General features: G+C 61.5%; 59 protein-coding genes and 2 tRNA genes (2 of these 61 cut by a window edge). 30 read left to right on the top strand and 31 right to left on the bottom strand.

The features are described 5' to 3' along the window. From AC3WWH_RS07420 to AC3WWH_RS07400, 5 genes are all read right to left on the bottom strand, one after another. Positions 1-438, bottom strand: the 5' end (the start) of a protein-coding gene (locus AC3WWH_RS07420) for an NAD-dependent epimerase/dehydratase family protein (protein ID WP_058320564.1). The gene continues 573 nt to the left of window position 1, outside the view; the window shows 438 of its 1,011 coding nt (coding positions 1-438); it begins with the start codon at positions 436-438; its stop codon lies beyond the left edge, outside the window. Continuing rightward, positions 435-875 (bottom strand): EamA family transporter, encoded by a 441-nt coding sequence (locus tag AC3WWH_RS07415; protein ID WP_058320563.1) that lies wholly within the window; start codon positions 873-875, stop codon positions 435-437. Before AC3WWH_RS07415 ends, AC3WWH_RS07420 begins: the two co-directional genes overlap by 4 nt. Before the next feature lie 93 nt (positions 876-968). Beyond that, entirely contained in the window at positions 969-2,291 is a 1,323-nt protein-coding gene (locus AC3WWH_RS07410; protein WP_058320562.1) for an FAD-binding oxidoreductase, read from the bottom strand. Then, positions 2,288-3,730: a UbiA family prenyltransferase gene (locus tag AC3WWH_RS07405; protein WP_058320635.1), complete on the bottom strand. Its 1,443-nt coding sequence runs from the start codon at positions 3,728-3,730 to the stop codon at positions 2,288-2,290. Before AC3WWH_RS07405 ends, AC3WWH_RS07410 begins: the two co-directional genes overlap by 4 nt. Positions 3,731-3,857: 127 nt before the next feature. Then, positions 3,858-4,742 carry an alpha/beta hydrolase gene (locus tag AC3WWH_RS07400; RefSeq protein WP_058320561.1) on the bottom strand — a complete coding sequence of 295 codons (885 nt, stop codon included), beginning with the start codon at positions 4,740-4,742 and terminating at the stop codon, positions 3,858-3,860. Between the two features lie 241 nt (positions 4,743-4,983). On the opposite strand from AC3WWH_RS07400, the gene parE reads away from it, so the two are divergent. Then, positions 4,984-7,044 (top strand): DNA topoisomerase IV subunit B, encoded by a 2,061-nt coding sequence (gene parE, locus AC3WWH_RS07395; RefSeq protein WP_113398880.1) that lies wholly within the window; start codon positions 4,984-4,986, stop codon positions 7,042-7,044. A gap of 129 nt (positions 7,045-7,173) precedes the next feature. On the opposite strand, the gene AC3WWH_RS07390 is transcribed toward parE, so the two are convergent. Further along, positions 7,174-7,644, bottom strand: coding sequence for a GNAT family N-acetyltransferase (locus AC3WWH_RS07390; protein WP_058320560.1), 471 nt, complete (start codon positions 7,642-7,644; stop codon positions 7,174-7,176). 227 nt (positions 7,645-7,871) lie between these two features. Here AC3WWH_RS07390 and AC3WWH_RS07385 point away from each other — a divergent pair, with 227 nt between their 5' ends. Next, positions 7,872-8,285, top strand: coding sequence for a hypothetical protein (locus AC3WWH_RS07385; RefSeq protein WP_057255632.1), 414 nt, complete (start codon positions 7,872-7,874; stop codon positions 8,283-8,285). Between the two features lie 28 nt (positions 8,286-8,313). Here AC3WWH_RS07385 and AC3WWH_RS07380 read toward each other — a convergent pair whose 3' ends face one another. After that, positions 8,314-8,649 (bottom strand): NAD-dependent epimerase/dehydratase family protein, encoded by a 336-nt coding sequence (locus AC3WWH_RS07380; RefSeq protein WP_058320559.1) that lies wholly within the window; start codon positions 8,647-8,649, stop codon positions 8,314-8,316. A 38-nt stretch (positions 8,650-8,687) separates the two neighbouring features. Next, a complete protein-coding gene (locus AC3WWH_RS07375) occupies positions 8,688-9,821 on the bottom strand; it encodes a DUF2336 domain-containing protein (RefSeq protein ID WP_057255631.1) in 1,134 nt (377 codons plus the stop codon). Between the two features lie 74 nt (positions 9,822-9,895). Here AC3WWH_RS07375 and AC3WWH_RS07370 point away from each other — a divergent pair, with 74 nt between their 5' ends. Continuing rightward, positions 9,896-10,597, top strand: a complete 702-nt coding sequence (locus AC3WWH_RS07370) for a hypothetical protein (protein WP_063891419.1) — start codon at positions 9,896-9,898, stop codon at positions 10,595-10,597. A 27-nt stretch (positions 10,598-10,624) separates the two neighbouring features. On the opposite strand, the gene AC3WWH_RS07365 is transcribed toward AC3WWH_RS07370, so the two are convergent. Further along, positions 10,625-11,227: a flavin reductase family protein gene (locus AC3WWH_RS07365; protein WP_057255629.1), complete on the bottom strand. Its 603-nt coding sequence runs from the start codon at positions 11,225-11,227 to the stop codon at positions 10,625-10,627. Beyond that, a complete protein-coding gene (locus tag AC3WWH_RS07360; RefSeq protein ID WP_057255628.1) occupies positions 11,227-11,811 on the bottom strand; it encodes a nitroreductase family protein in 585 nt (194 codons plus the stop codon). The genes AC3WWH_RS07365 and AC3WWH_RS07360 overlap by 1 nt, the downstream gene beginning before the upstream one ends. A gap of 100 nt (positions 11,812-11,911) precedes the next feature. Here AC3WWH_RS07360 and AC3WWH_RS07355 point away from each other — a divergent pair, with 100 nt between their 5' ends. Further along, positions 11,912-12,922, top strand: a complete 1,011-nt coding sequence (locus tag AC3WWH_RS07355; protein ID WP_058320557.1) for an RgsD C-terminal domain-containing protein — start codon at positions 11,912-11,914, stop codon at positions 12,920-12,922. A gap of 34 nt (positions 12,923-12,956) precedes the next feature. On the opposite strand, the gene AC3WWH_RS07350 is transcribed toward AC3WWH_RS07355, so the two are convergent. The 6 genes from AC3WWH_RS07350 to AC3WWH_RS07325 form a co-directional block, all read right to left on the bottom strand. Then, on the bottom strand, positions 12,957-13,796 hold the full coding sequence (locus AC3WWH_RS07350; protein WP_058320634.1) for a lysophospholipid acyltransferase family protein: 840 nt from the start codon (positions 13,794-13,796) through the stop codon (positions 12,957-12,959). A gap of 79 nt (positions 13,797-13,875) precedes the next feature. Beyond that, on the bottom strand, positions 13,876-15,858 hold the full coding sequence (thrS, locus tag AC3WWH_RS07345; RefSeq protein ID WP_058320556.1) for a threonine--tRNA ligase: 1,983 nt from the start codon (positions 15,856-15,858) through the stop codon (positions 13,876-13,878). Positions 15,859-16,081: 223 nt separating this feature from the next. Beyond that, a complete protein-coding gene (locus AC3WWH_RS07340) occupies positions 16,082-16,621 on the bottom strand; it encodes a DUF1697 domain-containing protein (RefSeq protein WP_057255625.1) in 540 nt (179 codons plus the stop codon). Between the two features lie 11 nt (positions 16,622-16,632). Further along, positions 16,633-17,061, bottom strand: coding sequence for a DUF2267 domain-containing protein (locus AC3WWH_RS07335; protein ID WP_058320555.1), 429 nt, complete (start codon positions 17,059-17,061; stop codon positions 16,633-16,635). Then, positions 17,058-17,432, bottom strand: coding sequence for a membrane protein insertion efficiency factor YidD (gene yidD, locus AC3WWH_RS07330; protein WP_058320554.1), 375 nt, complete (start codon positions 17,430-17,432; stop codon positions 17,058-17,060). Before yidD ends, AC3WWH_RS07335 begins: the two co-directional genes overlap by 4 nt. Before the next feature lies 1 nt (position 17,433). Further along, the gene (locus tag AC3WWH_RS07325; RefSeq protein WP_057255622.1) at positions 17,434-17,880 is read right to left on the bottom strand and encodes an iron-sulfur cluster assembly scaffold protein; all 447 of its coding nucleotides are present in this window, start codon (positions 17,878-17,880) and stop codon (positions 17,434-17,436) included. Between the two features lie 340 nt (positions 17,881-18,220). On the opposite strand from AC3WWH_RS07325, the gene folE reads away from it, so the two are divergent. The 3 genes from folE (at position 18,221) to AC3WWH_RS07310 (ending at position 20,679) form a co-directional block, all read left to right on the top strand. Continuing rightward, positions 18,221-18,838, top strand: a complete 618-nt coding sequence (gene folE / locus AC3WWH_RS07320) for a GTP cyclohydrolase I FolE (RefSeq protein WP_057255621.1) — start codon at positions 18,221-18,223, stop codon at positions 18,836-18,838. A gap of 24 nt (positions 18,839-18,862) precedes the next feature. Further along, entirely contained in the window at positions 18,863-19,315 is a 453-nt protein-coding gene (gene hisI / locus AC3WWH_RS07315) for a phosphoribosyl-AMP cyclohydrolase (RefSeq protein ID WP_058320553.1), read from the top strand. Positions 19,316-19,713: 398 nt separating this feature from the next. After that, positions 19,714-20,679 carry a patatin-like phospholipase family protein gene (locus tag AC3WWH_RS07310; protein WP_057255619.1) on the top strand — a complete coding sequence of 322 codons (966 nt, stop codon included), beginning with the start codon at positions 19,714-19,716 and terminating at the stop codon, positions 20,677-20,679. A 299-nt stretch (positions 20,680-20,978) separates the two neighbouring features. On the opposite strand, the gene AC3WWH_RS07305 is transcribed toward AC3WWH_RS07310, so the two are convergent. Together AC3WWH_RS07305 and AC3WWH_RS07300 are read right to left on the bottom strand one after the other, a co-directional pair. Continuing rightward, positions 20,979-21,407, bottom strand: coding sequence for a CBS domain-containing protein (locus AC3WWH_RS07305; RefSeq protein WP_057255618.1), 429 nt, complete (start codon positions 21,405-21,407; stop codon positions 20,979-20,981). A gap of 263 nt (positions 21,408-21,670) precedes the next feature. Beyond that, positions 21,671-22,402 (bottom strand): rhomboid family intramembrane serine protease, encoded by a 732-nt coding sequence (locus AC3WWH_RS07300; RefSeq protein WP_058320552.1) that lies wholly within the window; start codon positions 22,400-22,402, stop codon positions 21,671-21,673. A 361-nt stretch (positions 22,403-22,763) separates the two neighbouring features. On the opposite strand from AC3WWH_RS07300, the gene AC3WWH_RS07295 reads away from it, so the two are divergent. From AC3WWH_RS07295 to AC3WWH_RS07270, 6 genes are all read left to right on the top strand, one after another. After that, positions 22,764-23,390 (top strand): PAS domain-containing protein, encoded by a 627-nt coding sequence (locus AC3WWH_RS07295; RefSeq protein WP_063891421.1) that lies wholly within the window; start codon positions 22,764-22,766, stop codon positions 23,388-23,390. A 108-nt stretch (positions 23,391-23,498) separates the two neighbouring features. Further along, positions 23,499-24,107 carry a PilZ domain-containing protein gene (locus AC3WWH_RS07290; RefSeq protein ID WP_057255615.1) on the top strand — a complete coding sequence of 203 codons (609 nt, stop codon included), beginning with the start codon at positions 23,499-23,501 and terminating at the stop codon, positions 24,105-24,107. A gap of 680 nt (positions 24,108-24,787) precedes the next feature. Next, positions 24,788-25,396, top strand: a complete 609-nt coding sequence (locus AC3WWH_RS07285) for a transglutaminase-like cysteine peptidase (RefSeq protein ID WP_058320551.1) — start codon at positions 24,788-24,790, stop codon at positions 25,394-25,396. Positions 25,397-25,727: 331 nt separating this feature from the next. Further along, complete coding sequence (locus AC3WWH_RS07280) at positions 25,728-26,456, top strand: hypothetical protein (protein WP_058320550.1); 729 nt, start codon at positions 25,728-25,730, stop codon at positions 26,454-26,456. A gap of 182 nt (positions 26,457-26,638) precedes the next feature. Next, positions 26,639-28,171 carry an SPOR domain-containing protein gene (locus AC3WWH_RS07275; protein ID WP_058320549.1) on the top strand — a complete coding sequence of 511 codons (1,533 nt, stop codon included), beginning with the start codon at positions 26,639-26,641 and terminating at the stop codon, positions 28,169-28,171. Positions 28,172-28,249: 78 nt separating this feature from the next. Continuing rightward, the gene (locus tag AC3WWH_RS07270) at positions 28,250-28,519 is read left to right on the top strand and encodes a hypothetical protein (protein ID WP_058320548.1); all 270 of its coding nucleotides are present in this window, start codon (positions 28,250-28,252) and stop codon (positions 28,517-28,519) included. A 126-nt stretch (positions 28,520-28,645) separates the two neighbouring features. Here AC3WWH_RS07270 and AC3WWH_RS07265 read toward each other — a convergent pair whose 3' ends face one another. After that, positions 28,646-29,083, bottom strand: a complete 438-nt coding sequence (locus tag AC3WWH_RS07265; protein WP_057255610.1) for a DUF1489 family protein — start codon at positions 29,081-29,083, stop codon at positions 28,646-28,648. 74 nt (positions 29,084-29,157) lie between these two features. Further along, a complete protein-coding gene (locus AC3WWH_RS07260; RefSeq protein WP_057255609.1) occupies positions 29,158-30,558 on the bottom strand; it encodes an L-serine ammonia-lyase in 1,401 nt (466 codons plus the stop codon). Positions 30,559-31,306: 748 nt separating this feature from the next. Between AC3WWH_RS07260 and AC3WWH_RS07255 the strand changes: the two genes are divergently transcribed. From AC3WWH_RS07255 to AC3WWH_RS07245, 3 genes are all read left to right on the top strand, one after another. Further along, positions 31,307-31,999 carry a DUF599 domain-containing protein gene (locus AC3WWH_RS07255; RefSeq protein ID WP_057255608.1) on the top strand — a complete coding sequence of 231 codons (693 nt, stop codon included), beginning with the start codon at positions 31,307-31,309 and terminating at the stop codon, positions 31,997-31,999. A 130-nt stretch (positions 32,000-32,129) separates the two neighbouring features. After that, a complete protein-coding gene (locus tag AC3WWH_RS07250) occupies positions 32,130-33,140 on the top strand; it encodes a heparan-alpha-glucosaminide N-acetyltransferase (RefSeq protein ID WP_058320547.1) in 1,011 nt (336 codons plus the stop codon). Between the two features lie 3 nt (positions 33,141-33,143). Continuing rightward, positions 33,144-33,617 carry a methyltransferase family protein gene (locus AC3WWH_RS07245; RefSeq protein WP_057255606.1) on the top strand — a complete coding sequence of 158 codons (474 nt, stop codon included), beginning with the start codon at positions 33,144-33,146 and terminating at the stop codon, positions 33,615-33,617. A gap of 86 nt (positions 33,618-33,703) precedes the next feature. Here AC3WWH_RS07245 and AC3WWH_RS07240 read toward each other — a convergent pair whose 3' ends face one another. Continuing rightward, on the bottom strand, positions 33,704-34,090 hold the full coding sequence (locus AC3WWH_RS07240; RefSeq protein WP_057255605.1) for a MerR family transcriptional regulator: 387 nt from the start codon (positions 34,088-34,090) through the stop codon (positions 33,704-33,706). 175 nt (positions 34,091-34,265) lie between these two features. Further along, positions 34,266-35,687 (bottom strand): magnesium transporter, encoded by a 1,422-nt coding sequence (gene mgtE / locus AC3WWH_RS07235; protein WP_057255604.1) that lies wholly within the window; start codon positions 35,685-35,687, stop codon positions 34,266-34,268. A 391-nt stretch (positions 35,688-36,078) separates the two neighbouring features. Between mgtE and AC3WWH_RS07230 the strand changes: the two genes are divergently transcribed. Together AC3WWH_RS07230 and AC3WWH_RS07225 are read left to right on the top strand one after the other, a co-directional pair. After that, positions 36,079-36,588: a peptide deformylase gene (locus tag AC3WWH_RS07230; RefSeq protein WP_058320546.1), complete on the top strand. Its 510-nt coding sequence runs from the start codon at positions 36,079-36,081 to the stop codon at positions 36,586-36,588. A 51-nt stretch (positions 36,589-36,639) separates the two neighbouring features. Continuing rightward, complete coding sequence (locus tag AC3WWH_RS07225) at positions 36,640-36,909, top strand: hypothetical protein (protein WP_057255602.1); 270 nt, start codon at positions 36,640-36,642, stop codon at positions 36,907-36,909. An 85-nt stretch (positions 36,910-36,994) separates the two neighbouring features. On the opposite strand, the gene acmB is transcribed toward AC3WWH_RS07225, so the two are convergent. The 3 genes from acmB to AC3WWH_RS07210 form a co-directional block, all read right to left on the bottom strand. Further along, positions 36,995-38,179, bottom strand: a complete 1,185-nt coding sequence (gene acmB, locus AC3WWH_RS07220) for a methyl acetate hydrolase AcmB (protein WP_058320545.1) — start codon at positions 38,177-38,179, stop codon at positions 36,995-36,997. A 324-nt stretch (positions 38,180-38,503) separates the two neighbouring features. Beyond that, a tRNA-Leu gene (locus AC3WWH_RS07215) sits at positions 38,504-38,588 on the bottom strand. A gap of 387 nt (positions 38,589-38,975) precedes the next feature. Further along, a tRNA-Leu gene (locus tag AC3WWH_RS07210) sits at positions 38,976-39,060 on the bottom strand. A 193-nt stretch (positions 39,061-39,253) separates the two neighbouring features. On the opposite strand from AC3WWH_RS07210, the gene lipB reads away from it, so the two are divergent. After that, positions 39,254-39,973: a lipoyl(octanoyl) transferase LipB gene (lipB, locus tag AC3WWH_RS07205; RefSeq protein WP_057255599.1), complete on the top strand. Its 720-nt coding sequence runs from the start codon at positions 39,254-39,256 to the stop codon at positions 39,971-39,973. A gap of 6 nt (positions 39,974-39,979) precedes the next feature. Here the strand turns inward: lipB and AC3WWH_RS07200 are convergent, their stop codons facing one another. Next, the gene (locus tag AC3WWH_RS07200) at positions 39,980-40,918 is read right to left on the bottom strand and encodes a DMT family transporter (protein ID WP_245296192.1); all 939 of its coding nucleotides are present in this window, start codon (positions 40,916-40,918) and stop codon (positions 39,980-39,982) included. A gap of 245 nt (positions 40,919-41,163) precedes the next feature. Here AC3WWH_RS07200 and AC3WWH_RS07195 point away from each other — a divergent pair, with 245 nt between their 5' ends. From AC3WWH_RS07195 to AC3WWH_RS07155, 9 genes are all read left to right on the top strand, one after another. Further along, positions 41,164-41,562: a helix-turn-helix domain-containing protein gene (locus AC3WWH_RS07195; protein ID WP_057255598.1), complete on the top strand. Its 399-nt coding sequence runs from the start codon at positions 41,164-41,166 to the stop codon at positions 41,560-41,562. 69 nt (positions 41,563-41,631) lie between these two features. Further along, positions 41,632-42,759 carry an S-(hydroxymethyl)glutathione dehydrogenase/class III alcohol dehydrogenase gene (locus AC3WWH_RS07190; RefSeq protein ID WP_441600916.1) on the top strand — a complete coding sequence of 376 codons (1,128 nt, stop codon included), beginning with the start codon at positions 41,632-41,634 and terminating at the stop codon, positions 42,757-42,759. A 198-nt stretch (positions 42,760-42,957) separates the two neighbouring features. Continuing rightward, entirely contained in the window at positions 42,958-43,398 is a 441-nt protein-coding gene (locus tag AC3WWH_RS07185; RefSeq protein WP_058324761.1) for a YaiI/YqxD family protein, read from the top strand. 43 nt (positions 43,399-43,441) lie between these two features. Then, positions 43,442-44,095 carry a DUF1345 domain-containing protein gene (locus AC3WWH_RS07180; protein WP_058324762.1) on the top strand — a complete coding sequence of 218 codons (654 nt, stop codon included), beginning with the start codon at positions 43,442-43,444 and terminating at the stop codon, positions 44,093-44,095. Between the two features lie 24 nt (positions 44,096-44,119). After that, the gene (fghA, locus tag AC3WWH_RS07175; RefSeq protein WP_057255594.1) at positions 44,120-44,953 is read left to right on the top strand and encodes an S-formylglutathione hydrolase; all 834 of its coding nucleotides are present in this window, start codon (positions 44,120-44,122) and stop codon (positions 44,951-44,953) included. 24 nt (positions 44,954-44,977) lie between these two features. Further along, entirely contained in the window at positions 44,978-45,355 is a 378-nt protein-coding gene (gene crcB / locus AC3WWH_RS07170) for a fluoride efflux transporter CrcB (RefSeq protein ID WP_058324763.1), read from the top strand. Positions 45,356-45,567: 212 nt separating this feature from the next. After that, positions 45,568-46,560 (top strand): RluA family pseudouridine synthase, encoded by a 993-nt coding sequence (locus tag AC3WWH_RS07165; RefSeq protein WP_057255592.1) that lies wholly within the window; start codon positions 45,568-45,570, stop codon positions 46,558-46,560. Further along, a complete protein-coding gene (locus AC3WWH_RS07160) occupies positions 46,560-47,225 on the top strand; it encodes an HAD-IA family hydrolase (RefSeq protein ID WP_110878297.1) in 666 nt (221 codons plus the stop codon). Before AC3WWH_RS07165 ends, AC3WWH_RS07160 begins: the two co-directional genes overlap by 1 nt. Continuing rightward, positions 47,218-48,003, top strand: a complete 786-nt coding sequence (locus tag AC3WWH_RS07155; RefSeq protein WP_057255590.1) for an ATP12 family chaperone protein — start codon at positions 47,218-47,220, stop codon at positions 48,001-48,003. Before AC3WWH_RS07160 ends, AC3WWH_RS07155 begins: the two co-directional genes overlap by 8 nt. Before the next feature lie 146 nt (positions 48,004-48,149). On the opposite strand, the gene sugE is transcribed toward AC3WWH_RS07155, so the two are convergent. From sugE to AC3WWH_RS07140, 3 genes are all read right to left on the bottom strand, one after another. Beyond that, positions 48,150-48,464, bottom strand: a complete 315-nt coding sequence (sugE, locus tag AC3WWH_RS07150) for a quaternary ammonium compound efflux SMR transporter SugE (RefSeq protein WP_058324765.1) — start codon at positions 48,462-48,464, stop codon at positions 48,150-48,152. 251 nt (positions 48,465-48,715) lie between these two features. After that, positions 48,716-50,029, bottom strand: a complete 1,314-nt coding sequence (locus AC3WWH_RS07145; RefSeq protein WP_058324766.1) for a replication-associated recombination protein A — start codon at positions 50,027-50,029, stop codon at positions 48,716-48,718. After that, positions 50,026-51,423 carry a DegQ family serine endoprotease gene (locus AC3WWH_RS07140; RefSeq protein ID WP_058324767.1) on the bottom strand — a complete coding sequence of 466 codons (1,398 nt, stop codon included), beginning with the start codon at positions 51,421-51,423 and terminating at the stop codon, positions 50,026-50,028. The genes AC3WWH_RS07145 and AC3WWH_RS07140 overlap by 4 nt, the downstream gene beginning before the upstream one ends. A 199-nt stretch (positions 51,424-51,622) precedes the next feature. Here AC3WWH_RS07140 and msrP point away from each other — a divergent pair, with 199 nt between their 5' ends. Both msrP and msrQ read left to right on the top strand, forming a co-directional pair. After that, positions 51,623-52,564 carry a protein-methionine-sulfoxide reductase catalytic subunit MsrP gene (gene msrP, locus AC3WWH_RS07135; protein WP_058324768.1) on the top strand — a complete coding sequence of 314 codons (942 nt, stop codon included), beginning with the start codon at positions 51,623-51,625 and terminating at the stop codon, positions 52,562-52,564. A gap of 2 nt (positions 52,565-52,566) precedes the next feature. After that, positions 52,567-53,220, top strand: a complete 654-nt coding sequence (gene msrQ, locus AC3WWH_RS07130; protein ID WP_058324769.1) for a protein-methionine-sulfoxide reductase heme-binding subunit MsrQ — start codon at positions 52,567-52,569, stop codon at positions 53,218-53,220. 141 nt (positions 53,221-53,361) lie between these two features. Here the strand turns inward: msrQ and rplQ are convergent, their stop codons facing one another. Continuing rightward, positions 53,362-53,787 (bottom strand): 50S ribosomal protein L17, encoded by a 426-nt coding sequence (gene rplQ / locus AC3WWH_RS07125; protein ID WP_057255585.1) that lies wholly within the window; start codon positions 53,785-53,787, stop codon positions 53,362-53,364. A 44-nt stretch (positions 53,788-53,831) separates the two neighbouring features. Further along, positions 53,832-53,957: the final stretch of a DNA-directed RNA polymerase subunit alpha gene (locus tag AC3WWH_RS07120; protein WP_034795592.1), read on the bottom strand. Its footprint extends 885 nt past the window's final position; 126 of the gene's 1,011 nt are visible here — the last part of the coding sequence; its start codon lies beyond the right edge, outside the window; its stop codon occupies positions 53,832-53,834.

Here is a 53,957-nt window from a genome sequence, read left to right as displayed (position 1 = left end):
CGCCCATTTCGACTTGCCGTATTCGCCGAGCGGCTTTGCCGGATGGGTTTCGGTCTGCGGCGATTGCACCGTGTGGCCGTAGATCATGTCGGTGGTGAACTGCACCAGGCGCGATGCGCCGGCGGCGTCCATGGCCTTCATGATGTTTTCGGCGCCGTAATAGTTGACGGGCCAGAAGAATTCCCAGCGCTTCGAGCGGATCTGCAGCGGCGACAGCATCTTGGCCGCCATATTGTAGACCATGTCATCGGGACCGATGCCGACCTTCTGTACAGCCTTCAGGTCAGTGACGTCGCAATGGACGAAGCGGGCGCGGCCGTAATGCGGCAGGTCGGATTTGACGATATCGGCGATCACCACGTCCTCGCCGTCCTTGACTAGACGTTCCGCCAGGTGACGGCCAACAAAGCCGTCGCCACCAAAGATGATGTGTTTCATGACTTGCTCCCGAATTCTGCAGTGCTCACCCCGGCTGCATCCGCCGACTTGTCATCGGCGTGGGATGAGATGCCCGACTGGGCGATAAGAAGGGTTCCTGCGCAGATCAGCGCGATGCCGGCGATGCGCCAGGCATTGAGGTCCTCGCGGAAAACGAAATAGGCGAAGACCGCGACTGCGACGTAGGCGAGGCTCAGGAACGGATAAGCAAAGGAAAGCTCGACCTTCGACAGCACATAGAGATGCGACGCCATCGAAATGACGAAGGTCGCGAGGCCGGCAAAGACCCAGGGGTTGAAGACGATCTGGAACAGCCGGACGATCGCCGTTTCAGCGGTCATCGAAATCGGCCCGAGCGTCAGCATGCCCTGTTTCAGCATGAGCTGAGCGGCAGCGTTGGTAAGCACCGTAAAGAGAATGAATGGAATATATTTCATTGTTTTACTCCCAGTCCCGAAAATGTACTTACGGGCAAGAGACGGATTTTCCGTGAAGTTTGAAAGTTTATTTGAATAAAATTATCTGCATTCTCATTCTGGCAAAGCCAGAGCCGTGCGCTTCCAGAAGTTGGAAACGAGCGCTGGATCGCGCAACGCCTCGAGCCTCCTCCAGGAAGGGAAAGACATTTCAAAGACTTGCGGGCTCATGCGAGCATCCTTGTACGGATTGACCGCACCGCCTGCCTCCACCACGATGCTATCGAGCGCATCCAGCAGCTTTACTGTCCGTTCACCTTGATTGGCGAAGTCCAATGTCAAAGTAAAACCGGGTCGCGGGAAGGACAGAACGCCGCGCGAGCCGATATCGCCAAAACGCTTGAGAACCGTCAGGAACGACGCATGGCCGGCCTTGCGAGCCGTTTCCATGAGTTGCGCGGTGATCGCCGGTGCCCGCTCTGCCGGGTAGACGCTCTGGTGCTGATAGAGACCGCGTGGGCCGTAAAGCCTGTTCCAGGCGCCGATGGCATCCAGCGGATAGAAATAGGAGGTCCAGGGAACCGTCGTCACGGTTTCGCCAGGCTTTTCCTTGCGGAAGTAATATTCGTTGAAGGCCTTGAGCGTTGTCCGGTTCAGAAGATTGAAGGGCGGCGCGAAGGGCACCGAAAGCTTCAATCCCTTCGGGATATCGGGCAGTTCACAGGAGCCGTCGGCATGGTCGCCGGCCAGCAGTACGCCCCTGCCCGCGCGGGCTCCTATAGCGAGTTGGTCGATCCAGGCAACGGAATATTCGTGCTCCTCGTCGACCCGATCGACGAGGGCGAAGTATTGGTCGAGATTATCGAAGCGGATCGCATGCTGTTGCACGTGCGGCGACGGCACCTTCATCAGCCGCAGATCCACGGTCAGGATCAACCCCGTCAGGCCCATGCCGCCGATGGTCGCAGCGTAGAGTTCAGCGTTCTCTCCGGGCGAACAGGTCAATCGATCCCCGTTCGAGCGCAGAAGCGTGAAACCTGTCACGTGATTGCCGAAGGTGCCGCGCGCATGGTGGTTCTTGCCGTGCACGTCGTTGGCAAGTGCGCCGCCGACGGTCACGAAAGCCGTGCCGGGGGTGACCGGCAGGAAGAAGCGATGTTCGATCGCGCGTTCGAGCACCTCGCGCAACGTCACGCCGGCCTCGCAGGTCATCATGCCGGTGCCGGGATCGAAGGCGATGATCCGGCCATGCCGGCGGCTTTCGATCAGCGTGCCTCGGTCATTGTGGCAACTGTCGCCGTAGCTGCGGCCATTGCCGAAGGGCAAGTAGCCTTCCGCCTCCAGGCTGCCGAGGCGATCCTCATAGTCGTCAGGCGAAATGGCCGGCCGCGCGCGATTGTCGAGGCGGCCCCAGCTTTCATGGTCTTGCAAACTCATTGCGGCCCGATGGCTCCAAACAGGATCAACAGCGCGCCGACCAGCATGGTCAATTGGCTGCGCCAGTCACGCATGATGAAGACAACAGGGTCCTCATGCAGCATGCCGCGACGCGCGAGCATCCAGATGCGCAACAACATATAGAGCACCAGCGGGCAAAGCGGCCACAGCGCCCACGGCGTGGTGTACATTTCCTGGAGTTCCTTGCTGTGCACGTAGAGCGCAAGGACCAGAGCCGAGGTGAAAGCGGAAGCAACGCCAGCCTGCCCCACCATCTCGAAATCGACAGCGAGATAGCCGCGCCCCGGAACGTTGCCGCCATCCTTGTCGTCGAATTCGTGCAACTCGACATAGCGCTTCACCAGCGCCAGGCTGAGGAAGAAGAAGATGGCGAAGGAGACCAGCCAGAAGGAGAGTTCCGTGCCCGTGGCCGCGGCACCGGCAACAATGCGCGTGGTGTAGAGGCCGGCGAGCGTGAAGACGTCGACCAACAGCTTGCGCTTCAGCACGAAGGTATAGGCAGTCGTCGCGCAGGCATAGAACGCCAGCACACCGGCAAATTTCCATGGCAGCAACAGCGTCAGCGACAGCGATGCCAGGACGAGGCAGCCGGCAAGAATGAGCGCTGTCGGCACCGACATCTGGCCGCTGGCGAGCGGCCTGTGACGCTTCTTTGCATGGCGGCGATCATTGGCGAGGTCCGAAAGATCGTTGATGACATAGACCGCCGAGGCGAGGAAGCTGAAGGCGAAGAAGGCGACGATGACGCTCATGATCGCGTCGAAATGCAGCACCTCATGATTGAGGATCATCGGCACGCCGATGAGTACGTTTTTCGCCCATTGATGCACGCGGATGGACTTCAACGGCGCAAGCGCGCTCACCTTGCCGGTCTCCAGCCGTTCCGCGTCATGATTGCGGCGCCACTTCTCCGCCGCAGCATCCGGGGCGACCACGATCGCACGCCGCGCTACCTCGAAAACGGCGATATCGTCACGGCTGTTGCCCATATAGTCGAAGGCACCGTCGCCGAAACGATCGACCAACGCCTGGCGCTTGCGGCTGCTCGTCAGATTGAGCGCATCGGTCGAATGCATGACCGAGGAAAAAAGTCCGACATGATCGGCAACGTCTCTGGCGACCGACGGTGCAGCGCCGGTGACGAGCACCAGTTCGCGGCCCGCCTTTCTCTCCTCGGCGAGCCGATCGATGACGGCCTGCCGGTAGGGCCAGTCCTGAGCCTTGCGGCCGGAACGCAAGGCCACCTCATGCTTCAGCCGCGCCTTGCCCTTCGCCAACCAGAACAGCATGGGAAAGAGCATCAGCGGATTGCGCAAGAGAATGATCGCCGCACCTTCCCACAGCGTATCGGCGGCCAACAAAGTACCGTCCAGATCCACACACAGCGGAATGTGCCGTGTCTCGGTGCGCGCGTCCATGAATTCCATCCCAGCCATAATTGCCGGGCATGATGACGTCTTCAACTTTCCAGAGTGGAAACGCGGGCCACAATCTCGCCCGGAAACTGTCGGGCTGGTTAACAAATGTCAGCGGCGCGGACAAAGGTCAGCGGCGACCGATCCAGTTCAATGCATCGCGCCAGTCGGTCATGCGCACCGGGGTGCCGTGCGAGCCGGTTTCGAAGAGGACGAAGCGTGTCGGGTAGCCTTGGCCCTTCAGCGTGCGATAGAGCGCTTTCTGGCTCTCGGCCGGATAGACGCTGTCGCGGCTGCCATGGCTGAAGAACATGGGCAGCTTCGCCTTGTAGGCGGCGCTCTTGGTGAAATCGGGGTCGCTTACGCCACCCATGACCATCATGCCGCTGAGAGCCGTGACCGCGGAGGCATCGCGCGAAACGCCCCAGCAGATGAAGCTTCCCATCGAGGCGCAGGCCAGCACCACGGGGCGACCGCCGGAGCGTTCGGAAACCTGCTTGACCAGGCCGGCAATATCCGCAGCGCCTGCCGTGTCGAAGGAGCGGACGCTCGGCGCGTAGTAGACTCCGCCATTGGCGACGGCGAGGTTCTTCAGCCGGTTGAAGTTGCCGCCGAAGGAAAAATCGTTGGTGCCGAGCCGGCGATCGCCACCGCGGCCGTGGATGAAGATCACCGTGAAGGCAGCGCCGCGGTCCGGACCGACGCGGGTCACGTCAAGCGAGCTACCGCCAATGTCGAGCGTCTCGTTGACCTGCTCGCTTTTCACGCCCAGCGAAACATAGGCGCGCTTCACCCGGCGTTCCGGAATTTCGTCCCGTTCGTTGATGTCGCGCAGTTCCTGATATTCCACCGTCAGGTCGTCGCCGCCATCATTTTGTTGCAGCACCTTGGCATAGGAGAAAAGCTCGTCCTTGAAGGGTTTCAATGTCTGCGCTTGAGCCGCGGAAGCGCCTGCGGCGAAGGCCGCAGCCAGAAAAAGCCGGCGAAACGGAAAAACAGTTGTGGACACGGCCAATGACGGGCTCCCTCTTTGGCCGGAAGCCTTGCCATCGCCCGGACGCCAAAGCAACACTTGCTCCGTAACAGGGCCGCAAAGGCGGCATTTCACCTGCAAGCGATGCCAGCATTCTCCTTTTGTTCGCTCTTTCGGCGGGAGTCTGGCAGAATTCAGGTGATTCGACCGCCGGGGGATGGCGGCAAAGTCGAGGTCTTGCTATGGCCTCTCCCCAAGTGACAGGAACGATCCGAACGGCCCCATGGACGACAACAGCGACCTCTTCTCAATGCCCGAGCAACCAAAGCCCGTACAGCCGAGCGCCAAACCGGCTGTGCCAGTGGCACCAGTCGCGCGCGAAGAGCCGCGCCCTGCCCCGAAGGGTAGCGACGGCAGCGACTACGATGCTTCGGCGATCGAGGTGCTCGAAGGGCTGGAGCCAGTTCGTCGTCGTCCGGGCATGTATATCGGCGGCACCGACGAGAAGGCGCTGCACCACCTCTTCGCCGAAGTCATCGACAACTCGATGGACGAAGCGGTCGCCGGTCATGCAAATTTCATCGAAGTCCACCTCGATGCCGACGGCTTCCTGACGGTCACGGACAACGGCCGTGGTATCCCGGTCGAGAACCATCCGAAATTCCCGGGCAAGTCGACGCTCGAAGTCGTCATGACCATCCTCCATGCCGGCGGCAAGTTCGACGGCAAGGCCTATGAGACGTCGGGCGGTCTTCACGGTGTGGGCGTTTCCGTCGTCAATGCGCTCTCCGATGCGCTCGAGGTCGAGGTCGCACGCAACCGCAAGCTCTACCGGCAGCGCTTCTCCCGCGGCATTCCGCAGGGTGGGCTCGAGGAACTCGGCGACGTTCACAATCGCCGTGGCACGCGCGTTCGTTTCCATCCGGACCCGGACATCTTCGGGCCGCATGCGCATTTCGAGCCCGGACGGCTTTTCCGCATGGCGCGCTCGAAGGCCTATCTCTTCGGCGGCGTCGAAATCCGCTGGTCCTGCGATCCGTCGCTGCTGCCGGAAGGCTCAGAGATCCCGGACAAGGCGGTCTTCCACTTCCCGGGCGGCCTGAAGGATTATCTTGCCGCCACACTCGGGAAGGAATTCACCGTCACCCGCGAGATCTTCGCCGGCAAGTCGGAGAAGGCCAACGGCCACGGCTCGCTCGAATGGGCGGTCACCTGGTATGGTGGCGACCAGCAGGTCCATTCCTACTGCAACACCATCCCGACGCCCGAGGGCGGCACGCACGAAGCGGGCTTCCGCATCGCGCTGACCAAGGGCCTGAAAAACTACGCCGAGCTGACGCAGAACAAGCGCGCGTCGATCGTCACCACTGACGACGTGATGATCTCGGCGGCGGGCATGCTGTCGGTCTTCATCCGCGAACCGGAATTCGTCGGCCAGACGAAGGACAAGCTCGCGACGGTCGAGGCACAGCGCATCGTCGAAAACGCGCTCCGCGACCCCTTCGATCACTACCTTGCCGACAATCCGGGAGAAGCCGCCAAGCTGCTCGACTGGGTGGTCGAGCGCGCCGAAGAGCGCGTGCGCCGGCGCAAGGAAAAGGAAGTCAACCGCAAGACGGCAGTGCGCAAGCTGCGCTTGCCGGGCAAGCTTGCGGACTGCTCGCAGAACACGGCCGAAGGCGCTGAACTCTTCATCGTCGAAGGGGACTCGGCAGGCGGATCGGCAAAGCAGGCACGCAACCGCGCCAACCAGGCGATCCTGCCGCTCCGCGGTAAGATCCTCAACGTCGCAAGCGCGGGCCGCGAAAAGCTCAGCGCCAACCAGCAGATCACCGACCTCATTCAGGCACTCGGCTGCGGCACGCGTAGCAAGTACCGCGAAGAGGATTTGCGCTACGAACGCATCGTCGTCATGACTGACGCCGACGTCGACGGCGCGCATATCGCCTCGCTGCTCATCACCTTCTTCTATCAGGAGATGCCAGAGCTCATTCGCGGCGGTCACCTCTATCTCGCCGTACCGCCGCTCTATCGCATCAGCCAGGGCTCGAAGACGCTCTACGCCCGCGACGATGCGCACCGCGAAGAACTGATGCGAACCGAATTCGCCGGTCGTGGCAAGGTCGAGATCGGCCGGTTCAAAGGTCTTGGCGAGATGCTGCCGGCGCAGCTCAAGGAAACGACGATGGACCCGAAGTTTCGCACGTTGCTCAAGGTGGAGATCGACGAGATTGATTTCGAGGGCACGCGCGAGGCGGTGGACAATCTGATGGGGACGAAGGCCGACGCCCGCTTCCGCTTCATCCAGGAGCGCGCCGTGTTCGCCGAAAACCTGGATATCTGATTGGGCGATGGATGCGAAGGCGCATGACGTTCTTGCGCGCCGCACTCCCTGAGCAATCAAGTTTGAGAACGGCGGCCCTCGCGCCGCCGTTTTGATTTTCAGCTCACGGTACCACTCGGCGTGGCGAGATCATTCCGCCTGGCGAACAGGCTTTTCCATGAACAGGCTTAGCGGATCCGCCTGATAGTCGCCAAAGGGCGGACGCTCGACATAGCCGGCCGCCTTGTAAAGTCCGATCGCCTCGGGCTGATAGATGCCGGTTTCGAGGCGAATTGCCGTGTATCCGAGTTCACCCGCCCGTGCCTCCAGCGCCTGCAACAGCAGCTTGCCGACCTTCAGCCCCCTCGCCTGCGGATCGACGAACATACGCTTGATCTCAGCCGTACCGTCGCCGGCCTCCACGAGGGCGCAGCAACCGACGATGTTGTCGTCACGCCGCGCTACAAAGAAGGAAACCCCCGGCTGCTCCAGGCTCGAAAGGTCGACCATGTGGTTGCTTTCGGCGGGATAGAGCGAAGCGGCATAGGCGTCGGAGAGTTCCAGCAGACGCACGACCTGCGCTTGGCGTGGCGACTCCAGGGCTATGGTTGCGGCAGGCAATTGTTTCGTCCTTGTCGATTTTAACTGTTTGCGGCCGGACGTTAGTGCCACCCGTTCCGCCAGCCAATACGTCAAATGACGCAGGCGCGCCCGGTGCTAGCCTATCAATCCGGCTAACGGGCTGAAACAATTTGTTCCCCGTCACCGGCAACGCCGCCCTATTTCGGGGAGAATCGCACAGGCATAGGTTGATCGCATCACAACCTCCAGGGACCGACAGGATCACCATGCAAGCGGCGCTGATTGTCATGACCATTCTCGGCTGCGACCACGATGTCAGCCAATGCCAGTACATCTCGACGGTCAACGGCACATGGCCGTCGATCGCCCAATGCGACACGGACTCGCAGGCGCAACTGCCGAAGTTCTCGAACGCCAACTATCCGGTCGTCGTCGCGGTTTGCGAAACCTCCGGCCCAGCCCTTGCCGACCTCACCCCACCACCGGCCGGCTCGCAACAGAGCCAGATGCCGCCCTCGCAGGTGACGGAACCGGAGCCGGAACAAAACCTGCCGAAACGGACGCTGGCTTTCCTGTCCGGCGCCATGCCGGACCGGGAGAAGCTCAAGACCATCGTCACAAAGCCGGTGCACTACATCGAAGACGGCTATTCCTGGGTCGCTCGCCGCTTCACCAACTAGCGGGCACGCTCACACCAGACAGTGCCGATCAGGCTTTCGGCGCTGGCCATGACCGCCTCTTCTTTGGTTCGTCGGCAGGCAGACGCGCCGGAAACGGCGATGCCGTGTGCATGACATAGGAAACGCCAGCGAAGGCATCGGCCCAGCCTTTTTCGCCCAGCAGGTCCGCTTCAGCAAAACTCAGTTTGGCCGCCTCCGTGCCGCCGGCGGCGCGGATTGATCGTTCGATCTCCTCTGCGCGCGCTAGGTCCCGAACGGTGCCGCGTACGTCATAGCCCCGCCGCAACAAGAGGAGCGCGACGTGACGCCCGACAAAGCCGCCTATGCCGGTTACAGCAACGGTTGCGTCGGCCCTCGCGTTCATGCGTCAGTTCCTCATTGACCGCGAACCCGCAATAGAAGTCAGGCGGCCTGCCGCGCCGCAAGTTCCGCATAATTGCGAGCCGACTGCCGTTCCTCGGCAAATGCCAGGCGTTCGAGCAGATCGATCATCGCAGTATTGACCGATGACGGGCTCTCATTCCGCAGCCGCGCGAGCAGCGCCGTGGAGACGGAAGCCGTGCTGTCGTTTCCAGCTGAAGTGTCCTGGCGCCAGAAAAGCACAGCCGCAGCAAAGGTTTCGCTGACATCGTGGCCGAGGCCGGCGCTCTCGAACAGAGCACGGATCGAATGAACGCGGCCGCCGGACAGGATGGAGCGCACGCGCTTCTCGCAAACGCCGGAGAGATCGACGATCGCGGCCGAGAAAAACTCCGCACGGCCGGTCACCAGCGCGTGCAGCAGGAAGGCTGGGGTCAGGCGGCCGGTCTCACGCAGATGCACCACGAGGCCAGGCAACTCGTCCACAGCCAGCGTCCCGGCCATGCCGACGGCAGCAATATCGCAAGCTTCCCGCATGATCCGCTGGACCCGGGCTTCGCCGATCGCCATCTGCACCAGGCCGAAGGCTGCCAGCGCCGCTCCCACCTCTTCCACCAGCGCGTGGCGGGCATCGCTTGGCAGGTCCGGCCGGGCAAGCAACAGGTCGCGCACGGCCGCGAAGCAGCCAAGACGCTCGGCAATGCGTTTCAACGATCGGCGCGACAGGTTGGCGCCGGCGTTTTCCAGGAGGATCAGAATTTCTTCCTCACCGCCGATTTCAGCGATTGCGGCCGATACGGCACGGGAGACGAAACTGCGCGCCGCGATCAGAGCGCGCGTTTCGAGCGTTCCCCTGGCAGCAAGGTCGACCAGATCCTCATCGGTCAGGACAGGCGAGCGGGATATGACGACATAGGCAATTTCCGGCTGGTCTTCGGCAAGGCCGAGAATGATGCCGCGCGGAACGGACGAGCAGCCACAAAGCGCATCAGCGAGTGCACGCCGAACCTTCGGCGACGGATCGTCGAGCAGGAAGGTCATCGCCATCTCAGCGGCGCGGCGATCGAGGCCATTCATCTGCGCGTCGACATAGGCGCGACCGAGCGCACTGGCGGCGCGGGTGCGTTCACCCGTTCTCGCCGTTTCCACCCAGCGAAGAAATGCTTGTATGATCACCTACGCCCCACTAGACCACGCCAATGCCACCGATGTTCAAACCCTAGCCGGCAAAGGTTTAAGATTGGTTCACCATGTCTGTTAACCGCTCCCAAACCATGAAGCCGCTGCTGATCGTTAAGGGTACGGCTCCGGCGATGGAAGTCGCTGTGCTCAATGCGCTCGCCGGTGTCATCATGGATATCGGTTGCGACACAGAAATAGTGCGCAGCATGGCGCGTTTGGCAGGCCGCAGCTTCGCCCTTCTTGCGCGCGTCGAACCGCTGGAGCGGCTGGACGAAGAGGCATTGAACCGGCTGCTCGACAGCGGTGTCGACGGTATCGTGCTTTCCGGATGCCGCGGGCGCGCCGACATACAACGGCTCGACGTGATGTTGCGGGTTGCGGAAGCCGCCAACGGTACCGCGCCCAACCGTATTCGGATCTATGCGGAATACGGCGGCTCGCCGGGAGGCCTGTTATCGCCCAATCCGCTGACAGGTTCGTCGTCCCGCCTGGAAGCGCTGATCTTCAACGGTGCAGCGTTGGCCAAGTCCCTTGGCTGTCTGGAGCCGACCAGCGCTCCCCATCAGCGCGTCGCAGCGCCGATCCTTGCCGGACGAGCATATGTGGTCCTGAGGGCGTGCGAAGCTGGTGTGCCCACCTATGAGGTGCTACCTGCTGCCACCCCCGACGAAGCCGCGACACGGTGGGCGCATTCACTGAGCCGGGACAACGGCTTTGCCTCGGTCGTTTGCAACTCGATCGAACAGGCAACGATCGTAAGCAACACGTGACCTATCAGGCGCGCAAAGTCGCTGATCTCAGAGGGTCGGGCGTGTCATCTGGAAGACGTCGCCGCCGTCGCAATAGTCCATGTAGCCGAGACGGGCGAGCGGCCTGACCGTCGCCATGTCGAAGCGGCCATCGCGGATTGCTTCCTCGCGGATATGAATGCCGACGACCTGGCCGATGACGACATAGTTGTCGGACACTTCGCCATCCAGGCCCTTCGGTTGAAACATCTCCGTCATCCGGCACTCGAGCGCAGCAAAGGCCTCACCGACGAACGGCGCCTTCACCAGAGTGCCGTCGACCGGCGTGAGCCCGGCGATCTCGAATTCACTCTCACCGTGCGGCGCGGGAATTGACGTCTTGTTCACAGCCTCGGCAAGACTGCGGCTGGCGAAGCTCGCCGTGAACTCACCGGTTGCTTCGATGTTGCGGACCGAATCCTTGTAGCCGCTCGATGAGAACATCACGAGCTTCGGCCGATCACTGATGGCATTGAAGAAAGAATAGGGCGCGAGGTTATGCGAACCGTCGCGCCCACGCGTGCCGATCCAACCGATCGGCCGCGGCGAGACGATGGCCTTGAAGGGGTCATGCGGCAAGCCGTGACGATTCGAGGCCGTATCGTAGAACATCAGGCGCCCTCGCCAACCCAGGTGACGATCTCTTCAAGCTCGGGCCTCGGCCGCTCCGTCGGCGGCACCATCGCAGTGCCGATATGAATGAAGCCGGCTGGCTTCTCACCCGGCTTGACGCCCAGCAAGGGATAGGCGCGCTCGTCGAAGGCAAACCATTCGGTCAGCCAGTTGGAGGCGTAGCCAAGTGCGTTTGCGGCCATCAGCAGGTTGAGGCACACGGCACCGGCAGACATCTGTTGCTCCCATTCCGGAATCTTGAAGTGCGGCGCAGCCGTGCTGACCACGGCGACCACGACCGGCGCCCGCGTCAGCCGCGTTTCCTCGACCTTGATCATTTCTTCCGAGAGATCGGGCTTCACTGCGAGCGCCATCGCCTTCAGCTCGGCGCTGATGCGCGCCCGCTCCTCACCGCGGTAGACGATAAAGCGCCAGGGTGCGAGCTTGCCGTGGTCCGGGACGCGGGAGGCGAGCTTCAACATCTCCTCGACCTCGGCCTTGCTGGGGCCGGGTTCGCCCATCTGGAATGCGGGGATCGAGCGACGGGACGCGAGATAATCAACAAGCTTAATTTCGGTTTTCATGTCGGATGAATTCCACTAATTTGCCGCAGCATCGGCAGCCACGAAAATGCCATATCGGCGTCCCAAGTGGAGTCACTCAGTCAGGAAGTCAACTGCTCTCATGCGTGCATGCTCTCGTATTTTCCTCAGAACCGGACTCGCGATCCTTGCCGCCGGCGCTGCTGCAGGAAGCGTGCTTGCCGAGGATGCAACGCAGGCCTTCGAGAGCTTTCCTTCGATCGCCGGCCCGCGCAAGATGCCGAAGCTCACGGGCTTCAGCCCAATGACGACGGATCCGATCGCCGACGGTACCTTGAGGGATGTCAAGCTCGAAGCGCTGCTCACTGAGAAAGGCGCCCCCGTCGAGGCCGGCCTGACCTGGCGCGTGTTCAGCCCGATCCCCGGGAGCGACGGCAAGCTGCCGCTTCTTGCAACGTCGGAAGGTGGATCGACGGCGTTCAACGTCGTGCCGGGCGATTATTTCGTCAACGTTTCCTTCGGACGTGCGTCCGCGACGCGCAAGATCCGCGTTCCCCAGGAAGGCACGCTCGAAAAGCAGGTTCTGGTCCTGGATGCGGGCGGCATCAAGCTGAACGCCGTTTCCGGCAGCGATGTGCGCATACCACCGGCCGAACTCAGCTTCTCCGTCTATTCTGCCGATACCAAGAGCGACGGCGAACGGGCGCTCATCATGTCGGATGTGAAGCCGAACACGGTGATCCGGCTCGGCGCCGGAACCTATCATGTGACCTCGAGCTACGGTGCCACCAACGCCTCGACGGCCGCCGACATCCAGGTCGAAGCCGGCAAGCTGACGGAAGCGACCATCCAGCATCGCGCCGCCAAGCTGACGCTCAAGCTCGTCTCCGAGCCCGGCGGCGAAGCGATCGCCAACACCGCATGGACGATCCTGACTTCCGCGGGCGACACGGTGGACGAAGAAAACGGCGCCTTCCCGACGCTGGTTCTGCTCGAAGGCAGCTACTCCGCCGTCGCACGCTACAAGGACAAGATCTACGAACGCGACTTCGCCGTGAAGGCCGGCGTCAACACGGATGTGGAGGTGTTGCTCAGCAGCGGCGGCAACGACGCCAATTCCAACCCGGGCGCAATCTCCGACGCGGCCGACTAGGATCTTCTTCCAGCATCAACCAACTGACGCTACGTCAACCCACCCGTCTCATGAACCGCCGGCGCGGCGGCGCCATGGAGAAGACCGCTTCATAGATGCGGGCCAGCAAATCCTTGCGATCGCCACAGGCACCGAGGTCCTCGGGCGTCAGCACACGGCCGATGCGCGCCGCGATCGTCGTACCGGACAGACGGCGAAACTCGCGGATCAGCAGCGACAGCCTCAGCGTCAGTGAGATCTTACTCGCCAGATGGAAGATGGGACCGTTCTGTCCCTCGAAGTAGATCGGGATGACGCTCGCCCGCGCGGCCTGGATCAGCTTCGCCGGAAAGATCTTCCAGGGCAGATCCTCGGCACGACCGAAGCCCTTCGGCGCGGTCGCGACACCGCCGGCGGGAAAGATCACGATCGTCACGCCTTCCTTCAGCAGGCGCAGCGCCTCATGGCGTGTCGCCATGTTGACCGCGAGCGCCTCCTTCGTCTCCTCGAACGACACCGGCAAGGAATAGGGCGCCATTTCCGGCACCTTCAGCAGTTCGTTGTTGATGAGCACACGGAACGGGCGGCCGAGCTGTTCGGCGAGCGCCAGCACAGCGATGCCGTCGCCAATGCCGAAGGGATGATTGGCGATGATGACGATTGGCGTATCGGGCAAGTGCCGCGGCGGCCACTCACCCTGGGTTCGCAGCTTCACGTCGATCAGCTGCAGCATTTCACCGAAGACCCGATCGCTCTTGCCGACGATGTCGGACCGCCAGCGCGTGTAAAGCTTTGCGTAGCGATTGCGACCCGACAGACCTTCGATGGAGCGAATGAACCAGCGCTTCAGGCGCCGGTCGTTTTCATTGGCGTAGGACAGCTCTTTGAACTGCACGGACATCTCCGATGGATATAATCTTATCCGGATATTCCGCTAATATGACAGTTTGCTGACAAAGCAAGTGCCCGGGGGTTCAACCCCGGGCTTTCTTTTCCGCCTTGCGCTTGAGATCCGGCGCCATCGCCTCGAAGGCGAGCGACGCGATTGCCTCGTCGAGCGACATTGCGGTCTGGGCCTGGGAGCCAAGACGGCGGATGTTGACCGAACGCTCCTCGGCTTCGCGCTTGCCGCAAACGATGATGACCGGAACCTTGGTCACCGAATGTTCGCGGACCTTGTAGTTGATCTTCTCGTTGCGGAAGTCGGTCTCGACGGTGAGGCCGGCGTCACGCAGGAGCTCGGCAACCTCGCGACCATAGTCGTCGGCTTCAGACGTGATCGTCGCGACCACCAACTGCAGCGGCGAAACCCAAAGCGGCATGTGGCCGGCAAAGTTCTCGATGAGGATACCAAGGAACCGTTCCATCGAGCCGCAGATGGCGCGGTGGATCATCACCGGCTGGCGCTTTTCCGATTCCTTGTCGATGTAGAAGGCACCGAAACGCTCCGGCAGGTTGAAGTCGACCTGGGTCGTGCCGCACTGCCATTCGCGGCCGATCGCATCCTTCAGCGTGTATTCGAACTTCGGACCGTAGAAAGCGCCCTCGCCCGGCAGGATCCCGGTCTTGATGCGGCCTTCCGACTGCGCCTCGATCGTCTTCAGCACGTCCATCATCACGCTTTCGGCGCGATCCCACAGCTCGTCGGAGCCGACGCGCTTGTCCGGACGGGTGGAGAGTTTGACCACCACTTCCTTGAAGCCGAAGTCCTCGTAGACCGAGAGGATGAGGTCGTTGATGCGCAGGCATTCAGCCGCCATCTGCTCGTCGGTGCAGAAGACGTGGGCATCGTCCTGGGTAAAGCCGCGCACGCGCATCAGGCCGTGCAGAGCACCGGAGGGCTCGTAGCGGTGAACGTTGCCGAATTCGGCTAGGCGAACCGGAAGCTCGCGGTAGGACTTCAGGCCATGCTTGAAGATCTGGATATGGCCCGGGCAGTTCATCGGCTTCAGCGCGAAGACGCGGTCGTCGTCGGTTTCATCGCCGGCAACCGTCACCTTGAACATGTTGTCGCGGTACCAACCCCAGTGACCCGAGGTTTCCCACAGCGACTTGTCGAGCACCTGCGGCGCGTTGACTTCCTGGTAGGTGTTCGCAAGCCGACGGCGCATATAGGCCGTCAGCGTCTGGAACATGCGCCAGCCCTTGCCGTGCCAGAAGACGACGCCCGGACCCTCTTCCTGGAAATGGAACAGGTCCATTTCGCGGCCAAGGCGGCGGTGATCGCGCTTCTCGGCCTCGGCGAGCACGTGGAGATACTGGTCCAGCTCTTCCTGTGTGTGCCAGGCCGTGCCGTAGATGCGGGTCAGCATCGCGTTGTTGCTGTCACCGCGCCAATAGGCGCCGGCCACCTTCATCAGCTTGAAGGCGGTGCCGATCTGGCCGGTCGAGGCCATGTGCGGACCGCGGCAAAGGTCGAACCAATCGCCCTGGTAATAGATCTTGAGATCCTGTCCCTCGGGGATCGCATCGACGAGCTCGACCTTGTAGGCCTCGCCCTTGTCGGCAAAGACCTGACGCGCCTTTTCGCGCGACCAGACTTCCTTGGTGAAAGGCTTGTTGCGGGCGATGATCTCCTTCATCCGCTTTTCGATGAGCGGCAGATCATCCGGCGTGAAGGGCTCGTTGCGGGCGAAGTCGTAGTAGAAGCCATTGTCGATGACCGGACCGATAGTCACCTGCGTTCCCGGCCACAGTTCCTGCACGGCCTCGGCCATCACGTGTGCGGCATCGTGACGGATAAGCTCAAGCGAACGCTTGTCGTCGCGCACGACGATCTCGAGCCGGCCATTGGTCACCGGATCGGACAGGTCGCGCAGCTCGTCGTCGAGCGCAATCGCGACCGCCTTCTTGGCGAGCGATTTCGAAATCGATTCTGCCACGTCGCGGCCGGTCGTGCCGAAAGGATATTCGCGCACCGAGCCATCTGGAAATGTAAGGGAAACAGGATTCGACATGATGATCTCCTATCCAGTCCCGCCAACGAATGCGGGTGGTATGGTTGACCGGAAACGACCGGTGAATTGACGATACAGCGTCGCATCCGTCAGACGCGCAAAGGTCGCTGTAGTGCTTTGGATTGCCGCATGTTTTGCCCTAGGCCGAGACGACCCAGGAAAACACGCCGTAGCCTGATAAAGGGTTTTCGAAAGTGAGTAAAGGCGAAGGCTGCGACAGAGCCTAGCCGCGCAGCATCTCGGCGAGCCCCTTGACGGTGTTCCAGTTGCGAAACGTCCCGATGCCCAAACGCTTGGTCGTCATTGCACCCAGCAGTTTCGATTTGCTGGCCTTGCCGGGAAAATGCACCCAGAGATCGCCGTCAACGATTGCCAGACGTTCCCCAGCGACGCAGTAACGCTGAAGTCCTTCGAGCGCGGGTTCGGTGAGCGGGTCGCGCATCACGCGGACATGCACGCGCGTGGCATCCTCTTCGCCTTCGTCGTGAAATGGATTGGATGCCGCGAGCTTCAGCCAACCGGCACCGGAACGAACAATGATGTCGACATGCCGACCGAATGTCTCGGAGAAGGCCTTCTCAAGCGGCGATTCTAAGTCGCCGATGGACGTTTGTCCGGTCTCGAACACGAGATTGCCTGTCGCAACCAGGGTTCGCGGCGAGCGATAGCCGAGGCCTTCGGCCATCTCTCTGAGATCGACCATCACGACACGTCGCCCGGCACCAAGAACAATGCTGTAAAGCAAGGCAACGTAGCTGTTCATCCACCCTCCCTTCAGGCTCGCCAGAAATCGGCAGCGCCTGCCGGAAGCCGGGCAAGAACCCGGTCGAGCTTCACCTCATCGAGGTTGCGACGCAAGGCGCCAGCCACGTCGGCAATGGCGCTGTCGGGGGAAATATTGTGATCCGGCCGCAGCGACTGCACCTCGCGGGTCATGGCGATGCGGCCCGAAAACGGGACCCTCGGTTCTTCGAGGTCCCATTCGGCCACGAAAATCGCGCGCAGCACCGGCGGCAAGACATCCGCGAACAGGATGGCATCCTCCAGCTCCAGCCGCCGCCGAAACGTCTGCAGCACGGCCTGCACCATCGTGTAGGCCTGGTTCGTCGTCTGCAGCCCGGCAAGGTCGCGCGCGTCGACGATGAAACGCTCGAAATCCGCGGAGGCCTGACGGTATTCCATCGGCATGGTCATGGTGGTCATCCAGCCTTCGGCCGCGGCCGCCAGTAGCGCCACGGCGTGTACCAGGTCAGGCGAGGTTCAAGCCGTTCCGGAACCGGATCGAAGCCGTGCGTTCCGCCCGGACCGCAGCGCGCCACGCGAAACAGCGTCATCCAGCCTCCGGCCCAGATGCCATGGCGGGCGATTGCCTCATAGCCGTATTCCGAACAGGTCGGCAGGTGCCGGCACGAATTGCCGATGAAGCTCGAAAGCGTGAGCTGATAGATACGGATCAGCGCCATCCCGATCAGCCGCCCCGGCGTCTTGCGAAACGGACCATCCCAGTTTCGGCCACGCACTGCAGGCTTCGCACCGTTGTCCGGCGTATGCCGACAATTCGGTTCGCCGCACATGTCAGACGGCCGCGAGCAGTCGCTTGGCCTCGATCTGCTCGATGGCATCGACGACGGCATCAAAGGTCAGCATCGTCGACGCGTGACGCGCCTTGTAATCCTTCACCGGACGCAGGAAGCGCATATCCTCGAAGCGCCCGGATGGGCCCTCGCCGTCCGCCTTCAACATGGCCAGCATGTCCGCGCGCGCCTGTCGGATTTCTTCCGCGCCGGCGCCGACGACATGGCGCGCCATGATCGAGGACGAGGCTTGGCCAAGCGCGCAGGCCTTCACGTCATGGGCAAAATCGGTGACCACGTCGCCGTCCATCTTCAGCCAGATATGCACTTTCGAACCACAGAGCTTCGAGTGCGCGGTCGCGTCCGCGTCGGCGTCGGCAATCGTTCCGATGCGCGGAATATTGCCGGCAAATTCGAGAATTCGGCTGTTGTAGATGTCATCCATCATTTGACGCGATCCGGCTGATTTTTCGCGGTTTTGAGTGATCGACGCATGATTTTCTCCGGTAGGCAGGAAAAAAGCACGACGCGACACGCTCCGCCTCTTTCATCTCTGTGGCACCATACTATATGCTATGTCGTGTTGGGGCGACAGTTCCGCAAGAGGAACAATGTCGCCTGTTGTTTGGGAAACCGTGCCGGAAGGTCCAGTGCACTGCTAAGCCAGGACCGGAAAGCCCCGGAGCCCGCCAACGGAACCCAAGCCTGCAGGGTTAGGCGAATGGCCAGTGGCGAGTTGTCCGAAAGATAAAACGTCAAGCAATCCCGTATTGCTAAAAGAGGCCATTATGGACGCCATAGTGAAGAATTTTCCCGTGCTCGACGATGCGAGCGGCCGCCCGACCCAGAAGGAGGCCGAGGAAGCCGTGCGCGTTCTCCTGCGCTGGGCCGGTGAAGATCCGGAACGCGAAGGGCTGCTGGACACGCCGGCGCGCGTCGCCAAGTCCTACCGCGAGCTTTTCAGCGGCTATGATCTCGCTGCCGAAGACGTACTCGGACGGACCTTCGAGGAAGTCGCCGGTTACGACGACATGGTGCTCGTCAAGGACATCCCGTTCTATTCGCATTGCGAGCATCACATGGTGCCGATCATCGGCAAAGCGCATGTCGCCTATCTGCCGAATGGCCGCGTGCTCGGCCTTTCCAAGATCGCCCGGGTGGTCGATATCTATGGCCGCCGGCTGCAGACGCAGGAATCGATGACGGCGCAGATCGCCAAGGCGATCGACGAAACGCTTGCCCCGCGCGGCGTCGCGGTGATGATCGAAGCCGAACATATGTGCATGGCGATGCGTGGCGTGCAGAAGCAAGGCTCGACAACGCTCACCACCACATTTACGGGTACGTTCCAGACGGAACCGGCTGAACAGGCCCGGTTCATGACGATGCTCAGGGGCTTTAAGTAAGGCTCCGACAGACGGAGCCTTTCCATGACGCTCACCTTCGACGCTCCCTCCTCCAACAAGGCTGAACTGGAAACCGGTCCGGCCTTCACCCCGCGCTTCGATGAAAAGGGGCTGATCACGGCTGTCGTCACGGATGCGCGGGACGGTGAGCTTTTGATGGTCGCCCACATGAACGCCGAGGCCCTGGCTTTGACGATCGAGACGGGTGTCGCGCACTATTACAGCCGTTCGCGCAAGAGCCTCTGGAAGAAGGGCGAAAGCTCCGGCAACCTGCAGACGGTCAAGGAGATCCGCACCGATTGCGACCAGGATGCGATCTGGTTGAAAGTGTCCGTCGCCGGTCACGACGCCACCTGCCATACCGGCCGCCGGTCCTGCTTCTACCGCACGGTCGGCGCCGAAAACGGCAAGGCCATGGTCGAAATCACCGACGACCATAGGCACTTCGACCCCGCAGAAATCTATGATAAAAATTAAGCATCGCGCATCTTTTTGGTGCGGGCACATGCTATATTTATCTTTTGGAAACCAAGCGAGCGCCTAATCCTTTGGCAAGGATGCGGCGCTACGAAGGAACGGCAACGTTCCCGGCTGTATTGCAAACTGTATCCAATGTTTATCGATCCTGCCGCAATCGGCGACGGGATCGGTGATATACCTAAGAACGGTGCCAGTCTTTCAGCAATGGACAGGACGAGGCCGGCACCTGCGCCGGCTTGGCGGAGCCTCCCCAGGACGCGTGCAAGAAATTGCGTTCCTTCAGGATCGAATCCGATCCCTGAAAGTTAAGTCAGTCGTGAATTACCACAGCGACCTTCGCGCATCTTCATCGACGTGTCGCGCTGCGGAGTATTCGGCGGTGTTGGAGGTGCCGGATGTTGAATTGGACTTTTACGCGTAGCAACCAGATTGCAGATCTGTCCGGCCCGGACGGCACATCGATTTCAACAACACCACCAGAACCTGCGACACCTCCGCAGAGACCGAAGATCGCAATTGCCCTTGGGGGCGGCGCCGCGCGCGGCTGGGCCCATATCGGCGTGCTGCGAGCGCTCGACGAAGAAGGCATCGAAGTTGGCATGATTGCGGGCACCTCGATCGGCGCGCTCGTCGGCGGTTGCTATCTTGCCGGCAAGCTCGACGAACTCGAGACCTTCGCACGCTCCCTCACCGTCCGGCGGATTGCGGGACTGCTCGATTTCGCTATTGGCGGCGGCGGTCTCTTTGGCGGACTGAGGCTGACCAAGCGCATGCAGGAGCATCTGCAGGGACTTAGCATCGAAAGCCTCGACAGGCCATTCATTGCCGTTGCGACCGAAGTGCATAGTGGGCATGAGGTTTGGCTCGAAAAAGGATCGCTCATCACCGCGATCCGCGCTTCCTACGCCTTGCCCGGCATCTTCGAGCCGATCAAGGCGAACGGACGCACGCTCATCGACGGCGCGCTCGTCAACCCCGTCCCGGTCTCTGTCTGCCGCGCTCACGAGCAGCAGCTCGTCGTCGCCGTGAACCTCAACTACGAGCTCTATGGCCGCTCAGCCGTCGTCAAACACAGCGCCGGCATGGGGACGCCGGATGCGCCGGCGCAGGAAAAGGAAGCGACCCTTCACTCCCGCCTCGGCATGACCGGCGTGATGGTTCAGGCCTTCAACATCATCCAGGATCGTATTTCCCGTGCTCGTCTTGCCGGCGACCCTCCGGACCTGGCTTTGCACCCCAAGCTCAACGATATCGGCCTATCGGAGTTTCACCGTGCAGGTGAGGCGATCGACCGAGGCTACCACGAAGCGAAGGCCAAGCTCGTGGAGATCCGCCGGATGCAGGACGCCCTCGTGCGCTGACGAGCGATCTTCCGTCGATCTGTTGCGGGTTATCCGCGCAGCGATTGTGCGCGGGGTCGTTGTCCCATTACGGGGAATGCGTCGCGAACCGCAAGCAGGCCGCATCGCGCCATAAGACCTTGCCGCCCGATCGCTACAGCGCCGCGCGCCTTATCAGACACGCAAAGGTCGCTGCAGCACTTTGATTTTCTGCACGTCTTTGTCCTTAAATCGAGGTCGATTTAAGGAGACATGCAGTAGGCACGAACAGGGCAAAGTACCTGAGGTGGATAAGGGGGCGGCGCAGGCTGCCTTCCCATTTAGCCGGCGATATAGGCCTTGATCTGCTCGGTCTCGTGCTCGATCGCACGGATGTGGTGTTTGATCACGTCGCCGATCGAAACAATGCCGGCGAGCTGGCCATTTTTTTCGACCGGCAGGTGGCGGGCCCTGAGCTTGCTCATCATTTCCATCAGGGCCTGAACGGACATTTCCTCGGTGCAGCAGTAGACATTTTGCCACATGACGGCCGCGACCGACCTTTCGAGACAGGTCGCTCCCTGCTTGGCGATCGCTGCGACGATGTCGCGCTCGGTGAGGATGCCTGCGATCTGATCATCCGCATCGACGATGATGACCGCACCGATATGATTGTCACGCAAGAGAATGGCAGCCTGTTGGACTGTCATCTGCGGGCCGACCGTTACGACGTTGCGACCCTTTTCATCGAGTATTGCTTTTACTGACATGCGCACATCTCCCGTTGCGACAACTCCGGGTCGGCAGGGCAAGGTCCAGCCGTCTCTCGTGCGGTACGGTCGGGCGATGGAACCTGTACCCTGGCCGCTTATGATCGCCTGCCCGCGTGCTCCTCAGACGCGGACGGGCTTTCTATACCCGGCCTTCACGGGCCGCCTAGCCTTTCGACAATCGGCGACCGTAACAAATGGTGCGCCAGCGCTCCGGGGAAATCAAGCGCTCACAAGCGCCGTCCGCCGATCTTTCGACGTCGTCAGTCGCGGGGGTCGAAAAGGCCGAAGAGAAGGAAGCCGAAGAGGAAGCCGCCGATATGCGCTTCCCAGGCGATGCTACCCGCCCCCCCAGGCGTGAAGATGCCGAGCCCGATCAGAAAGTTGGTGAGGAACCAGATCCCGGCGAACATCACGACAGAGCGATTTGCCAGCGCCTCACTGACGGGCAGCCGCCGGTTGAGATGGGCAAATTGCCGGCTGATCCGCCCGCTTGGCGAAAAGACGAAGCGCGCCGCCGCGCCCATGAAACCGGAAACGACGCCCGAGGCACCGACGACCACGATCATCTCGCCCCAGTGAAATGCCGTGTGCAGCGCAACTGCGGCCGCAGCCGAAAGGCACCAGAATACCGCAAGCCGTCCCATGCCGATGCGGCGCACGACCGGCGCACCGAAAGCGACCATCCAGAAGATATTGAAGATCAGGTGCTCCCAGCTGCCATGCAGGAACGAATAGGTAATGGGGCTCCAGAGCCAGGCGAGCCCCTGCTCGGCCAGGGGATGATCGTAGCGCGCCGGCAGAAAGGCGAAGTTGAAGATGATCTCCTGATCTATCGCAGGCGGCAGAACATAGGTGCGCAAGGCATGAATGGCGATCAGAAACAGCAGAATGCCGGTAAGTCCGGCCGGCAGATTGAAGGCAGGCTCACGTGACGGACTGGCGGCGCTGTCCCGGTCCGTCTCCGGTGGCGTTGCCGTCTGATCTCGTTCCATGGTTGCTGCTTTCTCCATCGATTGGCCCGTTCGATCGCATTCGATCGAGGCGATGGCATGACATCGCGGGATTCGGACCGGACTGGGGCGACCAGCCATAAGCAAACAAAAAAAGACCGTCCAGTAAAAACTGAACGGTCGCCAAGCTCAGATCCGAGCTCCAGTTCAAGTGCCGAAGCCAACGCTTCGTGAAGTCATGTCTTTCAGTGCCAGTCGCAGTGCTCCAGCGCAATCGAAACCATTCGTTAACCTTAATTTCGAGCTGGCATGCTTTTCGCTCCATTGATCTCAAGACCGCAATGATCGGCCAAACATGTGCCAGACCGGCACAAGCGGGCCGCAGAAATGGAATGAACGCAAGATGCGCAGCAAGACGACCATGGAGCTTTTCCGATACTGGAACACCATTCGCGGCAAGCGCGACCTTCCCTGTCGGGACGAACTCGAGCCGGGGGACATCCGCGCACTGTTGCCCAACCTGTTTATTCTCGAGCGTGATCGCAACGGCATCTCGTTTCGTCTTGGGGGAACCCATGTCTGCGCACTCTTCGGCCTTGAACTGCGCGGGCGACAATTCGGCATGCTGTGGCTGAACTCGCAGGCTGCCAAGACGCAGCGCATCGCCGGCCAGGTGATGACGCACCGGGTGCCTGTGATGCTGTCCGCCAAAGGGCGCACAGCCGATGCACGCGAGGTCGAGGTCGAAATGCTGCTGTTGCCGCTCGCCTCAACCGAGGGTGCAAGCGACCGAATCCTTGGCGCGCTCTCGCCACTTTCCCGCCCGTACTGGTTGCATGCGACATCGGTGGAAGGCCTCGACGTCACCGGCATGAAAATCCTCGACCCCGACCGCACAGCCGTGTTTCGCGAAGAGCCGGCGGTGGAACACGTCTCCCCGCGTGCAGAATCCCGCGCTGGCGAAGGGTTTTTGGGAGAGTCCCGTCGTGTCGGACATCTTCGCATTCTGGAGGGCGGACGACGCGAATGATCGCTGCTGCTGTCCCGGGTTGGCCACGCGGACCAACCGCAGGACGAACATTCTATTAACCCGAACGTTCTAAACTCCGCCTGCCAAAATACGTCATGCAGAGTCATCATGTTCTCATTCCAGCACGCTCAGAATACCGCTCCGAAGCCGCATCACGAAGGTGCGTTCCAGCGCGTTTCCGTGAACCTTGCTGGACGGCTGATGCTGGCCAATCGCGACGAATATGATTGCACCGCCGTCGACATGTCGCCGGGCGACGTGCTGCTTTCCTCCCCGGCACGGCCGCGGGCGGGTGAGCGCATCATCGCCTATATCGACCATGTCGGCCGCCTAGAAGGCACCGTGTCGCGCATCGCCGACGATGCCTTCGTGATTCAGCTCAACGCCACCGAACGCAAGCGCGAGAAGTTGGCTGCGCAGCTTACCTGGATCGCCAACAAACACGAACTCGGTCTGCCGGAGGATCGGCGCCACGACCGCCTCGCGCCGCGCAAGACGTCAACCGAGCTGACGCTGGACACCGGCGAAAAATTCCCTTGCCGCATCATCGACCTCTCGCTCTCCGGCGCGGCCGTCGATATCGAGAACCGCCCGCCGATCGGCACCCCGGTCCTGCTCGGCAACATGAAGGGCAAGATCGTTCGCCATTTCCAGGAAGGCTGCGCCATCGAGTTCTCGGGCGTACAGTCGCGCGAAGCATTGACGGAATTCCTCTAAGGGCGTGTCCGCGCGACCCTCACTGGCCTACCCCGATCAAGATCGTTGCCTTGTCACCCCGATCGCGCACCAGCCCCCTGAGGCTCCGCGCCACTTCTTACGCGTGATTGCGGGCCGCCCCGATATGCGCAACGACAGACCAGCCAATCGCTGGCCCGATCCTGCGGCACGAAACCAACCTTGGCTTTCACAGTAGACCTGCCCCACGGGCCGCGACGACGCTGTCCGCGCGGACTGGGCGACCGGCATCGCCTCGCTGACGACGACTGCTTCATTTCGGAACATCTCGATCCGACCGCGACTTCTGACCGCAAATATTTTTTCGAACAAATTCAAGGCGCGACGCTTATTTGAAGTCGAAAAGCGACGACAAGATCGACGTCATCCGCCCCTGGCGCGACGCATCGCGACCGCGATTTTCCGGCAGCCACTGCTCCTGTCGCTCTGCGGATCGGCATAGGTCTATTGATTACAATCGCTTACATCGTCAAGGAAACATGAATGGAAGATCGCTGCGTCGAGAAATCGATAAAATTTGACTCAAATTCGATTTAAATAAAAATCAAATTCTATTCTTGTTTTATTCTTATACGACTTTCATTTGTACTTGTTTTTAGTTCGCAAGTTCGCGAGCGATAAAAACGTCTGTGCCATTGTCGAACCACAACGGGGAGACAATCATGCTCAAGACAATCACCAAGATGATCGCGGTTGCGGTCCTTTTCACCGGCGGTCTGATCGAAACGGCGCTGGCGCTTCCGGCCAACATGGTCGTCACCGGTGCAACCAACCCGCCGATCGGTCACTACGAGTTCTGCAAGATCTATCCGTCGGAGTGCACCTCCAACGGTAAGGACCGCGGCCCGATGATGCTGACGCGCGAAGGCTGGCAGAAGATTCTCGAGGTCAACTACGACGTCAATCAGGCGGTCACCCCGATGACCGACATGGAAATTGATGGCGTCGAGGAGAAGTGGTCCTATCCGGACACGGTTGGCGACTGTGAAGACTATGTCCTCTTGAAGCGCCGCAAACTGATCGAGAACGGTTTCTCTCCGTCGGACCTCCTGATCACCGTCGTTCTGCAACCGAACGGTGATGGCCATGCCGTTCTCACCGTGCGCACTGACCGTGGCGACTTCATTCTCGACAACATGCGCAACAAGGTGCTGCTGTGGTCGGACACCGAATACACCTACCTCAAGCGCCAATCGACCGAACACTCCGGTCGCTGGGTCAAGCTCCAGGACGGCCGCACCGTCGCCGTCGGCAGCGTACGGACGCAGTAAGCACAGAAGACATCGGAGGCGGCGCGCCTTTCGCAGCAGCCTCCACCATTCCAGGGCACCGGTCATAAACATCCCCGTCCAGACCGAGCCTCGGCCGGTTCCGCGTCCCTCGGAACCGGCCGTTTTTATGACCGGCATTCCCGGCGCTAAACCGTGTCGCGATCTTTCTTTAAGTTTTTGATGTTTCGCAGCTCGAGGGGGAATTCACAGAAAATTAACCATCCTCGACCAGCGTCGGGCAAGCGACGTCGTCCATCCTACGATGCGCGGGAATGCGTGAGCCGAACAACGGACCGCCGGGGTTCGGCCATCGCGACGGGACAGCCCAACGATGAGCAGCTCTTCAAACGACATTCACGAACCGGAGCTCCGACCGCTGCTGTCGCCCGGCTTCGTCTACCGGGTGATGGCAGCGGTCGCGGTGCTTGCGGCGCTGACCGCTGCCATCTCATTTGCAGGGCGCTGGTTCGGCGAAAACCTCGCCCTTGCCGGCCACACCGCGAGCAACGAGCTTTTCGACATCTTCATCGGCCAGGATCACTTGCGCCTGCCGGCCAACATGATCCGCTTCGAGGCACAACGCGCCACCTCGATCGTCGAGCGCGTCGATCTCTACCTGACCTGGCCGGGGCTCGAAGGTTACAGCGCCCGGAGCCGGGCACTCTTCAACAATGTCGACGCACCCGAAAGCCTCCTTTTCCTGCAGATTTCCCAAAGCACGATGTCGCGCGACATGTCCGGGCGGCTGGAGCCGATCTATTCGCAGGTCTTCGACGGCGCGCCCACGGCTGGCCCGGCCGGGCTGACGGAGCACGCAGTCAAGCCGACATCCAGCTATGCGGGCGAAGTGTTCTTTACCGCTGAGACGAGCACCCAGGCGCCCTACGTGGTGCGCTGCCTCGGCCCACAATCCATCTCGACCAGCGCCGATTGCCAGCGCGACATTCACGCCGGAAAGGACCTCGCCGTGCTCTACAGATTCTCCAACAAACTGCTGCCGCAGTGGCGCGAAATCGACCAAGCGATCACCGCCTTCGTCAAAAACCGTCTCGTGCCCTGATTTCGTCTAACTGGTGTGGTGCAGGCAGCCTGCCGCACCATTGCGCTACACCGGCATCGCCCTTGTACAAATGCGTTCGATTCCGGAAACCAATCATTCATCATAAACCGATTGGTAACGCTATGCCGATACTGTCTCGAGAACGGTCGTTCCCGGAGGCGGCGTCCGGACAACCCCATGACATGAGAATAAAGAGTAGCGTAGTGTCCCAATCCGGTTTTTTTGATCTCGCGAAGCGCCCGTTCGGTGCTCTTTCAAAGATGGTAGGACGGGTCGTCCTTGCGGGCGCCATTGCATCGGCCGCCTTTGCCGCACCGGCCTTCGCCGCCTCGAACTATGCCAATCCGAAATATTCGGGCATCGTCGTCGATGCCAAGACCGGCAAGATTCTTTACGGCGAGGATGCCGACGAACTGCGCTATCCCGCGTCTCTCACCAAGATGATGACGCTCTATCTGACCTTCGAAGCGCTCGAAGCCGGTCGGATCACGAAGTCCACCTCCATCCCCTTTTCGAAAAACGCTTCCGCCGAGCCGCCATCGAAGCTTGGTGTGCGTGCCGGACAGTCGATCACCGTCGAACAGGCGATCCTTTCGCTCGTCACCCGCTCGGCCAACGATGCGTCGACGGCGCTCGGTGAATATCTCGGCGGTTCGGAGCAGCGTTTTGCCCGCATGATGACGAACAAGGCCCGGGCGCTCGGCATGACGCGCACGACCTATCGCAATGCCAACGGCCTGCCGGACCCGGAACAGCGCACGACCGCGCGCGACCAGGCCCGTCTTGGCCTCGCGCTTCGCCAGCATTTTCCGCAGTATTACGATTACTTCTCCACCCGCAGCTTCCGTTTCGGCAAGCAGACGATCGGCAATCACAACCGCCTGCTCGGCAATGTCCGCGGCGTGGATGGCATCAAGACCGGTTACACCCGCGCGTCGGGCTTCAATCTCGTGACCTCGGCTCAGCTCGAGGGTCGCAGCATCGTCGCCGTCGTCATGGGCGGCAGCTCCGGCGCCAGCCGTGATGCGCAGATGCGCCGGCTCGTCGCCAAGTACATGCCGTCGGCATCGCGGCGTGGCGACGGCAATCTGATTGCCGAGACCAAGCCTACTCCCGTTCCGGCTGAAGAGACCCAGGTTGCAGAGGCGGCTCCCGTTGCGGATACGCCTGTCGTCGCGGCCGCGGCCAGCGGTCACGACCTGCCCAACACCGGCCCGGTTCCTGGCATCCGCTATAACGGCGAAAGCGCGAGCAGCGTACAGATGGCCTATGCCGGCAACAAGCGCGCGTCGGACAACCCCGTTCTTTCCCCGAAGATCGTTCCCAACACGCTCGACGCACAGAGCCTGAAACTCCGTCAGCCTGTCGCCGCCGGCATGGTTGACACCCAGATCACCAATTCCGTTCCGAAGAAGGCCGACGCGGTTGCGAAGGCCGAACCGGCCGAAGCCGCAAAAGCCGAACCGATGCCGGCGCAGCCGCAGGGCTGGGTCATCCAGATCGGCGCAACGCCGGACAAGGATCAGGCCATGACCCTTCTCGGCAACGCCAAGGACAAGGGCGGCAAGGCACTTCGCGATGCAAAACCCTTCACTGTCGCTTTCGGCCAGGTCTATCGCGCCCGTTTCGGCGGCTTCGACGACCAGAATGCAGCGGTCAATGCCTGCAAGGCCCTGAAGAAGAAAGGCATCTCCTGCTGGGCGAGCCAGCAGTAAGGTCAAAAGATTTGGCGGCCGGATGTGTTTGTTTTCCGGCCGTCTTCCTCGGATTTGTACAGCGTAACGAGGTTAATCATGGCGATGAACGAAAACGTTCCGGGTGTCACCCCGCTGCCGGGACGGCGCGCCAAGCCGTCGCGCATCAACCTGCATCCCCTGCACGAGGCGGCCATGCGCATTGCCGATCTCGGGCTGAACCGATCGAAGGCGAAGACGCGCGATCTGGTCGGGATGCTCCTGACGCACGGCGCCCGCGCCTGGCGGTCGACGCAGCCGCGTGCCGGCATTCATCTTCACGTGACGGGGCCGAACCGGCGCCATCCCCTGAAAATGCGGATCACCTGAACGTTCATGAAATTCCGAAAGGCGGCCTGTGCCGCCTTTTTTCTTGTTGCGACACCGCCGCAACCATGCGCGTGCCAGCATCGCAACCTGCCCTGTGATGGGTCGTCAGGTCATCCATATTGAAGATTAGAGAAGTCCGAGTTCCGCCAATTCGCGGCGCAGCTCGAGCGGCATCTCGGCACCGCCACCGGAAAGCGACGCAAGGTCGCGCGGCGCATCCTTGTCGGTGAGATAGCGCCAGCCCTGGAAGGCACGCCGCGGCTGCAACTCCGTCTCGACCACTTCAGGGCCAAGCAGCAGATTGCAGCGGCCGATACCCTCGCCATCCGTGAAGGTTTCGATACCGATCAAGGACTGTCGCGCCTGCACGGTCCCCTTGATCACCCAGTAGAGCGAACCGCCGCTCAGCAGTTCCTCCACCCGTTTCGGCACCATGCGGGTCGTGTGGAAGGAATGGGGCTCGAGGCCAGCGGCCATGGCGGCCATAGCCTTGCGCGAAACCCATTCGCGCAGGTCCTCGATCGATTCCGCTCCGACGCAGAGCTTTATGAGATGCAGAGACATAGCTGTTTTGAACACCCGTCCGGCCGTTGCGGTCAAGCGGCCAGACGCTGTTCATCCACAATCACCGTGGCGGCTCAACATTCGACGACGTTGACCGCGAGACCGCCGGTCGATGTTTCCTTGTACTTCTCGTTCATGTCGACGCCGGTTTGGCGCATCGTCTCGATGCAGGCATCGAGCGGCACAAAATGCTTACCGTCGCCCTTGAGCGCCAGCGAGGCTGCCGTCACCGCCTTGACCGCACCGAGCGCGTTGCGCTCGATGCACGGAACCTGAACCAGGCCGGCGACCGGATCACAGGTCATGCCGAGGTGGTGCTCGAGTGCGATCTCGGCGGCATTTTCGATCTGCTCGGGCGTACCGCCCATGACGGCAGCAAGGCCGGCAGCGGCCATGGCGGACGCTGAGCCGACCTCACCCTGACAGCCGACCTCGGCACCGGAGATCGAGGCGTTGTGCTTGATGATGCCACCGATTGCGGCAGCCGTCAGCAGATAGTCGCGGATGCCCTCCTGATCCGCGTCGTCATGGAAATGCATGTAGTAGCGGATAGTGGCGGGGACGACGCCTGCTGCACCGTTGGTCGGCGACGTGACGACGCGGCCGCCGGCGGCATTCTCTTCATTGACCGCCATCGCGTAGACGCTCAGCCAGTCGTTGGCGAGCAGCGGGTTGGTCTTGTTGGAGCGCCATTCTTCCTGCAGCTTGTCGTGGATCGAGCGTGCGCGGCGGCGGACCTTCAAGCCACCGGGCATGATGCCCTCCTGGCTCAGCCCACGGTCGATACAGTTGCTCATCGCGCCCCAGATGCGGTCGAGCCCGGCATTCAGCTCATCCGGCGACATGGTCGCTTCTTCGTTCGCCCGTTTCATCTGGGCGATCGTCATCCCGGAGCGGGCCGCCATGTCCAGCATCTCCTGGGCCGACGAGAACGGGAATGGCACCTTGACGCCGGCCGCCTTGTTCTTCGAGGCACGCATCGCCTCGAGTTCCGTATCGGTCACGACGAAGCCGCCGCCGATCGAATAATAGATCCGCTTCAGCAGCAGCCGGCCGTCGCGGTCGAACGCGGAGAAGGACATGCCGTTGGCATGGCCGGGCAGCGGCACCTTCTTGTCGAAGACCAGGTCCGTCTTCGGCTGGAATTCATAGGACGGATGTCCCGGCGGCGAAATGCGGCCGCTGCGCTCGACCTCGTCGATCAAGCCGTCCATGCGATCAGGATCGACCAGGTCGGGGCGTTCGCCGACGAGACCAAGGACAACCGCCCTGCCCGTGCCGTGGCCGATACCGGTATGGGCCAGCGAACCGTGCAGGCTGACCTTGATCGCCGCAACGGCAGCATGGGACGGGCGCGGCCAGTCGTCGGAAAGAATGAGTTCGAGAAAGCGGTTGGCGGCCGACATCGGCCCCATCGTATGCGAGCTCGAAGGCCCGATACCGATCTTGAACACGTCGAAGACGGAAAGAAACATAAGTTTGCCTGCCCCGGAGACTGACTCGCGGCGCACCGGCATGATTGCCCGAGCACCGCATTCACGATTGCCTCGATATCACGCTTCACGGTCTGTGCGAACCGGCGCGCTATCCTCATATTTACTGCGCGATTTTATCCTCAGATCGGCACCGATTTAAGGAAATCCGCAACAAATATAGGAACGAAGCCTAAGCGATCCCATAGCAGACGGTCAGGCGGTCAACCGACATTCGATCCCATCCGTGCGACATTGTCATCCCGCAAAGGCTCCGGGGTGTCGAGATTGGCTGCCTGGAATCAAAAACGGCGCGGCTTTTGGGAAGCCGCGCCGTCAATCAGTGGTCTTTTCTAGATACCAGATATCAAAGGCCGCCGAAAAGATAAGCAAGAACAAGAACGCCAGCGAAACCAGCCACGGCGCGTGCAGTTACGCCCCAGCAAGATTTCTGAATTGTATTGTCCATGATGTCTCCGAAAACACTCTCAACGGCCGCGAGCAGCACATTGGGTGCCCGCGTCTGGGGCCTTGCATATTGAAGAAAGTGTTACTGCGCAATGGGGAAATGTGGCGGAAAGGTGTCAGGCCCTCGCCGCTCAGTACACTAAGCTGGTGAAAACCGCGCAATTGGCGGGCGGGAGCGGAGAAAAATTCCGCCGCAATTTCATCACAGTAGTTGACGCGCCGTCGATTCCCGCGCCGCCGCGGCCACCTTGCATTTTCCAAAAGCCATGCCAAAAACACGTGTATGACCTTCGAAGATTACATAGCGCTTGTCGTGTTTATCCTGCTTTGGGCGGGTTTCAGCTGGGCGACCGACGGCACGCGCGGCTTCAAGCGGGTGAGTCTCACCCGCCTCATGAACGAGCATCGTGGCCGCTGGATCCGCAATTCGCTCAACCGCGATCTGAAGATGATCGATACGCAGATCATCGCGGGGCTGCAGGCCGGCACCGCCTTCTTTGCCTCGACGACGATCTTCGCCCTCGGTGGCTGCTTCGCTCTGCTCGGCGCAACCGAACAGGTGCAAATGATCTTCGCGGACATGCCCTATGTCTTCCATGGCGGTCGGACCGCGTTCGAGCTGAAGGTCGGTGGCCTCACCTGTCTCTTCGGCTATTCCTTCTTCAAGTTCGGCTGGTCCTACCGGCTGTTCAACTATTGCTCAATCCTGATGGGCGGCATTCCAATGACCGCCGACATGCAACGCGACCTGCAGGCGGCGGAGAAGGCAGCCGAACGGGCGATCCGCATGAACGTGCTGGCCGCCAAGCACTTCAACGCCGGGCTTCGGGCGATTTTCCTGTCGATCGGATATCTCGGCTGGTTCATCAGCCCCTATGTCTTCGTCGGGCTCACCGTCTTCGTCATCTTCGTGCTGACCCGCAGGCAGTTCTTCTCGGAGGCACGCGCGGCGCTGCTGCCGGACGCAACGCCCTGACAGCACGCGCGCCCATCGCGCTGAACGGAAACAGACCAGGCCTGACCACTTCCACCATCAGCCAACGACGCGTGTTTGGCACAAGCCAAACATGTCATTCTTCTTCACGCCCACAGGATGGCGAATGCCCATGTCCGACAGCAATGTGACTTCACCGACGACACAGATACCGGCTCAATCTGCCGCACGGGGGCGGCTCGCCTTCATCGACGTCGCACGCGGCGTGGCACTGCTCGCCATGGCTACCTATCATTTCGTCTGGGACCTCGAGTTCTTCGGCTACGTTGCCGCGGGAACCGCCGGCACCGGCGGCTGGAAGATCTTTGCCCGGCTCATCGCCAGCAGCTTCCTGTTTCTCGCCGGGTACAGCCTTGTGCTCGGACAATGGCCGAAGCTTCGCCTCGACGCGTTCATGCGGCGCTTTGCCAAAATCGCCGGTGCGGCAGCGCTGATCACGATCGCGACCTATTTCGCGTTCCCGGACACCTTCATCTTCTTCGGCATCCTGCATGCGATCGCCGCGGCAAGCGTGATCGGCCTTGTCTTCCTGCGGCTTCCCGCCGTCGTTTCCCTTGTTGCGGCGGCAGCAGCCATCGCGGCACCCTTCTATTTGCGCTCGCCGGCCTTCGATGCACCCTGGCTCTGGTGGGTCGGACTGTCGGAATCCTTCCCGCGCTCCAACGACTATGTGCCGCTGCTGCCGTGGCTCGGGCCTTTCCTCTTCGGCCTTGCCGCAGCCAAGCTCTTCCATGCGCGGCTCGTCGCGGTCCTCGCAAACCGTCCGTCCACAGGTGGCAAGGGCAAACTGTGGATGAGCCCGCTCGTCTTCGGCGGCCGTCACAGTCTGGCCATATACCTCATTCACCAGCCCGTGCTCATCGGACTGGTCTATCTCTTCTCGCTGATTTCACCGCCAACATTGCCGGATCCCAAGCAAGCCTACCGCAGCAATTGCGTCGCGGCCTGCAACCAGGGGAACCCGGCCGTGCCGTGCGAGGCCTTCTGCGGCTGTACGCTCGACCTTCTGGTACAACAGAACCTGTTCAATAGCCTGAACAGGGGAGAGATCAACGTCAGCACCGATGAACGCATTGCGCGAATCGCGCGACAGTGCACAATGGACGTGCAATCAGGGGACTAGGACATGAATGCCTATCGTGCCAAGCCGCTGAATTTCCCGTGGCCCGCCCTGCTCTACGGCGTCGCCACGCTCGCGGCCCTTGTTCTGGCGCGATATTCCCCCATCCCCGTCGCACACGGACACAGCTGGTTTCCCTGGATCAGCGGCGGCACACTGATCATCGTCGCCATCTGGCTGGATCTCTGGGCAGTCAAGACCTTGCTCGACCGGCACACGGCCGTCATGCCCTACCGGTCGGCGACCTGCCTCGTCACCTACGGCCCCTTCCGCTTCACACGCAACCCGATCTATCTCGGCTACACCCTGATGATGGTCGGCTTCGGTCTGGCGACGCTCAATCCTTGGTTCTTCATCACGGCGATCGCAGCGGTGATGCTGACGACCGTCTTTGCCATTCGCAACGAAGAGCGGCATCTGCTGTCGCGCTTCGGCTTCGAGTTCGAGCGTTATTGCCGGCACACCAGCCGCTGGATCTGACCAAAAGACCGCACAGCCCAAAACCAAAAAGGGCAGCGCGGACGCCACCCTTCGAAACGTTCGCCTTTAAGAATACGCCTGCCTGCTCAAGTACCGACGCCGATCTCCGCGAGACGCGTCAGGCAGGCCTCCTCGACATTGTCGAGCTCTGCCAGCGTGTCTTCGATATCCTTGCGCTTCTGCCGAAGCTCCTCGCGCTTTTCCTCGACACGGTTCATCAAGAGCCGAAGCTGGCCCATCTCGCCGGGCGGATCCTTATAGACCTGGATGATTTCGCGGATTTCGGCAATCGTGAAGCCGATGCGCCGGCCACGCAGAATTTCCTGGATCAGCCGCCGATCCGCAGGCCGGAACAGGCGCGTGCGTCCACGGCGTTCAGGATGAATGAGGCCCTCGTCCTCATAGAACCGCAGCGTTCGGGTGGAAATGCCGAATTCCCGCGTCAATTCGGTGATGCTATAATATTTATTCACGCTGCCATTCCATGATTTACTGCATCATTCCTAAAATCGGTATCGATTTAAGGTCAAAATAATGCAGCAGGTCAAAGTGTTACAGCGATCTCAGCGTGTCATGGAAGACGCGCGCGCTGTAATGCGTATACACTATCGTTGACCTTGACGTAAAAGTCAAACAACGGCGTTCACCTCACGTGACGTGAAACCACCACGTGGCGATGCCGAGAAAACTGAAGAAACCGGTGATGTCGGTGATGGCCGTCACGAAAACGGCGGAAGACACGGCCGGATCGGCACCGAAGCGGTCCAGGCAGAGCGGAACGAGGATGCCGCCAAGTGCTGCGGCCATCATATTGATCAGCATGGCCGTGGCGATGATACCGCCGATGTTCGGGTCCTGAAACCAGAGACCGGCGAGCAGGCCGATCAGCGTGCCGAAGATCATGCCGTTCAACAGCCCGACCCCGGCTTCGCGCCGAATGATGCGCGGCGCGTTGTGAATGTCGAGGCCGCGGGTCGCAAGCGCGCGGACGGTAACGGTCATGGTCTGCGAACCGGCATTGCCGCCCATGCCGGCGACAATCGGCATCAGAATGGCGAGCGCGACGATCTGCTGAATGGTCGCATCGAAAAGCCCGATGACCGAGGCGGACATGCACGCCGTCATCGAATTGATGAACAGCCACGGCACGCGTGAGCGCGATGCCTCGGCAACCGAGTCCGAGAGCTCTTCATCGCCGACACCGCTCAAGCGCAAGAGGTCTTCTTCCGCTTCTTCTTGAATGACGTCGACGACGTCATCGATGGTGAGCACGCCGACGAGCCTTCCATTGTCATCGACGACCGCCGCGGAGAGAAGGTCATATTGCTCAAACAGTTGCGCTGCCTCTTCCTGGTCCATCTCGGCCGGAATCGCATGGCTCGTGTCATGCATGATCGCATCGACCTTGACCGACCGCTTGGTCCTGAGGATGCGGTCGAGGTCCATGGCACCGAGCAGCTTGAAGGTCGGGTCGATGACAAAGATCTGCGTGAAGCTCTCGGGCAGGTCCTCGTCTTCGCGCATGTAGTCGATCGTCTGGCCAACGGTCCAGAATGGCGGCACCGCCACGAACTCGGTCTGCATGCGCCGGCCGGCGGTGCTCTCCGGATAATCGAGCGAGCGGCGAAGGCGAACCCGTTCCGTAAAGGGAAGCTTCGCCAGGATCTCGTCCTGATCTTCCTGGTCGAGGTCCTCGAGAATGTAGACGGCGTCGTCCGAGTCCATTTCGCCGATAGCCTCGGCGATCTGCTCGTTCGGCAGATGCTCGACGATATCGAGACGGATGGCCTCGTCGACCTCCGTCAGCGCCGAAAGGTCGAATTCCTTGCCGAGCAGTGAGACCAGCGCCAGGCGCTGGTCAGGCTGGATCGCTTCAAGCAGGTCGCCGAGTTCCGACGAATGCAGGCCGGCGACGTGCTGGCGCAGATAGATCGTATCGCGATCGGCGATCGCGGCCCCGACATGCATGAGGAAATCGGAACGGACCGAACCGTCGTCGGCATAGATGTCCGAGCCGTCAAAGGTCTTGACGTCTTCGATACCGCTGTCGTCGTCGCCGATATTGCTCATGGGCGCCCTCGAAACGATTGCTGCTTTCCGGTGCTCCATCATACGGGCCGGAAAGAATGCGTCACTGACGGTTGGTGCCCCTCTTCCGCTGCCGTGCTCCGGAAGTTGGGTCCTACAGCCCTGCTAGCGCAAAGCCCCGCCGAGGTCCACAGCACAGATACCACCCTGTGCGCGGCGATAACAGATTTATTCAAGCTGTTGCAAATACATGAGAAACCGGCTGCATCGCGACAGTGTCGACATCGATCGCGCGATCGGCTAGCACTTCTCTTCGTTCCCTGGAACCGGAATCGATTTCAGAGGACGAAACAGCAGCCCAAGGTTTACGCCGCCTCTTGCGCTCCTCAACGGGACGTACGGCGCCGCAAACGCTGCAGCCGAGGAACATCTGATGGCGATCCGTCCCATTGTCCGTTTTCCCAGTCCCTTGCTGAGCCAGAAGGCGGACACCGTTACCCGCTTTGATGCGGCGCTCGAGGCCCTTGCGGACGACCTTCTGGACACGATGCGAGCGGCACCGGGTATCGGCATCACCGCTCCGCATGTCGGTGTCCTGCAAAGGGTGACGGTGATCGAGCTCGACCGGGAGAGCGGCGTCAGGATTTACATCAATCCTGAGATCGTCTGGAACTCCGCCGAAGTCATGAAACATGCGGAAGGCAGTGTTTCGATGCCTGGGGTCTCGGAAGACATCGAGCGACCGCAAACCGTGCGCGTTCGCTATCAAAGCCTTTCAGGCGAAAAGGTCGAAGAGGAAGCCGAAGGGCTGATGGCCATTTGCCTGCAACATGAGATCGACCAGCTCGACGGTATTTTCTGGACCCAACGCCTCTCGCGCCTGAAACGCGATCGGGCGATCAAGAAATTCGAAAAGCTGACAAGGGAACAGACGCGCGTCTAGGACTTCCCGCGGACAGCATCCAATGACTCCCAGTTCACCAAGGATCGAACAATGAAGCCAACATATCTTGCAGTCATCGGCCTCCTGGCCCTCGCCGGTTGCAACAGTGCCCAGCAGAGTCTTGAGCCCCTGCCAGAGAGCCTGACCTACGGCGAAAACGCCAGCAAAAGAAAGACGCAGGCCGCTCCCGGCACGATGGTTCAGCACCGTTTCATGTATGAAGGACAGATGGTCTACGAAACCTATGAGGTTCAGCCCGATCACAGCTTCAAGCTTATCCGCCGCCGCATGGACCAGAGCGGACCGCAAGGCAACAGCTGACGACGTGGACGCAGGGCGGGGCAAGCGCGCGGCGCGCGGTGCAAGCGACCCAGGCTTGGCGTGTGCAATCAAATGTTTCGGCCGACTACCTTGGAAAGGCGGAGTAGACCGCCGTTTCGAAGTCAAGGTAGCCCCCGATCGAGGCCGGGTCGACGAAGGGCAATATCTGCGTCGCCCAGAGGCCGCCGAGACCATTTTGGCGGTCTATCCAGTAATAGAGGTTTGCAAGCCCAGCCCAGGCCAGCGCGCCGGCCGGTCGGCCTGTCGGCGCGGCTTCATCATTGATCATGAAGCTAAGCCCCCAGGATTTCGGCATTCCGGGGAAAAATTCGACGTCGTGCGAAAGGCTCGGTATCACCCCGGGAAGCTTTTTGATCTTCTTTTCTCCGAGGCCATTCTTTTCCGCCATTTCGACGGTTTCGGGTTTCAGCACGCGGCCGCCGGGTGCCACCCCGTCGTTGAGCCACATGCGAATAAATTTTGAGTAATCGGTAGCTGTCGAGTAGAGGCCATGCCCACCCATTTGGACCTCGGGTTCCTGGGGGAACCGGAAATCGGGCACCGGCTGCAATCGCCCTGCATCGTCCCGCTGATGCAGCGTGACCACGCGTGAGGCCATCGCTGGGGTCAATGCAAAACCGGTATCGTCCATGCCGAGCGGCTGAAGGATTCGCTCGGTCATCACCTCGCCCAATCGCTTACCGGCTATGCCCTCCACCACCTGTCCGGCCCAGTCCAGGTTGCTTCCATATTCCCAGTCGTCGCCTGGGTCGAACAGCAATGGGGTGCGGATGGACGCATAGGAGCTCGTGATCACGCTCGGCTGCCCATGCTGCCGGGCCAACCTGGCGTAGGTCTCATTGAAGAAGTCGTATCCAAAGCCAGCCGTATGCAAAAGCAGCATACGCGTCGTGATATCCCGCTTGGGCGGGCGGAGCTTCGGGTTCCCGGAGGGATCAAAGCCATCGATCACCTGCAGCTTGCCGATCTCGGGAGCGTATCGCCTGGCTGGAGCATCGAGATCGAGCCTGCCCTCTTCGACCAGTTGCAGGCAGGCAGTGCCGGTAATCGCTTTCGTCATCGAGAAGAGCCCGAAGACGCTGTCGGCGGTCATGTCCGCATCGCCACCCAATGCTCGCTTTCCGGCTGCACCGGTATAGATATCGCCCCGTCTATCTGTGGCAATCGCGACGACGCCGGGCACGCCATCCGCGGCGCTGACGACGGTATTGAGGATTGCATCGGCAACAGCCCTGAGATCGCCGCCCAAAGGAACCTCCCAAGCAAACAGGCTTCGTCATTGGTGCAGGTCGCCCAGCCACCGCCGCGCCCAGAAAACTGCTCCAGCCCGGCCCTCGTTCTGGAATACCGCGCCAAGGTTAGCACCAAATAACATTCCAAGCCATTTCGCCTGCAACGTGGCGGTGCTCGTTCACTCTTTTTCCGCGGCGGCAAGCGCTATGCACGCCGAAGTGCGGTCGGAAGATGTATTGAGGTTTGCGGGCTTGCAGCTTCGGCCCGAGGCTGAGCCGCGCGGTGGGCTCAAGACCTAAGCGTTGGAGATAAAAACGAAAAAACCGGCCGAAGCCGGTTTTGGTGCGGTCGAGAAGACTCGAACTTCCACGGGTTGCCCCACAGCGACCTCAACGCTGCGCGTCTACCAATTCCGCCACGACCGCATCGTGGTAGATGCCGACCTGCGCCGGCGGGGGTGCATGTAGCAAAAGCCCCCGCAGTGCACAAGAGATGGCTGTGCACAATTCGGGCGATCATGACAGAACTCAGCGGCCCGTCGCATTGCGAGCGAACCGGCCAGGTCGCCTTTCCGCGCATCAAGCGCGCGCACCTTGTCGGCCACCGCGCCGAGACCGATTGTTGGGCGCGGGATCCCGTTCGTCTTCGGCCATTCGCCAGCAAAGAGAGCGCGCTCCTTCCCACCGTGCCAAACGCCTACGCTTGATTGGAAACGTCCAGAAAAGGGATGTGTCAGCGACGCGATTCCGCGCAGCTCGCCGTGTTCGCTAGGCAGGATAAAAACAAAAAACCCGGCCAAAGCCGGGTTTTTTTGGTGCGGTCGAGAAGACTCGAACTTCCACGGGTTGCCCCACAGCGACCTCAACGCTGCGCGTCTACCAATTCCGCCACGACCGCATCGTGGTAGGTGTCGACCTGCGTCGACGGGGCTGCATGTAGCAAAAGCCCCTGGGGGGCACAAGGGGATGACGACAGAAATTTGACGGGAAATGAAACTATTTCAACAGCCCGCTGGGGAAGCGTTGGAAACGCTGGACTCTTGTCACGCGCCATCCCATTTACAAGCTCTGAAAACAGGAATGCAGACCGAATGCAGCGTGAGAATCTGAGCCAGACCATGTTCGCCCCCCCGGAATCACCCCCGGTTCGCTGGCGGATTGCCTCTGATCTGGTGGATTATCCACAGGCAGTCGAACTGATGGAACAGGAAGCTGCCGCGATCGCCGCCGGCACCGCGGACGAACTCGTCTGGCTGGTCGAACATCCGCCGCTATACACAGCCGGTACCAGCGCCGATGTTGCTGATCTGGTGATGCCGGATCGCTTTCCGGTGTTCTCGACGGGTCGCGGCGGTGAATACACCTATCACGGGCCGGGCCAGCGCGTCGTTTACGTTATGCTCGACCTCAAGCGCCGAAAGCAGGACGTGCGCGCCTTCGTCGCTGCGCTGGAAAGCGTCGTGATCTCCACGCTCGATTCGATGAATGTGAGAGGTGAGCGCCGCGAAGATCGGGTCGGCGTCTGGGTTCGCCGCCCGGAAAAGCCCGCCCTGCCCGATGGTTCGGTGGCGGAAGACAAGATTGCCGCGATCGGCATTCGCCTGCGCAAATGGGTAAGCTTCCACGGCTTCGCACTGAACGTCGATCCGGATCTCGACCATTTCGGCGGCATCGTGCCCTGCGGTATTCGCGGCTACGGCGTAACAAGCCTCGTCGACCTCGGCCTGCCGGTGATGATGCCGGATGTCGATATCCGGCTGCGCGAGGCCTTCGAGACGGTGTTCGGCCCGACAAAGACCGACGGCGCCTGAACCCATTCAGCTTGCCGCTCGACGTCCCGCCTGCCGCTCGCGCCAGATAATAAAGAGGCCCGAGCCGACGATGATGGCGATGCCAAGCCATTTGGAGAGCGACGGGAAGTCTCCGAAGATGAGATAGCCGAGCGCCGTCGCCGTGACGATCTCGAAATAGTGGAATGGCGCCAACAAGGAGACAGGTGCCGCCCGGAAGGCTTTGACGACCAGCAGATGGCCGTAACCGGAGAGCGCGCCGAGGATAACCACCAGCGTCCAGCCAAGCGCCGATTTGGGCAAGGACGGCACGAAGTCGGGGCTGCCCATGCCGTTGCCGACCAGGATCACCAGCGCCATCATCAATGTGCCGCCGATGCCAGCGATGGTCTGCATCGTCAGCGGCGAGTCACCCGTACCGACCGCGCGATTGAGAAGCAGATAGCAGGCAAACACGAAGGCGCAGGCCACCGGCAGCAAAGCCGTCACGCCGAAAGCCGCGAAACTCGGCTGGATGACGATCATCGCCCCACCGAAGCCGACGATGATGGCAAGCCAGCGTCGCCAGCCGACTCTTTCCTTCAGGAACACCGCCGAAAGGCAGGTCAGGATGAAGGGCTCGACGAAATAGATGGCAAAGGTATCGGCCAGCGGCATGTACTTCACGGAAATGAAGAAGAACAGGGCCGCGGTCGCCAGCAGCACGCCGCGCAGCAGATTGGCCCAGGGTCGCTTCGGCTTCAGCGCCCGCAGGCCGCCGGCGCCAAGCAGCATCGGCAGCGTCGCCACCAGCTGGAAGAAGAACCGGTAGAAGGTCACCTGGCCGGGCGACATGCCTTCGTAAACAGCCATATACTTCGCGATCACGTCCATGCCGGGCAGGATGACCATCGCAAAGAGCATGATGGCGACACCTTGCATCACGGTATCGGCAGGCTCGGCAGCCGCAGTTCGGGCGTCGGTCATGGGGCAAGCTCCGGTTGGCCGCCGCACATTAGAGCCTAGGCTACGGTTTTCAACGGCCGAGGATACTCCGGAGGCCGAACTATCCGCGCCTTAGCCGCAATTGACGGTGTTTTTGGCGCTTCGGGGTGGTCCCTCGCTGGCCGAATGCCTATAAGCTCAGGACCATCTTCCGCCCCGGAAGTCAAAAGCGGCTTCCTGCCGTCTCTCCGGGACCTTTGAACGTAACCGTGGCAAAGGAGATATCCATGCGCTTGTCCACCGAAACGATGATTGCCCGCCTGCGCGACACCAGCGACGGTGATACGCTGGGAGGACGCATCTGGAGGGCGCGCGACGCCGCCAACATCAGCACCAAGGACCTGGCAGACCAACTCGGAGTCCGCGCTGAAACGGTCGCCGCCTGGGAGCGCGACCGCGCCGAACCCCGGACGAACCGGCTCTTCATGCTTGCCGGCGTGCTGGGCGTTACCCCGGCCTGGCTGATCGCCGGCCTCGGCAAGGCGCCGGATTCGGACGCGGTCGATGACGAGCGCGACGGCCTTCGCGAGCAGCTTGCCCTGGTCAAGAAGCTGCACGAACAGACCGGCAAGGCCATCGCCGCACTTGAGATGGAACTCAATCGCGTTCAACAGAACATTCGTTAGCTTATTGTCGATTCCAACGGGCCGCCGCCCTGGCGGCCCGAAACCATTTTTGTCCAAGGGAGAAAATAGATGGATGTACGCGCCGCCGTTGCCGTTCAGGCCGGCAAGCCGCTCGAGGTCATGACGGTTCAACTCGAAGGCCCAAAGGCCGGCGAAGTGCTGATCGAGGTCAAGGCCACCGGCATCTGCCACACGGACGACTTCACGCTGTCCGGTGCCGATCCGGAAGGCCTGTTCCCGGCGATCCTCGGTCATGAAGGCGCCGGCATCGTCGTCGACGTCGGTCCGGGCGTCACCTCGGTGAAGAAGGGCGATCACGTCATTCCGCTCTACACGCCCGAGTGCCGCTCCTGCCCGTCGTGCCTGTCGCGCAAGACCAACCTGTGCACCGCGATCCGCTCGACCCAGGGCCAGGGCCTGATGCCCGACGGCACCTCGCGCTTCTCGATCGGCAAGGACAAGATCCACCACTACATGGGCTGCTCGACCTTCGCCAACTACACGGTGCTGCCCGAGATCGCGGTTGCCAAGGTCAACCCGGACGCGCCCTTCGACAAGATCTGCTACATCGGCTGCGGCGTCACCACCGGCATCGGTGCGGTCATCAACACAGCCAAGGTGGAGATGGGCGCGACGGCGATCGTCTTCGGTCTCGGCGGCATCGGCCTCAACGTCATCCAGGGCCTGCGTCTCGCCGGTGCCGACATGATCATCGGCGTCGACCTCAACAACGACAAGAAGGCCTGGGGCGAACGCTTCGGCATGACCCACTTCGTCAATCCGAAGGAGGTCGGCGACGACATCGTGCCCTATCTCGTCAACATGACGAAACGTGGTGCCGACCAGATCGGCGGCGCCGATTACACCTTCGACTGCACCGGCAACACCAAGGTGATGCGCCAGGCGCTCGAGGCCTCGCATCGCGGCTGGGGCAAGTCCGTCGTCATCGGCGTCGCCGGCGCCGGCCAGGAGATCTCCACCCGGCCGTTCCAGCTCGTCACCGGCCGCAGCTGGATGGGCACGGCCTTCGGCGGCGCGCGCGGCCGCACCGACGTGCCGAAGATTGTCGACTGGTACATGGAGGGCAAGATCGAGATCGACCCGATGATCACCCACACCATGCCACTTGAAGACATCAACAAGGGCTTCGAGCTGATGCATTCCGGCGAAAGCATCCGTTCGGTCGTTCTTTACTAAGCTAAGCTGGCAATGGCGCAATTCCGGGAAAATCGCTTCGCACTTTTCCTGGAATTGCTTCACAACCTGAACGACGCAATTCCGGACGGAAAACCGCTTCGCACTTTTCCTGGAATTGCTTCACAATCCGATTCAGAACGGCGTCGGAGTCGATTGATTTCCGGCGCCTTTTCAGTCCCGTTGAGAAACTGATTCAAGATGATCTATGTCGATGCCGATGCCTGCCCGGTGAAGGCGGAAATCCTGAAGGTGGCCGAACGCCATAGAATAGAGGTGACTTTCGTCGCCAATTCCGGCCTGCGCCCCTCGCGCGATCCGATGGTGCACAACGTCATCGTCTCGGCGGGTTTCGATGCGGCCGACAACTGGATCGCGGAACGGGCGCAGGAGGGCGATATCGTCGTCACGGCCGATGTACCGCTGGCCGTGCGTTGCGTTGCCGCCGGCGCGTTGGTTACCGGCCCTTCCGGACGCATCTTCGACAAGGGCAATATCGGCATGGCTTCGGCGATGCGCGATCTTGGGCAGCATTTGCGCGAAACCGGCGAAAGCAAGGGCTACAACGCCGCCTTCACGCCGCGCGATCGATCCGCCTTCCTCGAAACGCTTGACCGACTCGCACGGCAGGCGAAAAAGTGATGGTGCGGCAGCCGCTTCCGCTGCAGATCGCAGGGGCATCTGGATGACAGCGACGACGACGACGAAGCTCAGGCACTGGCCCTTCTACACCGCCATTCTATGCGCGCTCGCAAGCGTGCCCGTCCTCTGGTTCGTTGCGCGACGCTTCGCACTTGAAGGCGCTGCGATCACCTTCTTCTGCGTCTATCTCGTCATGTGCTGGCGGCGATTGCGGATGATGACCGGGCGGCACCTGAAGACCCATGCCAGAAACACCGACGAGCCCGAGTTCGTTATCCTCCTCGTGACATTCGGTGCGGCTGCGAGCTCGCTCATCTCGCTGTTCTTTGCGCTCAACGGCGAGAAGGCGGGATCAGCACTGGCTCTCGGCCTCGCCTTTGCCTCGGTCGTGCTCGGCTGGGCGACGATCCATATGATGGCCGCGATGCATTATGCGCACATATACTGGGTGCCTGCCGCGGATGCGCAGACGCCGGAGCCGGCACGCGGCCTCGACTTTCCCGAGACACCCGAGCCCGGCGGTTTTGATTTCCTCTACTTTTCCTTCGTCATCGGCATGACCGCGCAGACCTCGGATGTCGCCATCACCACAACAGCCATGCGGCGCATCAATCTGATGCACGCCATCGTTTCTTTCTTCTTCAACACCGTGCTCGTCGCCGCCGCCGTCAACGCGGCCGTGCAGCTTGCCGGTTGAGCAGCATTATCCAAGGAGCAGTCCATGAAAGTCCTTTCGCAAAACACCGCTTTCGGCGGCATGCAGGGCGTCTTTTCGCACGAGTCCGAGGCTTGCAAGGGCGAGATGACCTTTGCCGTCTTCGTGCCGCCGCAGGCGATCAAGGAACCGAAACCAGTGCTCTGGTACTTGTCCGGCCTCACCTGCACGCACGCGAACGTCATGGAGAAAGGCGAATACCGGCGCATGGCCGCCGAGCTCGGGCTTATCATCGTTTGCCCCGACACGAGCCCGCGCGGCGCCGACGTGCCGGACGAACTGACAAACTGGCAGATGGGCAAAGGCGCGGGTTTCTATGTCGACGCCACCGAGAAGCCCTGGGCCGAGCACTACCAGATGTACAGCTACATCACCGAAGAACTGCCCGCTTTCGTCAGCCAGCACTTCCGCATGGACATGAGCCGCCAGGGCATTTTCGGCCATTCCATGGGCGGCCACGGCGCCATGACCATTGCGCTCAAACACCCGGATCGCTTCAAGAGCTGCTCGGCCTTCGCGCCGATCGTCGAGCCCTCGACCGCCGACTGGTCGGTCGGCGCCTTCGAAAAGTATCTCGGCACAGACCGCGCCGCCTGGCGCCAATATGATGCCTGCGCCCTCGTCAAGGACGGTGCGCGCTTCCCGGAATTTCTGATCGACCAGGGCAAGGCGGACAGCTTTCTCGAAAACGGCCTGCGCCCGTGGCTGTTCGAGGATGCGGTCAAGGGAACCGGCATCGATCTGACGCTGCGGATGCATGAGCGCTACGACCACTCCTACTACTTCATCTCCACCTTCATGGACGATCACCTGAAGTGGCATGCCGAACGGCTGGCCTAGGCCGATTTTGTCCCGGAGCGACTGATGACCCACCTCCTTCTCGTTGGAGCCGGCGGCGCGATCGGCTCGATCTTGCGCTACCTTGTCGGCCTCTGGACCGTCCATCGCCTCGGGGCGGGCTTCCCGTGGGGCACACTCGGCGTCAATATCACCGGCTCGTTCCTGATCGGCGTGCTGGCGGAGGTGATCATGCGCAAGTTCGGCGCCTCGCCGGAAATGCGCGTGTTCCTCATTACCGGGGTTCTCGGCGGCTACACCACCTTTTCCGCCTTTTCGCTGGATGCGATCACGCTCTTCGAGCGTGGTGATGTCATGCTTTCCGTCATCTATGTCGTTGCCAGCGTCGCGCTTTCGCTCCTTGCGGTCTTCAGCGGGCTGGCTCTGATGCGCGCAATAGTCTAAAGGCTGCTTCTACGAGCGCTGCGTAGCCTGAGGGAAACGCGGTGCGTTGCTGCATTGCTCTTCAACCGTCATCGCTTCAGGGGCATTGTCATGCAGCCGTTAAAGGATTGCGGCAGCCCTTGCGCACCTGAAGCGTTTTCTTGCGTCCATCCCAACGTAAGAGCTTCAGATTGACGCGCGACGCTGCAGGAACAGAAAGCAGGTTCGCTCAAATGGCAGGCATAGAACACAGGCAAGTGGACGGTGACGAGGCAGGCATGCGCCTTGACCGCTGGTTCAAGGTGCATTTTCCGGGGCTGGGTTTCGGTCCGCTGCAGAAGCTTTTGCGTTCGGGCCAGATCCGTGTCGACGGCGGCCGCGTCAAGTCCGACACGCGCCTACAGCCGGGCCAGACGGTGCGCATCCCTCCCCTTGGCGTCGATGCGAAGGAGACGAAGACAGGCCCGATCGCCGGCCGCGACCTTCGCCACTCGCCCGACGGAGAATTGCTGTCGCGCATGGTTTTGCATGAGGACGCGAAGGTGATCGTGCTGAACAAGCCGGCCGGGCTTGCCGTGCAGGGTGGTTCCGGCGTCAACCGCCATATCGACAAGATGCTCGAGGCCTGGACCAACCAGCGCGGCGAAAAGCCCCGTCTGGTGCACCGGCTCGACCGTGACACCTCAGGTGTACTGGTCATTGCCCGCACGCGTGGCGCCGCCCAGAAGCTGACGGCCGCCTTCCGAGAGCGCGACACCAAGAAGACCTATTGGGCGCTGGTGAAAGGCGTGCCGCGCAAGCGCGAAGACCGGATCTCGACCTGGCTGGTCAAGGAACAGACGCCGGACGGCGACCGCATGCGCATCGCCAAGCATGGCGAAGACGGCGCTGACCACGCGATTTCCTACTACCGCATTCGTGAGCAAGCGGCACAGAACCTCGCCTGGCTCGAGATGGAGCCCTATACCGGCCGTACCCATCAGTTGCGTGTGCATGCCTTGCATATCGGTCACCCGATCCTCGGCGACCCAAAGTATTTCGACGCCGATATCAACTGGAGCCTGCCCGGCGGCATGCAAAACCGGCTGCATCTGCACGCGCGTCATATCGATATCCCGCATCCGGACGGCGGTCGCCTTCGCGTGACCGCGCCGCTGCCGCCGCACATGGTCCAGAGCTGGAACCTACTGGGCTTTGAAGAGAACGAGCCGGGCGAGGACGACTGATGAAACTGGCGCTTTTCGATTGCGACGGGACGCTGGTCGATAGCGGCGGGCTGATCCATGAGGTGATGGCCCGCACCTTCGAGGCGTTCGATCGCGAGCGCCCGCCGCTTTCAGCGACCAAGGGCATCATCGGCCTGACACTCGACATCGCCATTGCCCGCCTGCTTGGCCGCGAGCACGTCGACGACCTGGCGCTGGGGATGACTGCGCACTACAAGTCGATCTTCGCGGGCGTGCGCAGCGAAGCCGGCTTCCAGGAGCTTTTGTTTCCGGGCATCGCCGACATGATGCAGACGCTCTCGTCGCGGGACGCGCTGCTGATCGGCGCCGTCACCGGCAAGTCTCGGCGCGGCCTCACCCACATCTCCGAAACCCACGGTTTCGACAGGATTTTCTTCGTTTCGCGCACCGCCGACGACTGCCCCTCCAAGCCACACCCGGCAATGGTGACGGAATGCTGCTCGGAAGCCGGCATCGACGCGAAGGATACGGTCGTCATCGGCGACGCGATCTACGACATGCAAATGGCCAAGGCCGCGGGAGCCGCCGCCATCGGCGTTGCCTGGGGCTATGCGTCCGTTCCCGATCTCATCGAGGCGGGTGCGGATTTCGTTGCCCAGACGCCGGCAGACATCATTGAATGGATGGAACACAATCATGCCTGATATTCGCGACGAACTCAGCGGTGCGATGAGCCACGAAGATCCGGTCCGCCGCGCACAAATTCAGATGCTGAAGCCGCTGCCGAAGCGCTTCTACAAGGAGGTCAGCGTCGCTGCGGCGGAAGGCGACACCCACGCCGTGCTGCTCGACGGCCGCACGGTGCGCACACCAGCAAAGCAACCGCTTGCCGTGCCGACGCGCAAGCTTGCCGATATGCTGGCCGCCGAGTGGGAGGCACAGGCCGAGGTCATAGATCCCGCCCGAATGCCGGTCACCCGCATCGTCAACACGGCACTCGATGGTGTTGCGAAAGACCAGCGCTCGGTGTTCGACGACATCCTGCGCTTCGCCGGAACCGACATGATCTGCTATCGCGCCGACAGCCCGGAAGGCTTGGTCGCACGCCAGAACGAGATCTGGAACCCGGTGCTCGATTGGGCGCGGCAAACGCTCGGCGCCCGCTTCATCCTCGCCGAAGGCGTGATCCATCAGGAGCAGCCGGAGGAAGCCCTTTCGGCCTATGCCGAGGGTCTGCGCGCTTTCGCCACTCCGCTCGGGCTCACCTGCGTTCATACGGTGACGAGCCTGACGGGTTCGGCCCTGCTGGCGCTCGCCTTCGCCTCCGGCAGGCTCACGGCCGAAGAGGCCTGGACGGCCGCACATGTCGACGAAGACTGGCAGATCGAGCATTGGGGAACCGACGAGGAAGCCTTCCGCCGCCGTGAAAACCGCTGGCAGGAAATGCTGGCGGCTGCTGCGGTTCTCGACGCCTTGCGGTAATCGGAGACAGCGAAACATCTCTGAATACGATTGCGGGCTGCGCGTCCTTCATAACGCGCAGCCCGCTTCGTTTTTTCGACGGTGGCAGCAGCTTCAAAGCAAGGTCGCTGGTGTGCTTTACGCGACGTCAGCGCTATCACGTGCCGTTAGGCAGCTAACTTCAGCCCGGCGATTCCGCTGACGATCAAGGCGATGCAGCCGAGGCGAACCAAGGTCGCCGGCTCTGCGAACAGGAAGATCCCGAGGATCACCGTGCCAACGGTACCGATGCCCGTCCAGACCGCATAGGCCGTGCCGAGCGGCAGGGTGCGCACGGCAAGGCCGAGCAGCGCGATGCTGAGGATCATCGACCCGACGGTCAGGATCGTCGGCGTAACGCGCGTGAAGCCATCCGTGTATTTGAGACCGATTGCCCAGCCGATTTCGAGGATACCGGCAAGCAGAAGAAGGAACCAGGCCATGTCAAACTCCTAATACTGGAGCGAGGCCGTCCCCGCGGATGTTCGGTTTCGAATTCGCGAACCGTGCAGCCGTCTGCAATGCCGGTTCTATCTCACACTCCGGTTCCGACGGCAAGGCAGCCACGGGCAGATCAGCCTTGCACCGGTGGTAAGGCTAAGCCACGTCCCGCATTCCTTGAAGCCTTGAAAACGACGGGGTTTTCGTCCGGGCCAAGCACAAGGAAAGGCCGTCTTACAGTTTCCTGGACATTCTAGGGAGCATTGCGCTCCCGGCGAAGCTTCGCCCACCATTCCAGGCGCTTGCGGATTTCTCGCTCGAAACCACGCTCCGGCGGATCATAGTAAGTCTGGCGCCCCATCTTTTCCGGAAAATAGTCCTGCCCGGAAAAGGCATCCGGCTCGTCGTGATCGTAGCGATAACCGTCGCCGTAGCCTTCGCCCTTCATCAGCTTGGTCGGGGCGTTGAGAATGTGCTTCGGCGGCAGCAGCGAGCCGTTCTCCTTGGCAGCGCGCATCGCCGCCTTGTAGGCGGTGTAGACCCCGTTCGACTTCGGCGCGGTCGCCAGATAGACACAGGCTTCGGCAAGCGCCAATTCCCCCTCCGGCGAGCCCAGATAATCATAGGCGTCCTTGGCGGCATTGCAGATCACCAGGGCCTGAGGGTCGGCAAGGCCGATATCTTCAACCGCCATGCGTACAAGCCGTCGCCCGAGATAAAGAGGATCCTCGCCCGCATCGAACATGCGGCAGAGATAATAGAGCGCGGCATCCGGATCGGAACCGCGTACCGACTTGTGCAGCGCCGAGATCAGATTGTAGTGGCCGTCCTGGCCCTTGTCGTAGACCGGCGCCCGGCGCTGGACGATGTTCTGAAGCGCTGCAGCATCGAAGATCTCGTCGCGCCGCGCGGCGCGCCAGACTTCTTCCGCCAGCGTCAGCGCCGCACGGCCATCGCCATCGGCCATGCGGATCAGGCTCGCGCGTGCATCCGCATCAAGCGGCAACGCCTTGCCTTCTGCCTGCTCGGCACGGGACAGAAGCTCCTGAATGCTGTCCTCACCGTGTGGCTTGAACGTCAGCACGCGAGCGCGAGACAACAGAGCGGCGTTGAGCTCGAAGGACGGATTTTCGGTCGTGGCGCCGACGAGGATGACGGTGCCATCCTCCATCACGGGCAGGAAACTATCCTGCTGGGCACGATTGAAACGGTGGATCTCGTCGACGAACAGCAGGGTCTGCCGGCCGGACATGCGCCGTGCACGCGCCGATTCGAACACCTTCTTGAGATCGGCAACACCGGAGAAGATGGCGGAGATCTGCTCGAAGGCGAGTCCCGCCTCCCCCGAAAGCAGACGCGCGACGGTCGTCTTGCCGGTGCCTGGCGGTCCCCAGAAGATCATCGATCCGAGAGAACCCGACGCGATCATACGCGACAGCACCCCATCATCCCCGGTCAGGTGCTCCTGGCCCGTGACTTCGGCGAGCGTACGCGGGCGAAGCCGGTCGGCAAGCGGTCTTGCGGACGCCATCTCAGGAGGCTCGTGTGCTGTAAACAGATCGCTCATCGGAAGAACTGACGGATAAGTTGGCCGTCCCGCTCGATTTCGACGCGCCAGAAGGAGGCGTCGTCGGCCATCACATGCTCCAGCGTCTTGGACGTGTCGATCGCCGTGCCGTTGACAGAGCGCACGATGTCCTTCGGCTCAAGGCCGATGCGTGCTGCCGGCGAACCGCGGTTGACCTGCATGACGACGACGCCCTGGAGCGAAGTCGACACGCGCAGTTCCTCGGCTAGACGTGGCGACAGATTGGCGACGACCGCGCCGGCGAAGGGATTGCGACCTTCGATCAGCCGTTCGTCACGCGGCGAGGTCTCCGGCGCCCGATCGAGCTTGAGCATCACCTCACGCGGCTTACCGTTTTCCGACACGGTAACGCGCGCCTCGTGGCCGATGCCGACCGTCGTCAAGCGGTAGCCGAGCGCATCAGGATGTTCGACTTCAATGCCGTTGACGGCGGTGATCACTTGCCCCGGCTTGATGCCTGCCAGTTCGGCCGGGCCACCCGCCACGACAGCCGTCACCAGCGCACCGCGGGCGCGGTTGAGGCCAAGGGCTTCGGCCACTTCCGAGGTCACCGGTTCGAAGCTTGCGCCGATGAAGGGACGGACGAAGGCGCCATTGCCGCCGTCAGCGGACGCGACGAAGACCTTTACCAGATTGGCGGGGATAGCAAAGCCGACGCCGTTCGAGCCGCCACCCTTGGAGAAGATCGCGGTGTTGATGCCGATCAATTGACCGTTCATGTCGATGAGGCCGCCGCCGGAATTGCCCGGATTGATCGCCGCATCCGTCTGGATAAAGAAGCCGAAATCCCCTGAAGAAACCTGGTTGCGCGCGAGAGCCGAGACGATGCCGCTCGTGACCGTCTGGCCGACGCCGAACGGGTTGCCGATCGCCAGCACGAGGTCGCCGACTTCGACCGCATCCGAGTCGCCGAGCGGGACGATCTCGAACGGGCCTTCCGACTGGATCTTCAGCACCGCCAGGTCGAGTCGGTCATCCTTGAGCACGATCTTGCAGGGAAACTCGCGCCCGTCCGCCAGCGCCACCTTGATGTCGTCGGCGCCCTCGATGACGTGATTGTTGGTCACGACGATGCCGTTCTTGCCGACGATCACGCCGGAGCCGAGCGACGATTGCTTTTCCGAGCGGTTCGGCATGCGTTGGCCAAAGAACTCCTCAAAGAAGGGATCGCCGGAAAAGATCGAGCGGCGCTCGACCACGCGTTCGGCGTAGACGTTGACGACCGCATTTGCCGTCTGCTTGACGAGCGGCGCGAAGGAAAGCTGCATTTCGGTGCGCGACTGCGGAACCGTCTTGGCCTCCTCAGCCCATGCCGGACAGGCAAGAGACACAGCAATGACGAGCGCAACAAGCGCTCTTTGACCAACGATCATGTGAAGCATTCTCCTATTCGTCACGGCTACGTTCAGATAGGATTTCGCGCGAAAAAAGGCAAATGTTGGCGCAGGATACGCAAAGTTGCCGGCTTCACGCGCTACGCACGAAAACGTGGTTCCGCACCCCTTTCACGGTGATCGAAAGTCTGCTGAGTTCGTACAAGACAAGGCTCATAAACCACTCTCGGATAAGACCATGCCATCCTACCGTCCACCACGAATCGTTTCCTCCGAAATCACGCCGGAGAACATCTTCATCAATCGCCGCGCATTCCTGGGCGCCGCGGTCGGCGGCGTCCTTCTTGCCGGAAGCGGCACAGGTATGGCGGCGGCGCTTAGCGCACCAAAAGGCAAATACGTCGTCGACGAGGACCTGACCCCCGAAGCTGACGTCACGGGCTACAACAACTTCTATGAATTCGGGACCGGCAAGGGCGATCCGGCCGCCAATTCGAGCGGCTTCAAGCCGACCCCCTGGACAGTGAAGGTCGATGGCCTCGTCGGCAAACCGAAGGAGTTCGGGCTGGAGGAACTGCTGAAGTTCCCCATCGAGGAACGCGTCTATCGCATGCGCTGCGTCGAGGCGTGGTCGATGGTGATCCCCTGGACCGGCTTCCAACTTTCGACCCTGCTCGACAAGGTGGAGCCGCTGGGCAGCGCCAAATATGTCTCGTTCGAAACGGTCGTTCGCCCGGCGGAGATGTCGGGCCAATCCGGCTTCTTTCAGCCGTTGCCCTGGCCCTATCGCGAAGGACTGAGGCTCGATGAAGCCCGTCACCCGCTCACTCTGCTGTCCGTCGGCGTCTACGGCAAAACGCTTCCCAACCAGAATGGCGCACCGATTCGGCTCGTCACCCCCTGGAAGTACGGCTTCAAGGGGATCAAGTCGATCGTGCGGATCTCGCTCACCGAGGCGCAGCCGCCCTCCACCTGGAACCTCTCGGCCCCCAACGAGTACGGCTTCTATGCCAACGTCAACCCGGCCGTCGATCACCCGCGCTGGAGCCAGGCGACGGAGAACCGCATCGGGGGCGGAGGCTTCTTCGGCTCCAACCGTCGCGACACCCTGCCCTTCAACGGCTATGCCGACGAGGTTGCCAGCCTCTATGCCAGCATGGATCTGAGAGCGAACTACTGACGATGGCCGGCCTGCCCACACTCCCGAAACGCTTTCATTCGGCCTCGGTCTGGGCGCTCTATGGCTTTGGCCTGGTGCCGGCGGCGTTTGCCTTCTATCTCGGCGCTACCGGGCAACTGCCCGGCAATCCGGTCAAGGGATTCGAGCATCTGCTCGGGATCTGGGCGCTGCGCTTTCTCGTGGCCACGTTGGCAATCACCCCGATTCGCGATCTCTTCGGCATCAACTGGCTACGCTACCGCCGGGCGCTCGGGCTGCTGGCATTCTACTACGTGCTGATGCACTTCCTGGCCTACATGCTGCTCGATCAGGTGCTGAACGTCCCGGCGATCCTCGCCGACATCGCGCGCCGTCCGTTCATCACCATCGGCATGGCGGCCCTCGTCATGCTGATCCCGCTGGCGTTGACGTCCAACACCTGGTCGATCCGCAGGCTTGGCACCCGCTGGAACACGTTGCACAGGCTCGCCTACGTGATTGCTGCCGCCGGCGCCCTGCATTTTGCCATGTCGGTGAAGGTCGTTGGCCCCGAGCAGATGCTCTATCTCGGCTTGGTCGCCGCGTTGCTTCTCTGGCGGTTGGCGCGCAAACCCTATCTCCGTCGCAAACGTCAGACGGCGAGCGCGCCGGCCAGGGCGATCCCAGGAAAAGTGTAATTTTCCCATTCGCTCGGAGCAGCCGGATACTCGGTCGCTCAAGCGCTCGACCAAGCATTGAAATGGTGCAAACCACCGCCCATAGAAAAATGGCCGGGTGATGAACACCCGGCCATTTCGATTTCACTGCCTTCGATCGGCTTAGGCTGCTTCAGCAGCTTCAGCTTCAGCGGCAACGCGGGCGAGATCCTTCGCACCCTTTGCCGAGACGTCGCGGTCAACGAATTCGATGACGGCGAGCGCGGCGTTGTCGCCGTGACGGAAGCCGGCCTTCATGATGCGCAGGTAGCCGCCGTTGCGGGTGGCGTAGCGCGATGCGATCGTGTCGAACAGCTTCGAAACGACAGCGGCGTCGCGGATCTGCGAGATCGCCTGGCGGCGAGCGTGCAGGTCACCGCGCTTGCCGAGCGTGACGAGCTTCTCGACGATCGGGCGGATTTCCTTGGCCTTCGGCAGGGTCGTAACGATCTGCTCGTGTTCGATCAGCGAAGCTGCCATGTTGGCAAACATCGCCTTGCGGTGGCTGGCGGTTCTATTCAGCTTGCGGCCGGCTTTACCGTGGCGCATGGCTATTCTCCTTCACTTGCAGGCATCCGCCCGCAGTCTAATGGTTAGTATTGGTCTTCGTAACGCTTGGCGAGATCTTCGATGTTCTCAGGCGGCCAGGACGGCACTTCCATGCCGAGGTGCAGACCCATGGAAGCGAGAACTTCCTTGATTTCGTTCAGCGACTTGCG

This window comes from Ensifer sp. EB106-03-01-XG145 (assembly GCF_058792075.1).
The sequence above is the reverse complement of the archived record's forward strand: the minus strand, read 5'-3'. Positions and strand labels throughout refer to the sequence as shown.

Excerpts from the sequence above, each read along its gene's own strand:
- AC3WWH_RS07415 (WP_058320563.1), bottom strand. The coding sequence starts at position 875 with ATGAAATATATTCCATTCATTCTCTTTACGGTGCTTACCAACGCTGCC.
- AC3WWH_RS07410 (WP_058320562.1), bottom strand. The coding sequence starts at position 2,291 with ATGAGTTTGCAAGACCATGAAAGCTGGGGCCGCCTCGACAATCGCGCG.
- AC3WWH_RS07405 (WP_058320635.1), bottom strand. The coding sequence starts at position 3,730 with ATGGACGCGCGCACCGAGACACGGCACATTCCGCTGTGTGTGGATCTG.
- parE (WP_113398880.1), top strand. The coding sequence starts at position 4,984 with ATGGACGACAACAGCGACCTCTTCTCAATGCCCGAGCAACCAAAGCCC.
- AC3WWH_RS07385 (WP_057255632.1), top strand. The coding sequence starts at position 7,872 with ATGCAAGCGGCGCTGATTGTCATGACCATTCTCGGCTGCGACCACGAT.
- AC3WWH_RS07380 (WP_058320559.1), bottom strand. The coding sequence starts at position 8,649 with ATGAACGCGAGGGCCGACGCAACCGTTGCTGTAACCGGCATAGGCGGC.
- AC3WWH_RS07370 (WP_063891419.1), top strand. The coding sequence starts at position 9,896 with ATGTCTGTTAACCGCTCCCAAACCATGAAGCCGCTGCTGATCGTTAAG.
- AC3WWH_RS07365 (WP_057255629.1), bottom strand. The coding sequence starts at position 11,227 with ATGTTCTACGATACGGCCTCGAATCGTCACGGCTTGCCGCATGACCCC.
- AC3WWH_RS07360 (WP_057255628.1), bottom strand. The coding sequence starts at position 11,811 with ATGAAAACCGAAATTAAGCTTGTTGATTATCTCGCGTCCCGTCGCTCG.
- AC3WWH_RS07355 (WP_058320557.1), top strand. The coding sequence starts at position 11,912 with ATGCGTGCATGCTCTCGTATTTTCCTCAGAACCGGACTCGCGATCCTT.
- thrS (WP_058320556.1), bottom strand. The coding sequence starts at position 15,858 with ATGTCGAATCCTGTTTCCCTTACATTTCCAGATGGCTCGGTGCGCGAA.
- AC3WWH_RS07340 (WP_057255625.1), bottom strand. The coding sequence starts at position 16,621 with ATGAACAGCTACGTTGCCTTGCTTTACAGCATTGTTCTTGGTGCCGGG.
- AC3WWH_RS07335 (WP_058320555.1), bottom strand. The coding sequence starts at position 17,061 with ATGACCACCATGACCATGCCGATGGAATACCGTCAGGCCTCCGCGGAT.
- yidD (WP_058320554.1), bottom strand. The coding sequence starts at position 17,432 with ATGTGCGGCGAACCGAATTGTCGGCATACGCCGGACAACGGTGCGAAG.
- AC3WWH_RS07325 (WP_057255622.1), bottom strand. The coding sequence starts at position 17,880 with ATGATGGATGACATCTACAACAGCCGAATTCTCGAATTTGCCGGCAAT.
- folE (WP_057255621.1), top strand. The coding sequence starts at position 18,221 with ATGGACGCCATAGTGAAGAATTTTCCCGTGCTCGACGATGCGAGCGGC.
- hisI (WP_058320553.1), top strand. The coding sequence starts at position 18,863 with ATGACGCTCACCTTCGACGCTCCCTCCTCCAACAAGGCTGAACTGGAA.
- AC3WWH_RS07310 (WP_057255619.1), top strand. The coding sequence starts at position 19,714 with ATGTTGAATTGGACTTTTACGCGTAGCAACCAGATTGCAGATCTGTCC.
- AC3WWH_RS07305 (WP_057255618.1), bottom strand. The coding sequence starts at position 21,407 with ATGTCAGTAAAAGCAATACTCGATGAAAAGGGTCGCAACGTCGTAACG.
- AC3WWH_RS07300 (WP_058320552.1), bottom strand. The coding sequence starts at position 22,402 with ATGGAACGAGATCAGACGGCAACGCCACCGGAGACGGACCGGGACAGC.
- AC3WWH_RS07295 (WP_063891421.1), top strand. The coding sequence starts at position 22,764 with ATGCGCAGCAAGACGACCATGGAGCTTTTCCGATACTGGAACACCATT.
- AC3WWH_RS07290 (WP_057255615.1), top strand. The coding sequence starts at position 23,499 with ATGTTCTCATTCCAGCACGCTCAGAATACCGCTCCGAAGCCGCATCAC.
- AC3WWH_RS07285 (WP_058320551.1), top strand. The coding sequence starts at position 24,788 with ATGCTCAAGACAATCACCAAGATGATCGCGGTTGCGGTCCTTTTCACC.
- AC3WWH_RS07280 (WP_058320550.1), top strand. The coding sequence starts at position 25,728 with ATGAGCAGCTCTTCAAACGACATTCACGAACCGGAGCTCCGACCGCTG.
- AC3WWH_RS07275 (WP_058320549.1), top strand. The coding sequence starts at position 26,639 with ATGAGAATAAAGAGTAGCGTAGTGTCCCAATCCGGTTTTTTTGATCTC.
- AC3WWH_RS07270 (WP_058320548.1), top strand. The coding sequence starts at position 28,250 with ATGGCGATGAACGAAAACGTTCCGGGTGTCACCCCGCTGCCGGGACGG.
- AC3WWH_RS07265 (WP_057255610.1), bottom strand. The coding sequence starts at position 29,083 with ATGTCTCTGCATCTCATAAAGCTCTGCGTCGGAGCGGAATCGATCGAG.
- AC3WWH_RS07260 (WP_057255609.1), bottom strand. The coding sequence starts at position 30,558 with ATGTTTCTTTCCGTCTTCGACGTGTTCAAGATCGGTATCGGGCCTTCG.
- AC3WWH_RS07255 (WP_057255608.1), top strand. The coding sequence starts at position 31,307 with ATGACCTTCGAAGATTACATAGCGCTTGTCGTGTTTATCCTGCTTTGG.
- AC3WWH_RS07250 (WP_058320547.1), top strand. The coding sequence starts at position 32,130 with ATGTCCGACAGCAATGTGACTTCACCGACGACACAGATACCGGCTCAA.
- AC3WWH_RS07245 (WP_057255606.1), top strand. The coding sequence starts at position 33,144 with ATGAATGCCTATCGTGCCAAGCCGCTGAATTTCCCGTGGCCCGCCCTG.
- mgtE (WP_057255604.1), bottom strand. The coding sequence starts at position 35,687 with ATGAGCAATATCGGCGACGACGACAGCGGTATCGAAGACGTCAAGACC.
- AC3WWH_RS07230 (WP_058320546.1), top strand. The coding sequence starts at position 36,079 with ATGGCGATCCGTCCCATTGTCCGTTTTCCCAGTCCCTTGCTGAGCCAG.
- AC3WWH_RS07225 (WP_057255602.1), top strand. The coding sequence starts at position 36,640 with ATGAAGCCAACATATCTTGCAGTCATCGGCCTCCTGGCCCTCGCCGGT.
- lipB (WP_057255599.1), top strand. The coding sequence starts at position 39,254 with ATGCAGCGTGAGAATCTGAGCCAGACCATGTTCGCCCCCCCGGAATCA.
- AC3WWH_RS07200 (WP_245296192.1), bottom strand. The coding sequence starts at position 40,918 with ATGACCGACGCCCGAACTGCGGCTGCCGAGCCTGCCGATACCGTGATG.
- AC3WWH_RS07195 (WP_057255598.1), top strand. The coding sequence starts at position 41,164 with ATGCGCTTGTCCACCGAAACGATGATTGCCCGCCTGCGCGACACCAGC.
- AC3WWH_RS07190 (WP_441600916.1), top strand. The coding sequence starts at position 41,632 with ATGGATGTACGCGCCGCCGTTGCCGTTCAGGCCGGCAAGCCGCTCGAG.
- AC3WWH_RS07185 (WP_058324761.1), top strand. The coding sequence starts at position 42,958 with ATGATCTATGTCGATGCCGATGCCTGCCCGGTGAAGGCGGAAATCCTG.
- AC3WWH_RS07180 (WP_058324762.1), top strand. The coding sequence starts at position 43,442 with ATGACAGCGACGACGACGACGAAGCTCAGGCACTGGCCCTTCTACACC.
- fghA (WP_057255594.1), top strand. The coding sequence starts at position 44,120 with ATGAAAGTCCTTTCGCAAAACACCGCTTTCGGCGGCATGCAGGGCGTC.
- crcB (WP_058324763.1), top strand. The coding sequence starts at position 44,978 with ATGACCCACCTCCTTCTCGTTGGAGCCGGCGGCGCGATCGGCTCGATC.
- AC3WWH_RS07165 (WP_057255592.1), top strand. The coding sequence starts at position 45,568 with ATGGCAGGCATAGAACACAGGCAAGTGGACGGTGACGAGGCAGGCATG.
- AC3WWH_RS07160 (WP_110878297.1), top strand. The coding sequence starts at position 46,560 with ATGAAACTGGCGCTTTTCGATTGCGACGGGACGCTGGTCGATAGCGGC.
- AC3WWH_RS07155 (WP_057255590.1), top strand. The coding sequence starts at position 47,218 with ATGCCTGATATTCGCGACGAACTCAGCGGTGCGATGAGCCACGAAGAT.
- sugE (WP_058324765.1), bottom strand. The coding sequence starts at position 48,464 with ATGGCCTGGTTCCTTCTTCTGCTTGCCGGTATCCTCGAAATCGGCTGG.
- AC3WWH_RS07145 (WP_058324766.1), bottom strand. The coding sequence starts at position 50,029 with ATGAGCGATCTGTTTACAGCACACGAGCCTCCTGAGATGGCGTCCGCA.
- AC3WWH_RS07140 (WP_058324767.1), bottom strand. The coding sequence starts at position 51,423 with ATGATCGTTGGTCAAAGAGCGCTTGTTGCGCTCGTCATTGCTGTGTCT.
- msrP (WP_058324768.1), top strand. The coding sequence starts at position 51,623 with ATGCCATCCTACCGTCCACCACGAATCGTTTCCTCCGAAATCACGCCG.
- msrQ (WP_058324769.1), top strand. The coding sequence starts at position 52,567 with ATGGCCGGCCTGCCCACACTCCCGAAACGCTTTCATTCGGCCTCGGTC.
- rplQ (WP_057255585.1), bottom strand. The coding sequence starts at position 53,787 with ATGCGCCACGGTAAAGCCGGCCGCAAGCTGAATAGAACCGCCAGCCAC.